Source organism: Metabacillus sp. RB-C-LZQ-3-1, from assembly GCF_058315175.1.
Genome location: NZ_JBZFLI010000004.1, coordinates 173,015 through 230,685 on the forward strand (window position 1 = coordinate 173,015; position 57,671 = coordinate 230,685).

General features: G+C 32.1%; 64 protein-coding genes and 1 tRNA gene (1 of these 65 cut by a window edge). 54 read left to right on the plus strand and 11 right to left on the minus strand.

What is annotated here, in order from left to right; all coding sequences use genetic code 11:
• Positions 1 to 59: 59 nt before the first annotated feature.
• Positions 60 to 587: a hypothetical protein gene (locus tag AC4GZ8_RS08335; RefSeq protein WP_491081394.1), complete on the minus strand. Its 528-nt coding sequence runs from the start codon at positions 585 to 587 to the stop codon at positions 60 to 62.
• Complete coding sequence (locus AC4GZ8_RS08340; protein ID WP_491081395.1) at positions 584 to 943, minus strand: hypothetical protein; 360 nt, start codon at positions 941 to 943, stop codon at positions 584 to 586. Before AC4GZ8_RS08340 ends, AC4GZ8_RS08335 begins: the two co-directional genes overlap by 4 nt.
• 180 nt (positions 944 to 1,123) lie before the next feature.
• Between AC4GZ8_RS08340 and AC4GZ8_RS08345 the strand changes: the two genes are divergently transcribed.
• From AC4GZ8_RS08345 to AC4GZ8_RS08375, 7 genes are all read left to right on the plus strand, one after another.
• Positions 1,124 to 1,588 (plus strand): hypothetical protein, encoded by a 465-nt coding sequence (locus AC4GZ8_RS08345; RefSeq protein WP_491081396.1) that lies wholly within the window; start codon positions 1,124 to 1,126, stop codon positions 1,586 to 1,588.
• The gene (locus AC4GZ8_RS08350; protein ID WP_491081397.1) at positions 1,581 to 2,768 is read left to right on the plus strand and encodes a glycosyltransferase family 4 protein; all 1,188 of its coding nucleotides are present in this window, start codon (positions 1,581 to 1,583) and stop codon (positions 2,766 to 2,768) included. Before AC4GZ8_RS08345 ends, AC4GZ8_RS08350 begins: the two co-directional genes overlap by 8 nt.
• Before the next feature lie 117 nt (positions 2,769 to 2,885).
• Positions 2,886 to 3,035 (plus strand): 50S ribosomal protein L33, encoded by a 150-nt coding sequence (gene rpmG / locus AC4GZ8_RS08355; RefSeq protein WP_026558749.1) that lies wholly within the window; start codon positions 2,886 to 2,888, stop codon positions 3,033 to 3,035.
• 62 nt (positions 3,036 to 3,097) lie between these two features.
• Positions 3,098 to 3,655 carry a 5-formyltetrahydrofolate cyclo-ligase gene (locus AC4GZ8_RS08360; protein WP_491081398.1) on the plus strand — a complete coding sequence of 186 codons (558 nt, stop codon included), beginning with the start codon at positions 3,098 to 3,100 and terminating at the stop codon, positions 3,653 to 3,655.
• Positions 3,656 to 4,432: a DUF92 domain-containing protein gene (locus AC4GZ8_RS08365; RefSeq protein ID WP_491081399.1), complete on the plus strand. Its 777-nt coding sequence runs from the start codon at positions 3,656 to 3,658 to the stop codon at positions 4,430 to 4,432. It begins immediately after the preceding gene.
• A 76-nt stretch (positions 4,433 to 4,508) separates the two neighbouring features.
• Positions 4,509 to 4,676 carry a protein YqgO gene (gene yqgO, locus AC4GZ8_RS08370; RefSeq protein WP_491081400.1) on the plus strand — a complete coding sequence of 56 codons (168 nt, stop codon included), beginning with the start codon at positions 4,509 to 4,511 and terminating at the stop codon, positions 4,674 to 4,676.
• A gap of 130 nt (positions 4,677 to 4,806) precedes the next feature.
• A complete protein-coding gene (locus tag AC4GZ8_RS08375) occupies positions 4,807 to 6,345 on the plus strand; it encodes a rhomboid family intramembrane serine protease (RefSeq protein ID WP_491081401.1) in 1,539 nt (512 codons plus the stop codon).
• Here AC4GZ8_RS08375 and AC4GZ8_RS08380 read toward each other — a convergent pair.
• Positions 6,342 to 7,211, minus strand: a complete 870-nt coding sequence (locus AC4GZ8_RS08380; protein WP_491081402.1) for a hypothetical protein — start codon at positions 7,209 to 7,211, stop codon at positions 6,342 to 6,344. The genes AC4GZ8_RS08375 and AC4GZ8_RS08380 overlap by 4 nt on opposite strands.
• A 150-nt stretch (positions 7,212 to 7,361) precedes the next feature.
• Here AC4GZ8_RS08380 and AC4GZ8_RS08385 point away from each other — a divergent pair, with 150 nt between their 5' ends.
• Positions 7,362 to 8,825, plus strand: a complete 1,464-nt coding sequence (locus AC4GZ8_RS08385; protein ID WP_491081403.1) for a spore germination protein — start codon at positions 7,362 to 7,364, stop codon at positions 8,823 to 8,825.
• A 54-nt stretch (positions 8,826 to 8,879) separates the two neighbouring features.
• Here the strand turns inward: AC4GZ8_RS08385 and AC4GZ8_RS08390 are convergent, their stop codons facing one another.
• The gene (locus AC4GZ8_RS08390; RefSeq protein WP_491081404.1) at positions 8,880 to 10,310 is read right to left on the minus strand and encodes a carbon starvation CstA family protein; all 1,431 of its coding nucleotides are present in this window, start codon (positions 10,308 to 10,310) and stop codon (positions 8,880 to 8,882) included.
• A 332-nt stretch (positions 10,311 to 10,642) separates the two neighbouring features.
• Between AC4GZ8_RS08390 and AC4GZ8_RS08395 the strand changes: the two genes are divergently transcribed.
• From AC4GZ8_RS08395 to AC4GZ8_RS08420, 6 genes are all read left to right on the plus strand, one after another.
• Positions 10,643 to 10,837, plus strand: a complete 195-nt coding sequence (locus tag AC4GZ8_RS08395) for a YqgQ family protein (RefSeq protein WP_491081405.1) — start codon at positions 10,643 to 10,645, stop codon at positions 10,835 to 10,837.
• Positions 10,838 to 10,930: 93 nt separating this feature from the next.
• Positions 10,931 to 11,887, plus strand: a complete 957-nt coding sequence (locus tag AC4GZ8_RS08400; protein WP_491081406.1) for an ROK family glucokinase — start codon at positions 10,931 to 10,933, stop codon at positions 11,885 to 11,887.
• A gap of 373 nt (positions 11,888 to 12,260) precedes the next feature.
• Entirely contained in the window at positions 12,261 to 14,162 is a 1,902-nt protein-coding gene (locus tag AC4GZ8_RS08405; protein WP_491081407.1) for an LTA synthase family protein, read from the plus strand.
• Between the two features lie 129 nt (positions 14,163 to 14,291).
• Positions 14,292 to 15,395, plus strand: a complete 1,104-nt coding sequence (locus AC4GZ8_RS08410; RefSeq protein WP_491081408.1) for a M14 family metallopeptidase — start codon at positions 14,292 to 14,294, stop codon at positions 15,393 to 15,395.
• Between the two features lie 275 nt (positions 15,396 to 15,670).
• On the plus strand, positions 15,671 to 16,789 hold the full coding sequence (locus AC4GZ8_RS08415) for a YqgU-like beta propeller domain-containing protein (protein WP_491081409.1): 1,119 nt from the start codon (positions 15,671 to 15,673) through the stop codon (positions 16,787 to 16,789).
• Positions 16,790 to 16,810: 21 nt separating this feature from the next.
• The gene (locus tag AC4GZ8_RS08420; protein ID WP_491081410.1) at positions 16,811 to 17,122 is read left to right on the plus strand and encodes an MTH1187 family thiamine-binding protein; all 312 of its coding nucleotides are present in this window, start codon (positions 16,811 to 16,813) and stop codon (positions 17,120 to 17,122) included.
• A gap of 46 nt (positions 17,123 to 17,168) precedes the next feature.
• Here AC4GZ8_RS08420 and AC4GZ8_RS08425 read toward each other — a convergent pair whose 3' ends face one another.
• On the minus strand, positions 17,169 to 17,342 hold the full coding sequence (locus AC4GZ8_RS08425) for a DUF2759 domain-containing protein (RefSeq protein WP_491081411.1): 174 nt from the start codon (positions 17,340 to 17,342) through the stop codon (positions 17,169 to 17,171).
• A gap of 257 nt (positions 17,343 to 17,599) precedes the next feature.
• On the opposite strand from AC4GZ8_RS08425, the gene AC4GZ8_RS08430 reads away from it, so the two are divergent.
• Positions 17,600 to 18,232 (plus strand): MBL fold metallo-hydrolase, encoded by a 633-nt coding sequence (locus AC4GZ8_RS08430; RefSeq protein ID WP_491081412.1) that lies wholly within the window; start codon positions 17,600 to 17,602, stop codon positions 18,230 to 18,232.
• A 50-nt stretch (positions 18,233 to 18,282) separates the two neighbouring features.
• On the opposite strand, the gene AC4GZ8_RS08435 is transcribed toward AC4GZ8_RS08430, so the two are convergent.
• Together AC4GZ8_RS08435 and AC4GZ8_RS08440 are read right to left on the minus strand one after the other, a co-directional pair.
• Positions 18,283 to 18,531 (minus strand): DUF2626 domain-containing protein, encoded by a 249-nt coding sequence (locus AC4GZ8_RS08435; RefSeq protein WP_026558763.1) that lies wholly within the window; start codon positions 18,529 to 18,531, stop codon positions 18,283 to 18,285.
• A gap of 452 nt (positions 18,532 to 18,983) precedes the next feature.
• A tRNA-Gln gene (locus AC4GZ8_RS08440) sits at positions 18,984 to 19,055 on the minus strand.
• 211 nt (positions 19,056 to 19,266) lie between these two features.
• Between AC4GZ8_RS08440 and comGA the strand changes: the two genes are divergently transcribed.
• From comGA to AC4GZ8_RS08485, 9 genes are read left to right on the plus strand one after another with little or no spacing between them, the layout of a single operon-like run.
• The gene (gene comGA, locus AC4GZ8_RS08445; protein WP_491081413.1) at positions 19,267 to 20,334 is read left to right on the plus strand and encodes a competence type IV pilus ATPase ComGA; all 1,068 of its coding nucleotides are present in this window, start codon (positions 19,267 to 19,269) and stop codon (positions 20,332 to 20,334) included.
• Positions 20,324 to 21,355 (plus strand): competence type IV pilus assembly protein ComGB, encoded by a 1,032-nt coding sequence (gene comGB / locus AC4GZ8_RS08450; protein ID WP_491081414.1) that lies wholly within the window; start codon positions 20,324 to 20,326, stop codon positions 21,353 to 21,355. Before comGA ends, comGB begins: the two co-directional genes overlap by 11 nt.
• Positions 21,356 to 21,364: 9 nt before the next feature.
• Positions 21,365 to 21,724, plus strand: coding sequence for a competence type IV pilus major pilin ComGC (comGC, locus tag AC4GZ8_RS08455; RefSeq protein WP_491081415.1), 360 nt, complete (start codon positions 21,365 to 21,367; stop codon positions 21,722 to 21,724).
• A 2-nt stretch (positions 21,725 to 21,726) separates the two neighbouring features.
• Positions 21,727 to 22,173, plus strand: coding sequence for a competence type IV pilus minor pilin ComGD (comGD, locus tag AC4GZ8_RS08460; RefSeq protein WP_491081416.1), 447 nt, complete (start codon positions 21,727 to 21,729; stop codon positions 22,171 to 22,173).
• Positions 22,061 to 22,486 carry a competence type IV pilus minor pilin ComGE gene (gene comGE / locus AC4GZ8_RS08465; RefSeq protein ID WP_491081417.1) on the plus strand — a complete coding sequence of 142 codons (426 nt, stop codon included), beginning with the start codon at positions 22,061 to 22,063 and terminating at the stop codon, positions 22,484 to 22,486. Before comGD ends, comGE begins: the two co-directional genes overlap by 113 nt.
• On the plus strand, positions 22,476 to 22,913 hold the full coding sequence (gene comGF, locus AC4GZ8_RS08470) for a competence type IV pilus minor pilin ComGF (RefSeq protein WP_491081418.1): 438 nt from the start codon (positions 22,476 to 22,478) through the stop codon (positions 22,911 to 22,913). Before comGE ends, comGF begins: the two co-directional genes overlap by 11 nt.
• Positions 22,910 to 23,290 (plus strand): competence type IV pilus minor pilin ComGG, encoded by a 381-nt coding sequence (gene comGG, locus AC4GZ8_RS08475; protein WP_491081419.1) that lies wholly within the window; start codon positions 22,910 to 22,912, stop codon positions 23,288 to 23,290. Before comGF ends, comGG begins: the two co-directional genes overlap by 4 nt.
• 42 nt (positions 23,291 to 23,332) lie before the next feature.
• Positions 23,333 to 23,848, plus strand: a complete 516-nt coding sequence (locus tag AC4GZ8_RS08480; RefSeq protein ID WP_491081420.1) for a shikimate kinase — start codon at positions 23,333 to 23,335, stop codon at positions 23,846 to 23,848.
• Between the two features lie 35 nt (positions 23,849 to 23,883).
• Entirely contained in the window at positions 23,884 to 24,078 is a 195-nt protein-coding gene (locus AC4GZ8_RS08485) for a YqzE family protein (protein WP_491081421.1), read from the plus strand.
• 44 nt (positions 24,079 to 24,122) lie between these two features.
• Here the strand turns inward: AC4GZ8_RS08485 and AC4GZ8_RS08490 are convergent, their stop codons facing one another.
• A complete protein-coding gene (locus AC4GZ8_RS08490; protein WP_491081422.1) occupies positions 24,123 to 24,437 on the minus strand; it encodes a DUF3889 domain-containing protein in 315 nt (104 codons plus the stop codon).
• A gap of 233 nt (positions 24,438 to 24,670) precedes the next feature.
• On the opposite strand from AC4GZ8_RS08490, the gene AC4GZ8_RS08495 reads away from it, so the two are divergent.
• Positions 24,671 to 24,901 (plus strand): hypothetical protein, encoded by a 231-nt coding sequence (locus AC4GZ8_RS08495; RefSeq protein WP_491081423.1) that lies wholly within the window; start codon positions 24,671 to 24,673, stop codon positions 24,899 to 24,901.
• 52 nt (positions 24,902 to 24,953) lie between these two features.
• On the opposite strand, the gene AC4GZ8_RS08500 is transcribed toward AC4GZ8_RS08495, so the two are convergent.
• A complete protein-coding gene (locus AC4GZ8_RS08500) occupies positions 24,954 to 25,094 on the minus strand; it encodes an anti-repressor SinI family protein (protein WP_491081424.1) in 141 nt (46 codons plus the stop codon).
• The gene (locus tag AC4GZ8_RS08505) at positions 25,054 to 25,473 is read right to left on the minus strand and encodes a helix-turn-helix domain-containing protein (protein WP_491081425.1); all 420 of its coding nucleotides are present in this window, start codon (positions 25,471 to 25,473) and stop codon (positions 25,054 to 25,056) included. The genes AC4GZ8_RS08500 and AC4GZ8_RS08505 overlap by 41 nt, the downstream gene beginning before the upstream one ends.
• Before the next feature lie 413 nt (positions 25,474 to 25,886).
• Here AC4GZ8_RS08505 and AC4GZ8_RS08510 point away from each other — a divergent pair, with 413 nt between their 5' ends.
• From AC4GZ8_RS08510 to AC4GZ8_RS08625, 24 genes are all read left to right on the plus strand, one after another.
• Positions 25,887 to 26,627, plus strand: a complete 741-nt coding sequence (locus tag AC4GZ8_RS08510; RefSeq protein WP_491081426.1) for a YveK family protein — start codon at positions 25,887 to 25,889, stop codon at positions 26,625 to 26,627.
• Positions 26,617 to 27,285 (plus strand): CpsD/CapB family tyrosine-protein kinase, encoded by a 669-nt coding sequence (locus AC4GZ8_RS08515; RefSeq protein WP_491081427.1) that lies wholly within the window; start codon positions 26,617 to 26,619, stop codon positions 27,283 to 27,285. Before AC4GZ8_RS08510 ends, AC4GZ8_RS08515 begins: the two co-directional genes overlap by 11 nt.
• 223 nt (positions 27,286 to 27,508) lie before the next feature.
• Positions 27,509 to 27,664, plus strand: a complete 156-nt coding sequence (locus AC4GZ8_RS08520) for a LytR family transcriptional regulator (protein ID WP_491081428.1) — start codon at positions 27,509 to 27,511, stop codon at positions 27,662 to 27,664.
• An 18-nt stretch (positions 27,665 to 27,682) separates the two neighbouring features.
• The gene (locus tag AC4GZ8_RS08525) at positions 27,683 to 29,506 is read left to right on the plus strand and encodes a polysaccharide biosynthesis protein (RefSeq protein WP_491081429.1); all 1,824 of its coding nucleotides are present in this window, start codon (positions 27,683 to 27,685) and stop codon (positions 29,504 to 29,506) included.
• A gap of 15 nt (positions 29,507 to 29,521) precedes the next feature.
• The gene (gene galU, locus AC4GZ8_RS08530; protein WP_491081430.1) at positions 29,522 to 30,403 is read left to right on the plus strand and encodes a UTP--glucose-1-phosphate uridylyltransferase GalU; all 882 of its coding nucleotides are present in this window, start codon (positions 29,522 to 29,524) and stop codon (positions 30,401 to 30,403) included.
• A 49-nt stretch (positions 30,404 to 30,452) separates the two neighbouring features.
• On the plus strand, positions 30,453 to 31,607 hold the full coding sequence (locus tag AC4GZ8_RS08535; protein ID WP_491081431.1) for a glycosyltransferase family 4 protein: 1,155 nt from the start codon (positions 30,453 to 30,455) through the stop codon (positions 31,605 to 31,607).
• Complete coding sequence (locus tag AC4GZ8_RS08540) at positions 31,592 to 32,701, plus strand: glycosyltransferase family 1 protein (protein WP_491081432.1); 1,110 nt, start codon at positions 31,592 to 31,594, stop codon at positions 32,699 to 32,701. The genes AC4GZ8_RS08535 and AC4GZ8_RS08540 overlap by 16 nt, the downstream gene beginning before the upstream one ends.
• Positions 32,702 to 32,706: 5 nt before the next feature.
• Entirely contained in the window at positions 32,707 to 33,588 is an 882-nt protein-coding gene (locus AC4GZ8_RS08545) for a glycosyltransferase family 2 protein (RefSeq protein ID WP_491081433.1), read from the plus strand.
• Between the two features lie 29 nt (positions 33,589 to 33,617).
• Positions 33,618 to 34,688: an EpsG family protein gene (locus tag AC4GZ8_RS08550; RefSeq protein WP_491081434.1), complete on the plus strand. Its 1,071-nt coding sequence runs from the start codon at positions 33,618 to 33,620 to the stop codon at positions 34,686 to 34,688.
• A gap of 11 nt (positions 34,689 to 34,699) precedes the next feature.
• Positions 34,700 to 34,843: a YwzD family small protein gene (locus tag AC4GZ8_RS08555; RefSeq protein WP_491081435.1), complete on the plus strand. Its 144-nt coding sequence runs from the start codon at positions 34,700 to 34,702 to the stop codon at positions 34,841 to 34,843.
• Between the two features lie 15 nt (positions 34,844 to 34,858).
• On the plus strand, positions 34,859 to 35,467 hold the full coding sequence (locus AC4GZ8_RS08560; protein WP_491081436.1) for a sugar transferase: 609 nt from the start codon (positions 34,859 to 34,861) through the stop codon (positions 35,465 to 35,467).
• On the plus strand, positions 35,464 to 36,099 hold the full coding sequence (locus tag AC4GZ8_RS08565) for an acetyltransferase (protein WP_491081437.1): 636 nt from the start codon (positions 35,464 to 35,466) through the stop codon (positions 36,097 to 36,099). Before AC4GZ8_RS08560 ends, AC4GZ8_RS08565 begins: the two co-directional genes overlap by 4 nt.
• A gap of 5 nt (positions 36,100 to 36,104) precedes the next feature.
• On the plus strand, positions 36,105 to 37,265 hold the full coding sequence (locus AC4GZ8_RS08570) for a DegT/DnrJ/EryC1/StrS family aminotransferase (RefSeq protein WP_491081579.1): 1,161 nt from the start codon (positions 36,105 to 36,107) through the stop codon (positions 37,263 to 37,265).
• 48 nt (positions 37,266 to 37,313) lie between these two features.
• The gene (locus AC4GZ8_RS08575) at positions 37,314 to 38,069 is read left to right on the plus strand and encodes a glycosyltransferase family 32 protein (RefSeq protein ID WP_491081438.1); all 756 of its coding nucleotides are present in this window, start codon (positions 37,314 to 37,316) and stop codon (positions 38,067 to 38,069) included.
• A gap of 1 nt (position 38,070) precedes the next feature.
• Complete coding sequence (locus AC4GZ8_RS08580; RefSeq protein WP_491081439.1) at positions 38,071 to 39,024, plus strand: glycosyltransferase family 8 protein; 954 nt, start codon at positions 38,071 to 38,073, stop codon at positions 39,022 to 39,024.
• A 24-nt stretch (positions 39,025 to 39,048) separates the two neighbouring features.
• Positions 39,049 to 40,248, plus strand: a complete 1,200-nt coding sequence (locus AC4GZ8_RS08585) for a glycosyltransferase (RefSeq protein ID WP_491081580.1) — start codon at positions 39,049 to 39,051, stop codon at positions 40,246 to 40,248.
• Positions 40,249 to 40,281: 33 nt separating this feature from the next.
• Positions 40,282 to 41,319, plus strand: a complete 1,038-nt coding sequence (locus AC4GZ8_RS08590; protein WP_491081440.1) for a glycosyltransferase family 2 protein — start codon at positions 40,282 to 40,284, stop codon at positions 41,317 to 41,319.
• On the plus strand, positions 41,316 to 42,500 hold the full coding sequence (locus AC4GZ8_RS08595) for a glycosyltransferase (protein ID WP_491081441.1): 1,185 nt from the start codon (positions 41,316 to 41,318) through the stop codon (positions 42,498 to 42,500). The genes AC4GZ8_RS08590 and AC4GZ8_RS08595 overlap by 4 nt, the downstream gene beginning before the upstream one ends.
• A gap of 13 nt (positions 42,501 to 42,513) precedes the next feature.
• Entirely contained in the window at positions 42,514 to 43,635 is a 1,122-nt protein-coding gene (locus AC4GZ8_RS08600) for a polysaccharide pyruvyl transferase family protein (RefSeq protein ID WP_491081442.1), read from the plus strand.
• A complete protein-coding gene (locus AC4GZ8_RS08605; protein WP_491081443.1) occupies positions 43,632 to 44,861 on the plus strand; it encodes a glycosyltransferase in 1,230 nt (409 codons plus the stop codon). Before AC4GZ8_RS08600 ends, AC4GZ8_RS08605 begins: the two co-directional genes overlap by 4 nt.
• A complete protein-coding gene (locus AC4GZ8_RS08610) occupies positions 44,836 to 45,999 on the plus strand; it encodes a glycosyltransferase (RefSeq protein WP_491081444.1) in 1,164 nt (387 codons plus the stop codon). The genes AC4GZ8_RS08605 and AC4GZ8_RS08610 overlap by 26 nt, the downstream gene beginning before the upstream one ends.
• A gap of 24 nt (positions 46,000 to 46,023) precedes the next feature.
• On the plus strand, positions 46,024 to 47,187 hold the full coding sequence (locus AC4GZ8_RS08615; protein WP_491081445.1) for a glycosyltransferase: 1,164 nt from the start codon (positions 46,024 to 46,026) through the stop codon (positions 47,185 to 47,187).
• A 114-nt stretch (positions 47,188 to 47,301) separates the two neighbouring features.
• The gene (locus AC4GZ8_RS08620) at positions 47,302 to 48,285 is read left to right on the plus strand and encodes a glycosyltransferase family 2 protein (protein WP_491081446.1); all 984 of its coding nucleotides are present in this window, start codon (positions 47,302 to 47,304) and stop codon (positions 48,283 to 48,285) included.
• 30 nt (positions 48,286 to 48,315) lie between these two features.
• Positions 48,316 to 49,860 (plus strand): lipopolysaccharide biosynthesis protein, encoded by a 1,545-nt coding sequence (locus tag AC4GZ8_RS08625; RefSeq protein WP_491081447.1) that lies wholly within the window; start codon positions 48,316 to 48,318, stop codon positions 49,858 to 49,860.
• A 634-nt stretch (positions 49,861 to 50,494) separates the two neighbouring features.
• On the opposite strand, the gene AC4GZ8_RS08630 is transcribed toward AC4GZ8_RS08625, so the two are convergent.
• Positions 50,495 to 52,645: a right-handed parallel beta-helix repeat-containing protein gene (locus AC4GZ8_RS08630; RefSeq protein ID WP_491081448.1), complete on the minus strand. Its 2,151-nt coding sequence runs from the start codon at positions 52,643 to 52,645 to the stop codon at positions 50,495 to 50,497.
• Between the two features lie 413 nt (positions 52,646 to 53,058).
• Here AC4GZ8_RS08630 and galE point away from each other — a divergent pair, with 413 nt between their 5' ends.
• From galE to AC4GZ8_RS08655, 5 genes are all read left to right on the plus strand, one after another.
• Positions 53,059 to 54,108 carry a UDP-glucose 4-epimerase GalE gene (gene galE, locus AC4GZ8_RS08635; protein WP_491081449.1) on the plus strand — a complete coding sequence of 350 codons (1,050 nt, stop codon included), beginning with the start codon at positions 53,059 to 53,061 and terminating at the stop codon, positions 54,106 to 54,108.
• A 512-nt stretch (positions 54,109 to 54,620) separates the two neighbouring features.
• Positions 54,621 to 54,845 (plus strand): hypothetical protein, encoded by a 225-nt coding sequence (locus AC4GZ8_RS08640; RefSeq protein ID WP_491081450.1) that lies wholly within the window; start codon positions 54,621 to 54,623, stop codon positions 54,843 to 54,845.
• Positions 54,846 to 54,951: 106 nt separating this feature from the next.
• Positions 54,952 to 56,892 (plus strand): asparagine synthase-related protein, encoded by a 1,941-nt coding sequence (locus AC4GZ8_RS08645; RefSeq protein ID WP_491081451.1) that lies wholly within the window; start codon positions 54,952 to 54,954, stop codon positions 56,890 to 56,892.
• A gap of 4 nt (positions 56,893 to 56,896) precedes the next feature.
• Positions 56,897 to 57,034: a paeninodin family lasso peptide gene (locus AC4GZ8_RS08650; protein ID WP_491081452.1), complete on the plus strand. Its 138-nt coding sequence runs from the start codon at positions 56,897 to 56,899 to the stop codon at positions 57,032 to 57,034.
• A gap of 504 nt (positions 57,035 to 57,538) precedes the next feature.
• Positions 57,539 to 57,671 carry the 5' end (the start) of an asparagine synthase-related protein gene (locus AC4GZ8_RS08655; RefSeq protein WP_491081581.1) on the plus strand. The gene runs 1,805 nt beyond the window's last position, so only the first 133 of its 1,938 coding nucleotides appear in the window; its start codon is at positions 57,539 to 57,541; its stop codon lies beyond the right edge, outside the window.

Genomic DNA, 57,671 nt, shown 5'->3' on the forward strand with positions numbered 1-57,671 from the left:
GTATATTAAGGATCTACTCAAAAAAAAACAGCTAAGAAATATTTCTTAGCTGTTTTGCTCTATCTTGTTATTGCTTCTGCAAGTTGTTGGAAGGTCATTCCTTTTTGAACCTCGAATGTTCCTAACTGTACTCTTGTATGGTAATTATTCTTAATTAAGTACTGATCAAATTCAAAGGAGTCGGAAATAATCGCATTTTGTTCTAGTAAATTTGAAACCTCATTAGTTGTCATTCCAGCTTTTATCGTCACATTATACTTTATTACTTCTTCTTTTGGTTCTTCTTTTGCTTTTTCTGTCGCTTGTGTTGCTTCTTTATTCTCAGATGTTTTTTCTTGCGGAACTTCTTCTGATGCCTTCTCGGTTACCTCTGCATTTTTTGATGCTAGTAATTCTTCATATTCGTCAATTGAAATGGCTGTTTGTTGTTTGCTAGTTAAAAACTTCTCTACTTCATTTTCTGAGAGTTCTTGTTTTTCAGCGTCTGCCTCTGCTTGTTGAGTACCTGATAAAAGATAGGTTCCACCAAGTACAGAGGTTGCTACAATCATGCCTGCTGCAAATGCCTGAAAGCCTGTCTTACTCATGTTAATACCCTCTCATTCTTTTCAACGATTAATTTTACTTCCTCTACAGTAGTTGCCTCTGACAATGCAATAGCCTCAAGAGACATTCCTTGACGATATTTAGCAAGTATACGTGTAGGGTTACCTTTTTCATCGTCTTGGAACGAGTTATTTTGTTGTTTTAGTGGTGTGTCATTTTGTAGTAATTCTTCTTCCACAATACGCATTTTCTTTTTTAACTTGTAGATCTCCTGCATTGCGGACAATTGAAGATGATCTAATTCTTGTTCAAGTTCTTTTACATTGTCGCGTTGGAAGAAAGAGATACCGATAAGCGCAATGCTTATAATAAACAAAATGATAATCATTATAGTCATATTTTTCACCTTCTTTGATTATTTCCCTCTACCTTTATATCATAATTCTTCATATGAAAGAAGTGATATTTTGTAGAAATTGTTGTTTTTTGACGATATTTCTTTTTTATTAAAATCAACAGACACAATTTCAATCATGTTAAGATAAAGAGAACATGATGACGAAAGAAGAGGTAACATATGAGCTCCGAATTATTTGTAAATGTCGAACGATATATAATACGAAATCATTCGTCTATTTCTGTCGATCATCTTGAAATTATTCTATACCCGGAACATATTATCATCTCATGGAACATGGTTAAGTCTACTCAAAAACTCTTAACAGACATTCTTGGTGAGGATTTTCATGATTTATTATTTATCATTAACTTGTTTAGAGTTCAAAAAAAGGCAGAAATGTTTACTTTATATATAAATGGAAGTAGTGGAACAATAGAACTTCCTTCACTATTACATGGTAGATATCACTGTGAATTAGTTGCCCATAATTCACAAAATGAAACCATTACAATTAGAAAATCTAAAACGGTCTTTATATTAGGTAATGAAAAAGAGTCAAGAAATGGAATGTGGAAGGAAATATCAGAATCTAATAAAAATACTTGGTTAACAGCTTTTTCAGGGTACACAGTATATGAATAAAATCTTAAATCATAATGGGAAAACGATCCTGCTTCTTACAACTGAATTCCATGATCAGTTGTTCGGGGGACTTGGAAGGCATGTAAATGATCTTGTTCGAACTGGTTCTAGGGATAAAATAACGTTTATAGTGATGACGATCTCTCATACAGGAAAAGAATCATATTCGGTTGAAGAAGGTATTCATATATTTCGTTTACTTCCTTGGCAAGAGAAATCAGAAGATGTATCGGATTATTTTCGAAACCTTAATTTCCGATTTATACAATTTATTCTTCAAGATCTTCACCTGCAATTTGATGTTATTCATGTTCATGATTGGTTTTTTGCGATAACGGGTTGTCAGATAAAAAAGCTTTTAAAAAAGCCTCTTGTCTCTACATTTCATTCGACTGAACTAGAACGAAAGCAATTTAATAACGGAAAAGCCATTCCTCAAATTTTAGAGTATGAAGACCAGTTGCTTCAATTCTCAGACCATATCATTGTATGTAGCGATTATATGAAAAATATTTTGATAAAGCGAAGGTCAGATCGAAATAAATCTATTTCAGTGATACCAAATGGTATTATCATAGAAGATTTTAGTAAGACCCTAAGTCGGGACGATGCTTTAAAAAGATTTCCTTTCATAAAAACACCTTTTTTATTGGGAATGGGAAGATTGGTGAAAGAAAAAGGGTTTCATGTTTTGATTGAGTCATTTTCACAAATACACAAAAATCATCCAACCTTAAAACTTGTGTTAGCAGGTATGGGGCCTTATGAAAGTGAAATTAAACAAATGGTAGACTTAAAAGGATTAGAGTCAAAAGTGATTTTCGTTGGATTTCTAAATGAACTAGAACGAAACACTCTACTTTCTAAATGCGAAATATTGGTTGTACCGAGTTTGTACGAACCTTTTGGTATAGTTGCATTAGAAGGAATGGTCTCTGCAAAACCAGTTTTAGCGTTTAAAACTGGAGGATTAACAGAGATACTCCAAGGTTCAGATAGAATGATCGTCGAACAAGTGTCAAGCTCGAACTTGGCAGATAAGTTACATTATTGTCTCCATCATTCAAAAGAAATGGAAAAGATTGCTGAGCAGGGGTATCAGGCTGTCATTGATAATTATCAATGGTTATCGATTATTAAAAAAACAATCGCGGTGTATAATAACTTGGTCTGTAAATGATATTTCTGCAAAGTATTTAAAATATAATAAAATACTTGTGGAATTTGTTTAATAAAAATGATATTATATTAAAGTCTGATTTGTTTTATAGTTTTTTATGTTTGGAGGGAAAGAAACATGCGTGTAAATATTACATTAGCTTGCACTGATTGTGGCGAACGTAACTATATTTCTAAAAAGAATAAACGTAATAATCCAGATCGTCTTGAGCTTAAAAAGTATTGCTCAAGAGAGAAAAAAATGACAGTACACCGTGAAACAAAGTAAGCAGTAGGATATTTATTCCTACTGTTTTTTGTTTATAACCACATTTAAAGGAGGCTCCTCAATTGAATAAAAGCCAATTAAGACAACTGGTAAAAAAACAATTAGAGGAATTGAATGACGATACTTTTGCAAAGGGTTGCGCGGAAATACATAAGCACCTTTTTTCACAATATCATTGGAACAAAGCAAAAACGATTTCAGTAACTATCTCTCGAGGCAGAGAAATTGAGACAAAGAATATTATCAAAAAAGCTTGGGCAGAAGGAAAACATGTTGTCGTTCCTAAATGTTACCCAAAGACAAATGAAATGGTTTTTCGCAAAATTGATACATTTCAACAGGTAGAGACAGTATTTTTTGGTTTAAGGGAGCCAATTGTTAGTAGAACGGATTCTGTAGAGCCAGAAGATATTGACCTCATGATTGTCCCAGGTCTTTGTTTTGACCGGGAAGGGTATCGTATTGGATACGGTGGCGGTTATTATGATCGTTACTTAGAGCGGTATCATCAGGATACGATTTCATTGGCATTTTCCTTTCAATTATTTAATAAGATACCAAGAGAACCTCATGATATTCCTGTCCAAGGACTTATTACAGAGCAAGGAGTAGTAAAGTAAATGTTGGTATTTGGTATCATTTTTATTATTTGCCTTTCTTATGCTGCATGGAAATCGAGAACCTTAACAAAGAGCGGTATGATAGGAGCGATGATTGTTGGTTCGGCTATTTTGATTGGATTTTCATGGAAGGGCCTTCTTATACTCGGTTGCTTTTTTGTCACCTCAAGTTTATGGGGGAAAATAAAATCAAATCAAAAAGACTCTTTACAGGATCTGTTAAAAAAGCAAGATCAGCGAGACATTGTTCAAGTGTTTGCGAATGGAGGTATTCCTGCTCTCATAGCAATTCTTTCATTGTTTGATCATAGTAATTTGATTGATTATTCAATGTTGTTCAGTATTTCTTTAGCGGCGGCTAATTCAGATACTTGGGCATCAGAAATTGGGACATTAAGTAAAAGCCATCCGAGAATGTTATTAACTTTTAAGAAAGTTGAGAGAGGTACGTCAGGAGCTGTCTCTTTATTGGGTACATTTGCAGCTTTAGCTGGAGCTTGTTTCATAGCAATCGTGGCTGTTTTTTTGTTTGATTTATCTTTTATGAATCTTATTATGATAAGTGTTTTTGGTTTCCTCGGAAATCTTTTTGATACGATACTAGGTCAAACAGTTCAGGTTAAATATAAATGTAGGGTTTGTCATAAAGTAACTGAAAAGAAAATACATTGCAGATTTCAAGGGTTGAAAATAAATTCAATTTCTTTTTTAGATAATGATGCCGTAAATATTTTATCTATTGTATTAACAACATATTTAGCATTGCTGATTCTATAGTGCATGATAATTAGAAATTGAAATAAAAGGATAAAAATTGCATTTCCTACTAAAGATATATTTAGGAGGGATGATGATGAGACGATTAATTGTACTTATAGCTGGTTCATTTGCTATTTATCGTTACCGATATCGCATTGTGAATTTTGTGTTAGGTAACCCACAGCTACGGAGATACTTTATTAATTTATCGATGAGAATACCGTTTATTCGAGACCGCTTTGTTAATCGTGCTTTCCATTGATTTTTGTATTTTAAGCTGACGTTCATAGAAATGTCAGCTTTTTAATATCCTCGTAAAAGATAAAACAGTTTTCTTTCTAAACATTTCCGGGAATTGATATAATAAAGAAAAATAAGACGGAGCGGATTATATGGAGTTTGAACAGGATTTTGTCTATTGGTCATTAATTGATCAATTAGTTGTGGATCAAAAATATACGATTTTAGCGTTATCCCAAGATGGTAACGAAATGATCCTTCAACCTTTTCGAAAAAAACAATATTCTATGATTCGATTGAGAAGGGCAGATGTTGACTGGGGAAACACACTTGCTGTTGATATCGAACAAGCAGGGAGGAGATTTGAACAACTATTAAAAAGTGGTGTAAGAGGCCCTATTACTATTTTAAATATTTATTTTTCACCTTTAGCACCAGTAGATGATTATCCTGAAGTTTTTTTGAACGGATATAGTGGGGGACGAAAAGGAAATATTGATATTACCTCGATGATGATAAGAAATGAAAATCTCGAAGAAGGTTTGGAAAAGATTCAACAAGCCTTGAACATTCATTTAGATGTCCATAGAATTCATTCCGATAAAGAAATAAAAGAGGAAGACATTAAGCTGATTCGCAAAAAAGTGATTACACATCAGAAAGAATTGAGAGATGAAGAAAGGAAATTATTTCAAAATGGGAAACCATTCTTCACTAATATTTTTCTGGCTCTGCAAATCCTTATGTTTCTTTTACTGGAGCTTAAAGGAGGAAGCACAAATACTGACACATTAATACAGTTCGGAGCGAAGTTTAACCCGCTTATTTATGAAGGAGAATGGTGGCGTTTTGTTTCGCCAATCCTTTTACATATTGGTTTTTTGCACCTGCTTATGAATAGTTTTGCTTTATTTTACATAGGACCTGCTGTAGAACGAGCATATGGGAAATGGAAGTTCTTTTTCATTTATTTAGTTGCGGGTATATCAGGATCAATCATGAGCTTTGCTTTTAGTCCTTTTCTATCTGCAGGGGCATCTGGAGCTATTTTTGGGTGTTTTGGTGCTTTGTTATATTTAGGTGTGTACAATCGAAAAGTATTTTTTAGAACAATGGGTTCCAACTTACTCATTGTAGTAGGGATAAATTTAGCTTTAGGTTTTGTGATTCCTAATATTGATAATGCAGGACATATTGGTGGACTAATTGGAGGCTTTTTAGCAGCTCTCATCGTCCAGCTTCCTCATCAGAAAAAAATACTCATAAGGTTAATTGGCATGATTGGAACGATTGTTCTCTTATTTTGTTTATTTCAGTACGGTATGAACCAAGCCAAGGAGCAGTACTCTGAATATGTCGCTATAAAAGGGCAAGAACTTATTCAAAATGAGAAGTTTGAAGAAGCTTATACGTATCTTGAGGAATCTATTTCTGCTGATCATACATCAAATGATATACTATTTTTAGTGTCAGTAGCTGCCATTCAGTTGCAAAAGTATGATGAAGCAATCGAATACTTGGAGAAAATCATTTCAGATGATGACAGCTACCACCAAGCTCATTATTACTTGGCCCTTTTATATGCTAATCAACAGAATATTGATCAAGCAATTGAGGAAGTAAAAAAAGCGTTAAAATATGATCCAAGTAATACAAAATATCAAGCATTAGAAGATGAAATGACTCGTTAATGGGTAATTTTTTGAATAAATTTAAATGGAGTTCCATCTTCAGCCTGAACAATAACAATTAAATGAGAATGATCTTTTGCAAAAAGAAGGAGAGGCATTGTACTACCAACTGGTTCGATGATCTTACCTTCTTTTGTTTTTAGTCCCATAAAATAATTTTTATACAAGCCCTCCCACAAACTGCCAATCACTTCTTGGGACTTCTCTTTAGACAATCCTGGTAATGAGTTTGTTTGATAATGAACTAGTTCAACTAAGGGGATCGGAATGTACTTCCTTTTATCAATTTGGAAATGTTGAATTAAATCATTCCAGCTAAATTCTAAATGCTGATCACTTACTTTATCTAGAATATCCTTCCACTCTTGTTCTTCTTCTGTTTGAGGAGTTTTAAATGAAAAGAGCTTTGAAAATTCCGAATCGATCACATATAGGTGGTCACTTGACATTCCTTGTACACTCCTTATTTGATCTTCATTCAAGTGAACTTCCCCGTAATGTAAACTAATTGCTTCATAATGACTGCTGTCTTCTCCACTCACTTTCTTGAACTGAGCTAGTTTTTGGCTTTGGTCTTCCCATTCTGATAGAGTTTCAACTAGTTTACCGTCTGAAAAGAGAAGAGATAAGTCTTGTCTTAGAAAAGCTTCTTTGTCAGTAAAGGATGTTACATCCCATTCAATAATATATTCATCATCATCCTTGTTTTCAACGAATTGTAATGAAGTAGAAGCTTTCGTAAATGAAACTGTATCTGTTATAGGAAAGAAAATAATACTCTCACGAACATTTTGGCCCTTTGAAAAATAAAGAAACGCAGAGGTGAATAAGGCTAGAATGATAATTAAAATCCACTTTTTATTCATTTTAATCACTCCGAGAAGGACAGGTTGCTAAAGTGTATGATTTATGGGATGAATATATGAGTATAAGCAGGAAAGAAATTATTCAGGTATGTTTTACCAATATTTCGTCAAAGATGAGTAACAAATCGTGAAGCGAAATGGAGTAAACATATGTCTAATGAAGTTGAAAAAAAAATAGCGACGAAAAGTTTACAAGAAAATACTGCTTACTTAAATGAACGCCTAGGGGTTAAAAAAAGCTTTGATGTGATCCAATTAGATCTCGAGTATGCCGGTCGGGAAATGGCCTTATTCATGGTTGATGGGTTTGTTAAGGATGACATTCTCCATTATTTGATGAAATATTTATCTGAGCTCACTCCAGAGCAGCTGGAAGAACATACCCTAGAAAAATTACTAAAAACGTATATTCCATATGTAGAAATTGATAAAACAGATGATTTAAATACAGTAGTGCATACAGTATTAGCAGGACCAACTGCTCTTGTCGTTGATGGTATAGACCAAATTATTTTAATTGATGCTCGTACGTATCCTGTTCGTGGTCCACAAGAGCCTGATATGGAACGCGTTGTGCGTGGATCAAGAGATGGATATGTCGAAACGATTGTATTTAATACTGCTTTAACAAGGCGCCGAGTGAGAGATCGTTCACTAAGAATGGAATATTTACAGGTAGGTAGGCGTTCCAAAACAGATGTGGTTGTTTGTTATTTAGAAGATATCGCTGATTTGTCACATGTAGAAGATTTAAAGAAATCTTTACAAGCAATTGATACAGATGGACTGCCGATGGGGGAAAAAACAATAGAAGAATTTATTTCTGGAAGACATTTAAACCCCTACCCTGTTGTAAGATATACGGAAAGACCAGATACAGCAGCGGCACATCTTTATGAAGGACATGTCATTGTTTTTGTTGATGGATCACCAAGTGCACTTATTACCCCAACGACCTTTTGGCACCATTTACAACATGCTGAGGAATATCGAAATAAGCCAGTTGTAGGAGCTTATTTGCGGATTGTTCGATTTATAGCTGTATGGGCGTCTATATTCATTTTACCTCTTTGGTATTTATTAGCACAAAATCAGGAGTTGTTACCGGATAATTTAAAATATATCGGGATAGAAGATCCTGGCAAAGTTCCATTACTAGTTCAATTTTTGTTGATTGAACTGGGGATTGATGTATTAAGGATGGCTGCTATTCATACGCCTTCTTCTTTAGCTACGGCATTAGGATTAGTAGCAGCATTAATGGTAGGTCAAGTAGCAGTTGAAGTTGGGTTACTCACAAATGAAGTAATCTTGTATTTGGCTATTGCTGCAATTGGTACATTTGCAACCCCAAGTTATGAATTAGGCTTGGCAAATAGGATATATCGTATCATATTACTGATTTTTACAGCATGGTTAGGCGCAATTGGTTTTGTTGTTGGATTTACAGGTTGGATTATTATGCTTGCTCGGATGAAATCATTCAATGTTCCATACCTGTATCCTTTCATTCCATTTAATTATAGAGCTATGCGGGATGTACTATTTCGCTCTCCAATGCCGTTAAAAAACAGACGTCCGCCATTCTTGCACCCGCAGGACCCGGATAGATAATCACAATACACTAAAGGCTAGCTCAATTTGAGCTAGCCTTGTCTATCTCCGATATTATGCTGCTTTTTCGAAAGAAATAGGATGACCTTTATGTTTTTTCAATTGTGTTAAGAACCAAATGAGTACGGCTAAAAAGATAATTGCACCGAAGATCATTGATGTTTGATAAGAAAGTTGGAATCCTTCAGGTGCGTAAAAGATATAAGATCCTGTTACAGCTGTCATAAATAACGCTGGAATTGAAGATATCCAGTGAAACTTTCCGTTTTTTAATAAATACATAGCTGCTGTCCATAACATGACCGTTGCTACAACTTGATTTGTCCATCCTACATAACGCCATAAAAATGTGTAATCCATTTGTGTTAATAAATATGTTGGAACTACAACAGGAATAGTCATAAGAATCGTCTTGATTTTTGAATCAAAGTTTCCGAATTTACTTAATAACTCGACAAGCATCATTCGAGACGAACGTAAAGCTGTATCTCCTGTTGTAATTGGTAAAATAATAACCCCTAAGATTGCTAATATTCCGCCAAATTGTCCTAAAGTGGTTTTACTAATTTCGTTTACAACGCCAGCTGTTCCTCCTTCGGCAAGTGCGCCTTGTAATCCGTCTGGCCCTCCGAAAAATGTCATACCAGCCGCAGCCCAAATTAATGCGATAATTCCTTCTGCAACCATTGCACCGAAAAACACTTTTCTTCCATCGCTCTCTTTCTTAAGTGTACGAGCCAAAATCGGACTTTGTGTACTATGGAAGCCGGAAATAGCACCACAAGATATTGTAACCATTAATAAAGGCCAAATTGGGATTTCTCCTGGATGTAAATTTTCGAAAGTTAGATTTGGTATGGAATGATCCATAAAGAATAAGGCAAAACCAATAGATATAGCCATAATAATTAAGATTAAGCCAAAAATAGGATAGATCTTTCCGATCAGTTTGTTGATTGGTAATACTGCTGCTAAAACAAAATAAACAAAGATAAGTAGTAATGATGATGAATAGCTTAATGGAGTAAGCTGGTCAACCAACTGAGCTGGACCTGCTGTAAACGCAGCTGCAACTAAAACCATTAAAACAATAGATACAATATTAATAATTGTTTTTACTGAATTTCCTAGATACCTGCCGACTAATGTTGGGTATTGCTCACCGCCATGCTTGATTGAAAGCATCCCAGAAAAATAGTCATGTACAGCACCTGCAAATAAACAACCTATCACGATCCAAATAAATGCTACGGGACCATATAAAGCTCCCATAATTGCTCCAAAGATAGGTCCGAGCCCAGCGATGTTTAAAAGCTGAATTAAGGAAGCCTTCCACCAACTCATTGGCATATAGTCAAGACTATCCTTTTTTGCATATGCCGGTGTGATTCGCTGATCATCTATTCCGAATACTCTTTCAACCACTTTTGAATAGACTAAATATCCAATAATTAATATGAAAACAGATAAAATAAATGTTACCATTTTATGTTCCCTCCGTAATCCCGATGTAATAAGTAACACTATTTTAAACTTGTATCTAATAAAAAACAATATATTTTTTAGAAAAAATAAATTATTCAGAAAAATACAAGAATTACTTGTTATCATTAAGAAAAATGAATCCGCTTTATAGGCAGACATTATAAGTTTTAATATATTAAAATACATTTGGAGAGAAATAAAAAAAATATATTAATCAAATATTCCATTTAATTTTAAACGTTTTCTTGACGCTTGGTTGTTTTTCTTTATACTTTATAGTAGTACTAAATTAATAGTGTAAAAGTATTTTTCAGAAGTAAGTAGGTGACCATTTGAAAACCATTTATGATGTACAACAACTGTTAAAAAAGTTCGGAACGATCATATACATTGGTGACCGTATAGCTGATTTGGAGCTGATGGAGGAAGAAATAAAACAATTGTATCAATCTAGTCTAATTGAACCAAAGGATTACCAAATGGCTATCCTTCTTTTAAGACAAGAAATCCAAAAGCTAAAGCGGTAGAATACAAAGGAGATGATACTATAGGTCATCTCAAAAAGAAATGTGAAAACGTTTGCTATAATACATATATAATAGTAGGAAAAGGTGATTTGAATGAATGAGAAATGGTTAGTGGGAATAGATTTAGGTGGAACTACAATTAAGATGGCATTTATTAATTATTATGGTGAAATTGTTGAAAAGTGGGAAATTCCAACCGATAAGACAGGAAAAACAATTACAACAGATATTGCAAAAGCAATTGATACAAAACTTGAACAACTAGGTCTTACAAAGGCTAAACTTGGCGGTATAGGGATGGGGGCACCTGGTCCTGTCAATTTAGAAAAAGGTTTAATTTATGAAACTCCAAACCTAGGATGGGTGAATTTCCCTTTGCGTGATCATATTGAATTAGAAACAGGGTTGCCTGCTATTATTGACAATGATGCAAATATTGCTGCACTAGGTGAAATGTGGAAGGGTGCAGGAGATGGAGCGAGAGACTTAATCTGTGTAACACTTGGCACAGGTGTAGGTGGAGGGCTTATCTCAAATGGAGAAGTCATTCATGGTGTAAATGGTGCAGGTGGAGAAATTGGACACATCACTGTAGTTCCAGAAGGCGGAGCTTTATGTGGATGTGGAAAAACTGGGTGTATTGAGACTATAGCCTCTGCAACAGGCATAGTAAGAATTGCTAAAGAGAAACTTCAAACTTCAGATCAAGAAAGCACTCTTAGAAATAAATCAGATATAAGCTCAAAAGATGTATTTGATGCTCTCGAGCAAGGTGACGCACTTGCTGAGGAAGTAATTGATTATGTTACGTTCCAACTAGGTCTTGTCCTTGCAAATATTTCTAATGGATTAAATCCAGAAAAAATCGTTATTGGTGGCGGGGTATCTAAAGCAGGAGATCGCCTTATCTCAAAAGTGGATCATTATTTTAAACGATTTGCTTTCCCGCGAGTGGCAAAAGCAGCTACTATATCAGTTGCAACACTTGGCAATGACGCAGGTGTCATTGGCGGGGCATGGCTTGTGAAAACAAAGCTACTGAATAAATAATGAAGAATAAACAATCATCCATAAAATGTTTAAAATAGGGACATAGTAAAAAGGAGCCTCATTTGATGAGTGCTCCTTTTTATTATTAGGGATTTTGTAAAGAAAATGTAAATAAAAATTAATTAATTTTCTGAATTTTTACACTTTATATCAAAACGAAACTTTTTAGGTTTTGAAACGTCTAATAGTAGGGTATAGAGAATAAGCTAAACATTATAATTCTATCAGGCTATTGTAATGACAGTATTAAAAAGCATTGATTTTTTGTAAAGAAAGTATTAAGATATGTTTTAGTTGTTCAACATGTAACCTAATAATTGGAAAACATAAAAGAGAAAAGCGTGATTGTCCTGTGGATGAGGAGGTAGTAGATGTGCGCAAGAAATCTTTTTCGAAAATTTCGTTTTTACTTTTAGCAACGTTATTTCTATGGGTAAAAACATATATTGTCTATAAAACTAGCTTTGATATTAAAATTGAAAATTTTACACAAGAGTTCATTCTGTTCATTAACCCATTAAGCTTTTTATTATTACTATTTGGGTTTGGGTTATTTTTGAAGGAAAAGAATCGAAACCGTTATATTTTTGGAGCAAGTATCTTTGTAACAGCCCTTTTACTTGCTAACATGGTGTTCTATCGTTTCTTTAATGACTTTTTAACAATTCCTGTATTATTTCAGACAAGCAACATGGGAGATTTAGGAAGCAGTATTACGAACCTATTTCTACCTAGTGATTTATTAATGTTTGTTGATATTGTGATTTTATACTGGTTATTAAGAAAGCCAACGTTTAGAACATCATCAGTTTTAACAAAAAAAGAAAAATTAGCTTATTTCCTTTTGGTTGCATCCGTTTTTTTCTTTAATTTAGGATTAGCTGAAGCAGAGCGTCCACAGCTTTTAACACGTTCGTTTGACCGTGAAATGCTTGTGAAAAATATAAGTGTATATAACTTCCATATTTATGATGTGGTTTTACAATCTAAAACATCTGCACAACGTGCTTTAGCAGACAGTGATAGCTTAACTGAGATTGAGAACTATGTGAATGCAAACCGTAAAGAACCACAAGCGGATCTTCATGGGGTAGCAGAAGGTCGAAATGTCATTTTATTATCACTTGAGTCCTTGCAAAGCTTTGTGATAAATGAGCAATTAAACGGAGAAGAAATAACGCCATTCTTAAACGACTTAATCAATGAAAGTTATTATTTTGAGAACTTTTATCACCAAACAGGCCAAGGGAAAACATCCGACTCAGAATTTTTAGTGGATAATTCATTATATCCATTAGGACGCGGTGCTGTATTCTTCACAAATAGTAATAACGAGTACACAGCAACACCAGAAATTTTAAAAGAACATGGATATTACTCTTCCATTTTCCATGCGAATAATAAAAGTTTTTGGAATCGTGACTTGATGTACCAAGCATTCGGGTATGATCGTTTCTTCGATGTTAATGATTATGAAGTAACAGAAGAAAACTCCATTGGTTGGGGATTAAAAGATATTGATTTCTTTGAACAATCTGTTCAGCATATCGATGAATTACCACAGCCATTTTATACTAGATTAATCACATTAACCAATCACTTCCCATTTGAGCTTGGGGAAGAAGATCGATTCATTGATGAATTTGATTCAAATAGTAAAACATTAAACCAGTATATTCCAACAGTTCGATATATGGATGAAGCTGTTAAACATTTCTTTGAGGAATTAAAGAAAACAGATGTTTATGAAAATTCAATCATTATTTTGTATGGTGACCATTATGGAATCTCAGAAAATCATAATGTGGCCATGGAGAAGTTCTTAGGAAGAGAAATTACTCCATTTGAGACGATTCAATTACAACGTGTACCATTTATTGTTCATATTCCAGGGGTTACAGATAAAAATCCTAAAACATTTACAAAAGTGGCAGGACAAATTGATATCCGCCCTACGATTATGAGCCTACTTGGAATTGATACGAGTGATCACATTCAATTTGGTACAGATGTTTTTTCTGATGACAAATTATCATTTACTGTACTAAGAGATGGCAGCTTTATCACAGAGAATAATGTTTATACAAGAGGCTTCTGTTATGACAAAGAAACAGGTGAGCCAACAGATCAATCTGTATGTGATCCATATATGGAAAAAGCAAAACAAGAATTGAATTATTCGGATGAAGTTATCTATGGGGACTTACTCCGTTTTTATGGAGATAATAAAGCTGAAGTAGATACTAAAGAGACAATAGAAAACAAAAAAGATTAATGAAGAAGGGACTGGCTACATTTAGTCAGTCCTTTTCTTATCAATTTAATTATTCTTAAGTAATGTATAACAAATGACCAAGGCTAACATAGTCTATAGTAAGTAAATAGATTAATGGAGGTTCAGGCTATGATCATTTGCTTAAATAAAACCATTTTACTCAAAGAACTTTCAGAACACTTACAGCTAGATCGTCAGCTTATAATGGATTGTAATAAAAATATGAAGTTTCAAAAGAAATTTGATGCTAATACAAAATTAGAAGTACCCATGAGTTGTATTCAAAGAATAAAAGATCATTCTTTATTTCATATACCAGAGAATAAAGGTTCGATAGATGATCATTATCTATATACAAATAAGCCTTATGATTCTGAACTCCTATATGAGGACCTTGAGAAACTAGAGATTATGTATCCTTTTATTAAGAAGAATGTGATTGGTTATAGTGTATTAGGGAAACCGATAATTGAATTGAAAATAGGGAATGGCCCAAAAAAAATTCATATGAATGGATCTTTTCACGCTAATGAGTGGATTACAACAAGTATTATGATGCATTGGCTACATGAATATCTTGAACTTTTATGTAAAGAGTCGTCAATGCAAAATCAAAACGTGTTAGACCTTTATAATAAAACGACAATTTCCTTTGTTCCAATGGTAAATCCAGATGGCGTTGATCTTGTATTAAAGGGATTACCTGATCAAACTGATTATGAAGCAGCACTTTTACAAATGAATGATTTAAGTATTGATTTCTCACAGTGGAAAGCTAACATTAGAGGGATAGATCTTAACAATCAGTATCCAGTTAATTGGGAGATTGAAAAGAAGCGGAAAATACCAAAAACACCGGCTCCACGAGATTACCCCGGTGATGCTCCACTTACAGAACCTGAAGCAATTGCACTTGCAAAATTAGTAGAGAACTCAAGTTTTGATCGGGTCCTGGCGTTTCACACGCAAGGGGAGGAAATTTATTGGGGGTATTTACGTAAAGAACCAGAGGAAGCTGAACACATTGTCAAAGAGTTTGAGAAACTTAGTGGTTATAAAGCTGTGAGAGATATTGATAGTCATGCTGGATTTAGAGACTGGTATGTGAATAAATGGAGAAAGCCCGGTTTTACAATTGAACTAGGTAATGGAGTAAACCCTCTTCCATTTGAGCAGTTTGATGATATTTTTAAAAAGAGTAAAGGAATCTTCTATTCAGCACTTTATATGTGAAAAATAGTAAAAAGGATGAGTGTCTAATTTTGTATATTAAGGCATTCATCTTTTTTGAAATTTCCAGAAGGTGTAACTAAGTTTTACCCATTTGGACACGTTTTTTACATGGCTTTTTAATAAAGAGTATGTTACGTTAAGTGAGGAATCTTACCGAGAGGTTATTTAATAAATTAAGAGAAAATTGAAACGTTTTTTGTTTAAATACGTATATTTAAATAAGAAACGATATATAGTTTTAATGATTTTAAGGAGAGCTAGGTGAAAAAACGTTGATGAGATTAACAAAAATTTTTTCAATCATGTTGTTAATCGAGCTTCTTTTGTCAGGGTGTATTCCATCTCATCAACAAGAGAATAGTCAAGAGCTACAACCAAATAAAGAGCGGATCATTTCAGAAAAAGAACCGGAAAATCAGCTCAATGAAAAAAACATGAAGCTTCAATTAAAGGTAAAAGAAGAATTATTTCATTCAGTAACTGATTGGCTAGACGATGAAACAGTGTTTTATATCATAAACAATGCTGAGGGATCTGAAATACATACATACAACCTCTATACAGGAGAATCACAAATATTTTATAAATCAGATGCTCCAATTGTCCAAATGGAGGCAAATGAAGATAAAAGTTTGTTTTTAGTCCATACAAGTCCATCAAGCTACGAGGCAGAATTACTCTTTTTAAATCGTGATGGAGATATTCAGTACCAGACAAAGCTTGAATCATTTGAACTTTCATTTACATGGAATCAATTCAATCATCATCAACTTATTGTTACAAGCTTTAAAGAGGATTGGTCGTACCAGACACAACTGATCGATATACAACACAGACAGATAATTGAAAATCCAATAGACATCCCATTTATCCAATGGGTAAGTAATCAGAAAGTGTCTTATTTAAAATGGGATCAAGAAGAACCTTCCTTGACAGCACCATTATATTTACATAACCTTGAAGATCAGTCTGAGACAATGATTTCTGAAAATGTTGTAGCTAATACTAATTTTAAAAATCTATTAACAACAATTGAATTAATTGACGAAACTGGTACAGCCGTTGTTCGTTTTTATGATATTGAAGACCAAAAAAGGATAGCTGAAATGCCTACACGATTGGTTGCTCTTTATTCTGATTGGTCTATTCCTTATCATGATTTTAATAGCACAGATAATCTGTATTACATGTTTGAGGTAAATGAAGAGAAAAATGATTATTCCTTAGTTTCTTTTTCACCGAAAACGAGTGAGAAAATGATCGTTATTGAAAGCATTGAGAATTTTCCAATCAAACTTTCACCAAATGGAGAATTCGCCCTTTATGGCCCAAGATTAGAAAAAATCATTGATCTAAAAAATAAGACAATAAAAGAACTAATTTCATTGAATTAAATGTGAAAGGACGATGTTAAGATGGCAATTGTAGACATAACGGTTATCCCAATAGGAACAACAACGCCAAGTGTTAGTGAATATGTAGCTGATATTCAACACATTTTAAAGAGGTTTGAGGAAGAGGGGAAAATAAAATATAAATTAACCCCAATGAATACGATCATTGAAGGAGAACTTCCTACTCTTTTTGAGGTTATAACAGCAATACATGAGACCCCATTTCATAAAGGAATACAAAGGGTTGCAACAAATATTAGAATCGACGACCGAAGAGATAAAACTACAACGATGGAAGGCAAGCTTGCAAGTGTTGAAAAGCACATGAAATAACGAGTAAAAAACCCCTTAGCAGCTGCTAAGGGGTTTACATTTCTTATTAATGCGCTGTAGGAAATCCATGATGGATAAATGTCATTACAGCAAACCATCCGAATACAGCTAATGTACCAAATGCAAAGAACGCACCAAGAAGGTTCTTGTCTTTAAGTGAACGAATAAGTCCGAAGATCGCAAGAATGGTTACTAGCGCGAAAATAATAACTAAGCCCATTAAAAAGCCCCCTTACTCTATGTAGATCATTTTTAAAAAGCGTGTTTGTTTGAAAACAACAATACTAAATAACAAGTCCTTCTAATATTTTAATCGGTTTCATAGCGTTTGTCGAGTTTATTTTCCATATCTGTCAGATTGCAACCATTGCATGATTATCTTAACCATTCTTATTCTTTTTTAAGCAATTATGAGATTATCAACATTTGTTAGAATAGTGTACAATATAATCAATTGAAAAATTGGAGGAATGAATGATGAAATGGAGACAACTTCCGTTAGGTCCCTTACAAACAAATTGTTATCTTTACTTTAATGATAAGAAAGAATGCTTAGTCATTGACCCGGGTGGCGATGGAAATAAATTAATTAGCATTCTTCAACAACAACAATTAAAACCCATCGCGATCCTTTTAACTCATGCTCATTTTGACCACATAGGTGCAGTAGATGATGTTCGAAAGCAATGGAATATTCCTGTATATGTACATAAAAATGAAAAAGAATGGCTATCTGATCCATCCCAAAACGGATCGCAATTCTTTATGGCTGGAGCAGTTTCTGTATCAGATCCAGATGAGCTGATTAAAGGAGAAGGTAGGTTAGAAATAGGAAGCTTCGTTCTTCAAGTTTATGAAACACCTGGACATTCACCTGGAAGCGTTTCTTTTTATGCTAAAGAAGCGGACGTTGTGTTCTCAGGAGATGCCTTATTTGCTGGAAGTATTGGTAGAACTGATTTACCAGGCGGGAATCATGACCAATTACTAAATAGCATCCATAAAAAACTTCTTACTTTACCAGAAGAAACAATTGTTTTATCAGGGCATGGACCTGAAACAAGCATAGAACAAGAAATGGAAACAAACCCGTTTTTAAATGGATTTTAACATCAAAAAACAGGCAGCAATACTTGACAGCTGCCTGTTTTTTGATGAAATTAATGTCCCATATTTTGTCCTGGAATCATCATAAATGTTGTCCAGTACGTAAATCCGACAAAGAAGATCGTGAGGTAAGCACCAAAAATGTAAATGTACATGCGCTCGGATAATTTTAAGTAAGATAAGAAGACAAAAAATCCAGTTTGTCCGAAAAAGAGTAAGGAAGTAGTCTTCATGTCTCCAAGATAAAACATTACTGCGAAGATTCCTGTCCAGAAACCTAATACTCGGAACATACGATCCATATGTATCCCTCCTTTGTTGACTTTGCCTCAAGCTGAAAATGAGTCATTAATACAAAAATCTGATCTTAAAAGTGCACAAAAATCATCTTCATAAAGATCGCTTTTGACAAATAATAGTATGACATACAAGTCCACCACTCTAATTATTATAATGTACCCATTATATAATTGTAAATAGCGTTTACAAGCTAGTATTCACAAACTAAAGAGAAAATAAAGATGGGAAAAAAATGTTCAATTGAAATTTAGATTAAAAATGATCTAGATGGTTAAAAAGACGTTTGCTAATGATTGCAAACGTCTTTTAAAGAAAGAAATTTTGTACTTAGTTTTTGCGTCTAACTCCTCGAGGTCATAAGACGAATTTGGAATTGAAGACAAAGAACACTTCTATTCCAAATCGTCTTATACTTGCCGGGATTGATTAAGGAGCTTACGCTTTTATTAATTAGCTGGGCTAGCTGGATTCGAACCAACGCATGACGGAGTCAAAGTCCGTTGCCTTACCGCTTGGCTATAGCCCAATGTTCCTCATTTGATGGTCAGGTTAAAGTATCAACCTTTCTCGTAAATTATTATGTGTAATTTTCCATTATCTATACAAAATAATGAAAAATTTGTTACACAAAATACAAAAATTTTAGTATTAGCCATGGCAAATTGTCATTATCGTGATGTGCGAACTCTGAGAATGTTTTGTACAATGATTTTATCTTAAGGGAAGGAGTAATCAAGGTGCAATCCATTGAACTGATTAGTGAGCGTATTATTGAAGAAGCCTGCGCGTTACGTGCATCAGATATCCACATCATACCAAAGGAATATGAGACTCTTATACAGTTTAGAGTTGATGATGATTTAATTGAAAAGCATTCTATGAAAAAGGAGATTTGCGGTCGCATAATATCACATTTGAAATTTCTTGCCTCAATGGATATTGGAGAAAGAAGAAGACCGCAAAATGGGGCTTTGTCTCTTTCAACAACCAACATTAATGTTCATTTAAGACTTTCAACATTACCCACTATTCATGAAGAGAGTCTCGTGATACGAATTCTGCCTCAAGAAAAAATACCACCTATTACTCACTTATCTTTATTTCCTGCTACCACAAACAAACTACTGTCTATCTTAAACCACTCACATGGATTAATGATTTTCACAGGTCCAACCGGATCAGGCAAAACGACAACATTATACTCACTCATCCACTACGCAAAGAGACATTTTAATCGAAATATCATCACTCTTGAAGATCCAGTTGAAACAAAAAGTGAAGAGGTGCTGCAAGTTCAAGTCAATGAAAAAGCCGGCATTACCTATGCAGCTGGCTTAAAAGCAATTTTAAGACATGACCCAGACATCATTATGGTTGGAGAAATAAGGGACCGGGAAACAGCTCAAATTGCTATAAGGGCTAGTCTAACAGGACATTTGGTACTCTCGACGATGCATACAAGAGATGCGAAAGGAGCCATATATCGCTTACTGGAATTTGATGTGAGCCTTTCTGAAATCGAACAAACGTTAATAGCAGTTTCAGCCCAAAGGCTAGTTCAACTAAAATGTCCTTTTTGTGAAGGTAATTGTTCTCCATTTTGTAAAAAGCTTAGACAAAAAAGACGATTAAGTATTTATGAGTTACTGTATGGAAGAAATCTTACAGCTGTCATAAAGGAGGCAAAAGGAGAAATAAGTGAATACCATTACCCAACGTTAAAAGATGTGATTAAGAAGGGGATAGCTTTAGGGTACCTGTATCCGAATTCGTATGATCGATGGGTATTTCATCATGAAGAATAAAAAATGGACATTAAAAGATCAAACAATGATCCTTAACAGATTAAGCTCCTTGTTAGACAAAGGATACACATTAAATGAAGCACTAAACTTTATTTATTTAAATGAACATGGATATAAAAAAGCAGACTTATCCCATTGTCTAAAACACCTTTCATCTGGAAATACGTTTCGGTTAGCTCTTAGTCAACTCCATTTTCATCGTGATGTGATCAGTTATCTTTATTTTGCAGAACAACATGGTGATTTAGAATTTTCATTACGCGAATGCAGTGATATATTACAAAAAAAAATCACGCAGTTGGACAAGCTTGGAAAGTTATTACGGTATCCAATCTTTCTTTTATTCACAGTGGGGATCATCTTGTCAATTGTTCATTTTTTCATAAGTCCACAATTTGACCAGATGTATCAATCGATGAATATTGAAACAAGTTTCTTCTCAATTTTTCTCGTTGTTACTTTTTCAACTCTAAAATGGTCTGGTTTTCTAGTTGCAGGTCTATTCATCGCATTATTAGGTTATTACTTTTTTATTTTTCGAAAGAAGACGATTGAAAAACAAATGCTGATTCTAATAAAAATACCGATTATAAAAAGACTTTTTATGATTCTACATAGTTATTTTTTCTCTTTACAGTTAAGTAATTTGTTAAAAGGGGGAATGTCTACCTTTGAGAGTTTAAAAGTATTTCAAAATCAGGACCTATTGCCGTTCTTTAAAGTGGAAGGAACTCATTTAATTAATAGGCTAAGTGCTGGAGAACAATTGCACACAATTATTGAAAAACGGGGCTTTTATGAAAAGGAGCTCCCATTAGTAATTTTACATGGACAAGCAAATGGACAGCTCTCAAGAGAACTTTATACTTATAGCCAACTCATTATAGAAAAGCTGGAGCAAACAATTATTAAAATAATAACCTTTATTCAGCCAGCTATTTATGGATTTGTTGGTGTTATTGTCTTGTTCGTCTACTTATCAATGCTGCTTCCGATGTATAAAATGATGGAAAATTTATAGGAGGGTCCAATGAAAAAAGAAACAGGTTTTACATTAATCGAGAACCGTTGCACAAAATTTCTCAGTAAAATAAAACAAAATAGTGAATTCGGGTTCACCTTAATAGAAATGTTAGTCGTACTTCTAGTCATCTCAGTTTTATTGCTTATTACAATTCCTAATGTTACGAAACATAATCAAGGTATTCAAAAGAAGGGGTGTGAAGGATTAATAAATATGGTTCAAGCCCAGGCAACATCTTATCATATTGACAACCAGAAAATTCCAACATTAAAAGATTTAATCGATGAAGGATATTTACGCGAACAACCAATATGTCCTAATGGAGATAATGTTGTCATTTCTTCTACTGGAGAGGTTGGAATCTAAAGGTGAAGCTTGAGGGTGAAAAAAATGGTTTTACCTTGATAGAATCGATTTTGGTCCTATCGATTGTAAGTATTATGAGCTTTGTTCTTATTACTAATATCTTGCCGATTTACAATCAAAAAGTAATTGATACGTTTTTGCATCAATTTGAAAAGGACATGATGTATGCCCAGCAATATGCGCTAGTAAATGAACAATTAACTTATATTATTTTTGTACCAACCGAGAATAGATACTCCATTGTAAGAAATAGGGTAAGCGAGCCACTTGTAAAAAGGGAATACAATGAGGAGATAACTATACAGGCTACAAACTTCTCAAATCGGATTGGCTATAATGGAAACGGATCGATCCAGAAGGGTGGGACTATTTATATTTCATATAAAGCACAAACGTATAAGGTGGTATATTATCTTGGAAAGGGTCGATTTTCTATTCAAAAATTGTAGGGGATTTTCCTTAGCAGAAACTCTAACAGCCTTTAGCATTTGGTTGTTGGTCGTTACGATTTTAATACCACAGCTTGTTTTATTAACACAAGAACGCGCTAACACAAAGCAATCTTTAACAGCAATAAAATTATTACACGAAAAAATACAATATATATCCTTTCAAAATAATAATAAGACAAATGAAACGATTATTCGGGACAATATAGCCTACAAACTCATATGGAAGGAGGATATGTCGGATAAAAAAGCCTGCTTGGAATGGACAAATTATTATAAAAAAACTAAATCAATTTGCCTTCTTGTGCCATAATGAACGGGGGTATACAATATTGAATTTGTTACTTACCTTCCTCATATACATATTCATTATTTCATCAATAACAATCGTGTTTCACTTTTTAGTATCGCAATCCAAACATCCTAATGATTTAAAACCATATGAATGGGAGCTTTTTGTTATTCAGCTCCATCGAGAAATCAAAGAATCAAGTGATATTACGGTCAATGAGTCAAACATAACATTTATTAATAAACAAGGCCAAAATATTAGTATCAATAAATACAATAATCTAATAAGAAGACAGGTTGAAGGTCTAGGTCATGAAATTATGTTATTAAAGGTTAAGGCTGTTTCTTTCAAACAAAGTGATTCAGGTTTAGAATTATCTGTTGTTAGTGAAGCTGGAATAAATTATTCACATATTTTCCGTTCGTATAAGGAATTAGTAGAATTATGAAAAACCAAAGAGGATTTATTCTTCCTAGTGTTATGGTCATTGCCTTATTTTGTTTATTGATCGTAGCGCATATTTCAACACTTTTAATTAGCGAAAAGAAATTTTTTGAAGAAACGAAGCAATACTATCTACTTGAAAACTTAATGAATGCTGCAGTAAAGAAATCAATAAGTGACTTAAAAAAGGGGGAAGTAGAGGTTGATGATCCTACTATCTTTCATACGAATTACGGCTATTTTTCTTATACAGTTTCAACTAATGATGAAAGGATATATGAGGTTCAATTAATATGTCAAACCAATGAAAATAAAGAATATACAGCATTATATCGATTTGATCGAATAAAAAATGAAATCATATTCTGGTCTGAATATTAAGAAATATGGTATTGTAGAAAGAAAACATGGAGGACCAAAGTGTTGAAAGCAATTTATTTAACAGGTTTTATGGGAGCGGGCAAGACGACTGTAGGAGAACAGCTAGCAGCTGAAATGAATCTTCCAGTCCTAGATACAGATCAAGAAATTGTGAAGAAATTAAATAAAAGCATAAAAGAAATTTTTGAACAACAAGGTGAGCGATTTTTTCGACTTGAAGAAACAAAAGTATTAAAAGAACTTCCAACTGAAAATTTCATTATTACAACAGGTGGAGGCATCGTCATAAAGGAAGAAAACAGAGCCTGGATGAAAGAACATGGTCATATTGTCATGCTGCACGCTCATATTGATACAATTTATGAACGAGTTTATTCTGATCAAAATCGACCCCTAGCAAGCAAAAAATCAAAGGACGAGCTATATCAACTTTACAAATCTCGTGAAAACTTCTACAAGGACTGTACAATGTTAATCGAGACTGATCAGAAGAATATTGAAGATATTGTGAAAGAAATCATTACGCGACTAAAAGAAAACGAAATTGGAAATAGATAGAGGTAGAAACCAATTAATAATTGAGGTGTATTGCCTTGTCTACAAATGACTATGTAAAATATGTAACACAGCAACTGGTTAAATACATGGATACCCCAAAAGAAACAAGAAAACAGCAAAAAGAAGAACGGAAAAATCAAGATTCTTCAACAGCATACTATAGCAACCGCTGGTTCGGTGTATTGCCATTTGCCTTTAAACTTTTTATGAATAAAAGAAAGCAACACTAACTAAAGGCATCAACAAAAAAGCTGACAATGACTATGTCAGCTTTTTATGCTTCAGGAATAACTTGTATCTTTTTAATTTCACCAGTTTCTGAATCAAAAGTAATTGTAGTGTAAACGGCAAAGTCCTGCATACCTTCACGCAATGTTAACCGATATTGTTTAACGGTAATATCCTTTTTCTTTTTATCCCAAATTTTTTGTGAAAACAATACCTGTGATAGCGGATATCGTTTTTTTGTTTCCTTTACAGCAACATCCTCCCACGTTTTTTGAGAAACTGCTTGAACCTCAGGAGAAAATGAAACCTGCATCGTCGTAAATCCGAATAAAGCAGTAAGAAGAAATATCCATTTTTTCACGTATGAACACCATCCTTACTACATATTTTTACCAAAGGAAATAAATTCATACATCGGAATAAATGTGATACTTATTAGTCATTTATACTTTTTTATAAAAAAATAGGTGATTCTGATAAACTAGAAGGGGATACAACAAAAATAATATCCATTCAATATCATTTACCATTGTACTTTTTATTTGATTGATGACAAGCCTGATTATGTTTATCATGTAAGGAGGGGGTATTCTTATGGAAGGTTTTATTTTATTGATTATATTTATTACATGTTTATTTATTGTTGGCGCACTGGTTATAAGTAGTAAATCCAAAAATAATACTAAGGACCGAAAAGAAAATTCTACTTTTATTCCTCCAAATTTCATTGGAGACTCTCATAACAAGAATGATCATCATGATTCATCTGATGGACATGGTGGAGATTTTGGAGGAGGAGATGGTGGCGGAGGCGGCGGGGATTGAAGCAGCATCCATCATCAACTGGAAGAATAAAAGGTCGTCATAAGACGGCCTTTTATTCTTCAGAGGTTCCACCTTGTTGAAGAAATGCTTGAATTTGATCAAATGATAATCCAATCTGTTTTGCTTCTTGAATTAATTCCACCCATTCAATATCAATCTGATTTTTGGTGTATTGCTCTTTCACTTCCGTCATTCGGCTTGTCCTCCTGAATAAGGGTGTTTTGGTTTTGATCATTAGCTTCTTTCCACTTTCGAAATTTGAGGTAATCACGAAACTCTCTAAAATCATTCTTACTCATGCCTTCTTCAATTGCTTTATGTAACAACTTACTCCACTCATCATCAAAAACAAACTCATTTGAGTGATCAAAAGCAGGGGATGATCCTAATAAATCTTCTACCTCTATTTCAAGAGTTAAAGCTATCTTTCTTAAGAATTGAAGAGAGGGATTTTTTTGCACATCTCGTTCAATGTAGCTTAAGTAAGATTTTGATACACCTGCTAGCTCAGCTAATTCACTAATCGAATATCCCTTCTCCAGCCTCAACTCCCTTAATCGTTCTCCAACCATGCTTTGGTCTCCTTGTCATCTATTGTTACAAAATTTCCCTCCATAAAGTTCATTATATGAAACAAATCGTTCTTAATAAAATCAAGGAATCATATGTAAATAAGAGATATTTAAAGAATAATAGAAAGAAACGTTCTTTTTAGCGAAAAAATGGTAAATTTAAGAGTTTTTTAAATTTTAAAAATTAACATATATTTGTAGTGAGTATAATACGCTTATTTTATGCACAGCAATGAATCTTTAATACTATTTAGACAAACATAAAACTATAAACTATTAAAGTCAGAAAAATACATAAAATTCATTAAAAAGGATTGACTTGTTCTTTATAGTAAACTATCCTATTTTTAGAGAAAAAAATATGAGGTTATTTACATAGGCGTTCTTAATTACGAAAAGTAGGTGGGAAATGTATGTCTAGCTTTCAAAAGCTTGATGATAAACGTTTAAATGAATTTAAGCAGCCAAAAGAAATCGATTTGAAAGAAGTTTTTATGATCATCAAAAGGTACTTATGGATAATCTTACTTATTACGATTATTTCAACTTCTGCTGGTGCCTTTTACTCTGTGTCAACATACAGTCCTTTGTATCAATCAACAGCCAGAATTATTATTGGGGCTGATAATACATTTATTACAACATTAAAAGTGATCATTCAGGATTCTACTGTGTTAGAGAAAGTTGTGCAAAAATTAGACCTTCCTTATTCTGCAGAGTCTCTAAGTGGAAAAATTAGTGTTGAAAGTATAGAGAATTCTCAAGTCGTAACGATCAGTGTTGTTGACTCTGACCCTGGGCAAGCTGCGACGATAGCAAATACTGTTGCTGAAACCTATAAAAATGAGATTCCTAAAATAATGGATTTTAAGGATGTTAGATTATTATCAGAAGCAAAGGAAATTCCAATTCCTATTAACGAGGATCAAGACAGAACGATAATTATTGCTTTTATAGGAGGCATTGTCATTGGGATTGGGCTTGCATTTTTACTAGATTCTCTAAACAACAGTATTAGAAAAGAGTATGAAGTAGAAGAACTACTCAGTATACCTGTTCTCGGAACAGTGAATAAAATGAAAAGGAAGAATATGCAGAAGAAAAAAGGAAAGATAACAAGTTTTGAACAAAGGAGTGAGACATTTGGTTCTTAAACTAAACAAGAAAAAGGTTCTGAAGGAAATGACAAAACGCCATTTTGTTACATACACTAACCCTAGTTCAGAAATTGCGGAGCAGTATAGAACAATTAGAACCAATATTCAATTTTCTTCCATAGATCATAAGTACAAAACATTAATTATTACATCACCATCTTCATGCGAGGGGAAAACAACATCAGCCATTAATTTGGCGATCTCAATTTCACAACAAGGTGAAAGAGTATTATTAATAGATGCAAATCTGAGGAAACCTAAATTACATATTTCTTTTAACCTAAAAGACTCTTATGGTCTAACGGATGTGTTAATGAGGAAAGTTGAATTAGAGGAAGCTATTTTTCAAACTCAAATTGGTAAATTGGATTTGTTAACCAGCGGTATTATTCCATCGAATCCTACGGAAATTATTGGGTCAGATGCAATGAGATATTTTATTAAAGATATAAAAGAAGAGTATGATACGGTCATTTTTGACTGTCCTCCAGTACTTGAAACAACTGATACGAAGCTATTAGCTAGACAATGTGACGGAGTTATTCTAGTAGTAAAGAGTGGTAAAACGGATAGAGAAAAGGCTGTAGAAGCAAATCGATTATTGCATTTAGTAAGGGCAAAAGTTTTAGGAGTTATATTAAACGAAAGAGCCTAGTTTTTTCGCTTTGTGTTCGTTATTAAGAATATATTCAGGCGATGTCTCCTTGCCATTATCAAAGGAGGCACTCGGCCATGCTGTGGGTAGAAATACCTTAGACGCGTGTCGTCAATAGTATGGTGTGAGGAAGGGTTAGATGCCCTATTAAATTAAAATAATCACTTATAAATCTTAAATTTCGAGACTTATAAGTGATTATTTTAATAAAGGAGCTGAACCTATGAAAGAATTTGATCGCTTTCCTAAGGTGATGAAAAAGCTCGTGCGATACATAAACCAGGATGCATCATTAGAACAGCTTGAGCAATTCAAAAAAGAGCTTGATTATGCAATCAAAAAAAGAACGATTATGTTAAAGAAAACAACAGAAAATTAAATAAGGAGGTGAGGGCCATTGTCATATCGGAGTCGAATTTGGTTACTTATTGGATTAGATTCACTGATTGTCTTATCGACCATTTATTTTAGCAATGCATTAATAAACCCGAGTTTACAGGCATTAACTCTTTCTGTTTTTGTGATCTCAATAACATTATTGTTTAGTCATCATCTATTTTCTTTTTTATTTAAGCTTTATAAAAAGGCCTGGGAATATGCTAGTATTGGTGAACTCATCATTATATTTAAAGTCATAACTTATACGATTATCGTAACAGCAGTTGTCCAACAAATTGTTCAAAAACAAATTGATTTTCGTATATTAGCCATAACATGGATGATACATCTTCTTTTAATAGGTGGTTCAAGATTTCTTTGGAGAATTTATCGTGATACATATCTGAAACATGCAATAAATAAAAAACGCACTTTAATCATCGGTGCGGGTGCAGCCGGAACAATGGTAGCAAGGCAGCTTCTTCAAAACCACGATGCAGAACTTATACCTGTAGCATTTGTTGATGATAATGTGAACAAGCAAAAGTTAGATATTTTAGGCATTCCTGTTATAGGGGGTGTTAATGAAATAGAGAAAATCACAAAAGAACTTAACATTGCAAATATTGTTATATGTATTCCATCTTTAAGTAAAAAGCAGCTCAATCATATTTTTAAAGAATGTGCTAAAACAAATGCAAAAACACAAATGATTCCAATGCTCGAGGATTTAATGACTGGTAAAGTATCTGTTAATCAATTTCGTGATGTTCAGGTTGAGGATCTTCTTGGACGTGATGCGATCGAACTCGATATTAATAGTATAAGTGAGTATGTGTCTAATAAGGTTGTACTTGTTACTGGGGCAGGTGGTTCAATTGGCTCTGAAATATGCCGGCAAATTTCTACATTCCATCCCAAAACATTAGTTTTACTTGGACATGGCGAAAATAGTATTTATACAATTGAAATGGAGTTAATAGATTCATTTAAAGATACTGGGATCGAAATCAAGACAGAAATTGCTGATCTTCAAGACTTTGACAAACTCCTAAAGGTAATGGATATTTATAAACCTCATGTGGTCTATCATGCAGCAGCACATAAGCATGTACCACTAATGGAACGAAGTCCTGAAGAAGCTGTGAAAAATAATATCATTGGAACTAAGAATATCGCACAAGCTGCAAGTGTACATAATGTTGAGACCTTTGTCATGATCTCAACGGATAAAGCTGTTAATCCAACGAGTGTTATGGGCTCCACAAAACGACTTGCTGAAATGCTTATTCAACATTTTGATCAGATTAGTTCAACAAGATTTGTTGCTGTTCGATTTGGTAATGTGTTAGGAAGCAGAGGCAGTGTTATACCTCTTTTTAAAAAGCAAATTCAAAATGGAGGTCCTGTTACTGTTACTCACCCCGATATGGTACGTTACTTTATGACAATTCCGGAAGCATCAAGATTAGTGATTCAGGCAGGAGCTTTAGCAAGAGGCGGCGAGATTTTCGTTCTTGATATGGGTGATCCTGTGAAAATTGTAGATCTTGCAAAAAACTTAATAAAGTTATCAGGTAATAATATTGATGAGATAGGCATCGAATTTACTGGAATGAGGCCTGGTGAAAAATTATTTGAAGAACTTTTAAAGAAAGATGAGATTCATGAAGACCAAATTTATCCGAAAATCTATATTGGAAAAACATCGCAACTATATATAGAAGAAATAGATTACATTATTAATAATTTTAGATTGCTAGAACGAGAGCATTTAAGAAACATGCTTTTAGATTTAGCTAACGAGCGAGTAAGTTATCAAAAGAAATTAGTGTCAGTTTAAAGGAGAGTGCAAAGGTTGAAGGTTAGAAAGGCGATCATTCCTGCAGCAGGATTAGGAACAAGATTTTTACCAGCAACAAAAGCAATGCCAAAGGAAATGCTTCCGATAGTAGATAAACCAACAATTCAATATATTATTGAAGAAGCGGTAGAATCAGGGATTGAAGATATTATTATTGTTACGGGGAAAGGAAAGCGGGCGATTGAAGATCATTTTGATCACTCTTTTGAATTAGAACACACTTTGTTAGAAAAAGGGAAAATGGAGTTATTAAGTGAGGTTCAAAAGGCATCCCAACTTGTAGATATTCATTATATTCGTCAAAAGGAACCACGTGGGTTGGGGCATGCGATTTGGTGTGCGCGTAAATTCATTGGTGATGAGCCGTTTGCTGTTCTTCTTGGTGACGACATTGTCAAAGCTGAAAAACCGTGCCTAAAGCAAATGATTGAACAGTATGAGAGATACAATGCATCGATCATTGGAGTTCAACATGTAAAAGATGAAGAAGTATCGCGATATGGAATTGTAGATGCAATGGAAATTGGGGAAAGGTTCTATAATGTTAGCAATCTAGTCGAAAAGCCAAAGCAAGAAGATGCACCTTCAAATTTAGCCATTATGGGACGTTATATCCTAACCCCGAAGATTTTTGAAATGCTAGAAAAACAACAACCGGGTTCTGGCGGAGAAATTCAATTAACAGATGCAATCGCAACATTAAATCAATTTGAAGCCATTTATGCGTATAACTTTGAAGGGAAACGTTATGATGTAGGAGAAAAAATGGGCTTCATCCAAACAACAATTGAACTTGCTTTACAGCGGGAAGATCTTAAACATGATTTATTAGACTTTTTATGCAATGTCATTGAAAAAGAAGTAACAGAGATTTAACACCCTTACCATTGGGTGTTTTTTTCATGTTCAAAAAAGGGTGAAAACAATGGCAAATAAAGTATTATTCTGTGCTACCGTTGATTATCATTTTAAAGCCTTCCACCTTCCTATTTTGAAGTGGTTCAAAGAAAAGGGCTGGGAGGTTCACATTGCAGCAAGTGGAGAGATGGAACTTCCGTATGTAGATCAGAAATATAATATCCCGATTCAGCGCTCACCGTTTCAAACAAAGAATATTGCAGCTTTTCAAGGTCTAAAGGAAGTCATTAACAAAAATGATTATAAAATTATCCATTGTCATACACCAATGGGCGGTGTTCTTACACGCCTGGCAGCAAAGCAAGCCAGAAAAAAGGGAACAAAGGTATTTTATACAGCACACGGTTTTCATTTCTGTAAGGGTGGCCCGGTCATGAATTGGCTTCTATACTATCCGATTGAGAGGGGGCTTGCCAGGCATACAGATTGCTTGATTACGATCAATGAGGAAGATTACAATCTAGCCATTTCTCATCGATTTCGGGCAAGTGAGATTGAGCATGTTCATGGTGTAGGAGTAGATACATCACGGTTTAAGCCTATTGATAAGGAAGATAGGCGAAAAAGAAGAGAAAGATTTGGATATAAAGAGGATGACTTCTTGATGTTTTACGCAGCTGAGTTTAATAAAAACAAGAATCAGCAATTTTTAATAAAGGTATTGGCAAAAATTAAAGATTCAATTCCAAATGCAAGACTCTTGTTAGCAGGTGAAGGACTACTTCAAGATTCCTGTAAGAAATTAGCCTCAGAACTAGGTGTGAATCATATGGTGGATTTTTTAGGATATCGAAATGATATTGTAAACATCCTTCCGATGTGTGATATTGCAGTAGCTTCAAGCTTACGTGAAGGATTGCCTGTTAATATTATGGAAGCGATGGCGTGTGGGTTGCCAGTGGTTGCGACTGAGAATCGGGGACATAATGAACTTATTGTGAATGAATACAATGGTTGGACTATTGACCCTGAAAATACAAATAATATGGCTGAAAAAATCGTTCTTCTTGTAATAGAACAGCACCTTCTCACAACTTTAGGTAGGAATGGGCGAGACAGAATTGAAAAGACATATAGTGTAAACACAATTGTAATTGAAAAGAGTCGTCTATATGAGAAATTTATGGAAGAAATGGAGGGGATAAGATGGGTAGCCCAGTAAGAGTATTACATGTCGTTGTCAATATGAATCGTGGTGGAGCGGAAACACTCATTATGAATTTATATCGCTATATCGATCGATCAAAAATACAATTTGACTTTTTGACATGCAAAGAAGGGGTTTTCGATCAAGAAATTTTAGACTTGGGTGGAAAAATCCATCGCATCCCTTACATTACGGATGGAGGACATTTTCATTACATAAAGAATTTAAAGCAATTTTTCAAAGAAAATAATCATTATAGAATTGTTCACTCTCACATGGATAAAATGAGTGGTTTTGTTCTTAAGGCTGCTAAGAAAGCTGGAATTCCGGTTCGAATAGCCCATAGTCATAATACACAGAGTGAAGGCGGTTTTGCTGCAAAACTATATAAAGAATATGCAGGTGGTAATATTGAAAAAGCGGCGACCCATTATTTGGCATGTTCAAATTTAGCTGCAAAATGGTTATTTAAAAACAAAGCCGATTTATCCAAACTACTGAAAAATGGGATTGATACGGAGAAATTTACATTTTCAAAGAAAATCAGAGATAAAATTCGAGAGGAGCTTGGAGTAGAGGAAGACAGCTTAGTTCTAGGACATGTAGGACGCTTTAATCACCAAAAAAATCATGCATTTTTAATTGATATTTTTAATGAACTAATAAAAGTTGAACCTAAAACTGATTTAGTTTTAGTTGGTGATGGTACTTTACGATCTGACATAGAAGAAAAAGTGAAAAGATTGAGACTAGAAGAAAAGGTAAAGTTTCTTGGGGTTCGGAGTGATATTAATAGCTTGTTACAAGCATTTGATTTATTTGTTTTTCCATCTTTTCATGAAGGTTTACCTGTAACTTTGATTGAGGCACAGGGGGGAGGATTGGGGTGTTTGATTTCGGAAAATATTACTAAAGAAGTGGATATGAAAATGGATCTGGTGAAATTTTTACCTATAGATAATAAAAACATATGGGTAGAAGAAATAAGAAAAACCTCTACTAGGGATGTTAGTCGAAATATTCCAAAACAAGCTCTATCTAAACAAGGATATGATATAAAAAATACTGCAAATTTTATTAATGATTTTTATATTGATTTGGTGAGGTGAATTTGTTGAAGAGTTTAACTGTGTTCACACCAACCTATAATAGAGCATATTGTCTTCATGTTTGCTATGAAAGTTTAAAGTCACAAACAAACAAAGATTTTGTATGGTTAATTATCGATGATGGATCTACTGATAATACTGAGGATTTAGTTAATCAGTGGAAAAAAGAAGGCACTCTTGAGATAAGGTATATAAAACAGGAAAATCAGGGAATGCATGGTGCTCATAATACAGCATATGAACATATTGATACAGAATTAAATGTTTGTATTGATTCAGACGATTATATGCCGGTTGATGCGGTAGAAAAGATCCTCTCATTCTGGGAAGAGAACGGAAATGATCAGGTAAGCGGGATAATCGGTCTTGATGCATTTAAGAATGGAGAGGTTATAGGCACAAAAATACCAGAGAATATTAACCAATCAACTCTTTTTGATCTTTACAATAAATTTGGTGTAGCTGGAGACAAAAAGCTTATTTATAGGTCTGATTTAACGAAAAAATACCCATACCCTGTCTTTGAAAATGAAAAATATGTAGGGCTTGCATACAAATACCACAAGTTAGACGAAGAATATCCAATGCTATTAATAAATGAAGTCCTTTGTATCGTAGAATATTTACCCGATGGTTCATCATTAAATATGCTAAAGCAGTATCGGATTAATCCAAAAGGTTTTGCATTCTATCGGAAGGAGTTAATGAAGTTATCATTTGGCAGTATGAATTTCAAATTTAGGCAGGCTATTCATTATGTCTCTAGTAGTCTAATTTCTAAGAATAAGAGATTTATTATAGAATCTCCCTTGAAAATAGTAACAGTTTTCGCAGCTCCATTAGGATTACTTTTATATTTTTTAATTATGTCTAAAACGAAAGCTTAGTTGAATTAGTAAAATGGAAAGGATAAAAAATGACGGTACTATGGGCTACGCTTTTAATTGTGTTTATTTTTTCTTTATTATCACGGTATATACCAGCTAACAGTGCTGCACTTGATTTCATATATATAAGACCAAATAAGTTTATGATATTTATAGTTTTAACATGCTTGGTACTAGTTTCTGGTTTGAGAAATACAATTGGTGATACTTACTTTTATATGCAAACATATGCAACACAAGATTTTACCTGGGAATACATTCTAGAAAATAAAGATCCCGGTTTTGGTGTTTTACAGATGTATTTACAGAATATCTCAAACGATCCACAAATTCTGATATTGTTAACAGCATTGTTAACAAATGTATTAATCGTAATTACATTATATAAATATACAAAAATGATTGAAATAAGTTTATATGTATTTATAACTTCTGGGATGTTTATCGTTTCTATGAATGGTGTTCGCCAATTTCTTGCGGCTTCTATCATCTTTTGGGCGACAAAGTATTTACTAACAGGTAAATTCAAACAGTATTTTTTTATAGTTCTTTTCGCTTCTACGTTTCATGAAAGTGCTCTGATATTAATACCAATCTATTTTATTGTTCGTAGAGAGGCTTGGACTAAGGTTACGTTCTTGATATTATCCCTTGCAATATTAATCGTAATAGGTTTTGATCAATTCTCACAAATATTATTTTCTGCAATTGGAAATTCCCAATACAGTGATTACAGTAATTTCGGAGAAGGTGGAGCAAATAAAATTAGGGTACTTGTTGAGTCCGTGCCTGTTATAATTGCTTTTCTTGGTAGACATAAATTAAGAGAACTATGGCCTAAAAGCGATATTATCGTAAATATGTCAGTAATAGGTTTGTTATTTATGATTATTGCAACACAAAATTGGATATTTGCCAGGTTTAATATTTATTTTAGTCTATACAACTTAATCTTGATTTCTTGGATAATTTATTTATTTAAAGAGAATAATAGAAAATTCGTTTATTATGGTTTATTAGTTTGTTACTTAATGTATTTTTATTATGAACAAGTAATTTCGTTAAATCTTTATTATCGAAGCGAGTATATTAATTTTTAGGCGGGAAGCAGATGAAATTCTACGGGAAGTTAACTGAACAACATTTACAGAAAATATTAGTAAATATATATATAAAAGGACAAGAAACAGAAAACATAAGTGTTAGAGAATTAATTGAAGACATTAAACAGCAATTTTTGTCAACCACTAGGTAAAAGAAGGGGGAAAAAATGAAACGAATTTTTGATTTTATTATTTCTTTGACTATACTCATTTTGCTTTTCCCAATTATGCTTTCAGTTGCAATATTGGTACGAATGAAATTGGGTTCACCAATTTTGTTTAAACAGCAACGACCTGGTTTAAATGGTAAGCCTTTTTATTTTTATAAATTTCGAACAATGACAAATGAAAAAGGTGAAGATGGTGAGTTGTTGCCTGATGAATGCAGATTGACTTCTTTTGGAAAATTTTTAAGAAGAACTAGTTTAGATGAATTTCCACAACTCATAAATGTGATCAAGGGTGATATTAGTTTAGTAGGTCCGAGACCTTTATTAATGGATTATTTAACACTTTATACAAAAGAACAGATGAAGCGACATCTAGTTAGACCCGGCATAACTGGCTGGGCACAAATAAATGGTCGCAATAGTATTTCTTGGGAAGAAAAATTTGAGTTAGATGTTTGGTATGTGAAGAATAGGACATTTTTATTAGACATAAAAATTCTTTTTTTTACTATATATAAGGTTTTTAAATTACAGGATATAAATCAATCAGGGAATGCGACAGTTGAGAGATTTAAAGGTTCAAACATAAGAGAGGGCCAAGGATGAATATTGTTATTATTGGGAATGGTGGTCATAGTAAAGTAGTTAAAGATATTATTACATCAAACCAGAATTTACATATTGTTGGTTATTTAGATGACAAATTTGAGAAGAATGTGATTGAAGATGAAATGTTTTATGGTCCGATATCAGCATATCAGTTTCTAATAGATAAATTTAATGAACTCAAATTTATCATAGCAATTGGACATAATCAAACAAGGAAGCAGATTGCTAATAAAATAAATCTTGAAGAGAGTCTGTACAAGACGCTGGTCCACCCTTCAGCAATAATAAGTCCGAGTGCCAGGATTGGAAAAGGCACTGTTGTTATGGCAAATACTGTTATAAATTCAGATGCTGTTATTGGGGCACACGTTATCGTTAATACAGGTTCAATTATTGAACATGGCAGTAAAGTAAATGATTTTGCCCATATATCCCCAAATGCAACGTTAACTGGATGTGTTCAATTAGGAGAAGGAGTACATATAGGAGCAGGTGCAACTCTTATTCCCAATGTAGAAGTCGGTAATTGGTCAACTATAGGAGCAGGTGCAACTGTCATAAATTCAATTCCATCCAATATAACAGCTGTTGGTATTCCAGCCAAATCAAAAATAGCGGAGGAGGTGTAATCATGCTGCAACATAGTCAACAAAAAAGAATTTTTCTTTCTGCTCCACACATGAGTGGAAATGAGATGAAGTATATTAGGGGGGCATTTGAAACAAATTGGATTGCACCATTAGGACCAAATGTTGATGCCTTTGAAAAAGAAATAGCCAATTATGTAGGAGTCAGTGAGGCTGTTGCCGTTAGTTCAGGTACTGCAGCCATTCATCTGGCTCTTTTTTTATTAGATGTAAAAAAGGGAGACAAAGTATTTTGTTCTACCTTGACTTTTGTCGCAAGTGCTAATCCAATTCTTTACCAGGGAGCAGAACCTGTTTTCATTGATTCAGAACCTGAAACTTGGAATATGTCTCCTCAAGCTCTTGAGAAAGCTTTAAAAGATGCGTCTATAGATGGAAAACTGCCTAAAGCAGTAATTGTTGTTAATTTATACGGACAGAGTGCCAAAATGGATGAAATCGTTTCTTTATGTAATCAATATGATATACCAATCATTGAGGATGCAGCCGAATCTCTCGGCTCTACTTATAAAGGTAAAGCGAGTGGGACATTCGGAAAATTTGGTGTTTTTTCATTTAATGGAAATAAAATAATCACCACCTCTAGTGGAGGAATGCTTGTTTCGAATGATGTTGAAGCTATAAAGAAAGCAAGGTTTTTGGCGACCCAAGCAAAGGATCCTGCTATCCACTACCAACATAGCACAATTGGTTTTAATTATCGAATGAGCAATATACTAGCTGGTATTGGTAGAGCACAATTGGAGGTATTGGAGCAAAGAGTTCAAGCAAGAAGACTATTATTCAATCGATACAGCCAAGAGCTATGTTCTATACCAGGGATTCATTTCATGCCAGAATTAAAACATACAAAATCAAATCGATGGCTCACAGCGTTAACAATTGATGAGGAAGTCACAGGAACTTCCGTACACTCTATTTTAAATGCTTTAGCTGAAGAAAATATCGAATCACGTCCTGTTTGGAAACCATTGCATATGCAACCACTATTTGAAGGTGTTATCTACTATTCTCATAGTGAAAATATGAGTGTATCTGAAAGGTTGTTCAGTACAGGTTTGTGCCTTCCTTCAGGCTCAAATATGACGGAAGAAGATCAAATGAGAGTCATAGAATGTGTTAAAGAATTATTGAAATTAAGAGTGTAACTTCGATTACTTTTTCAAAGACACGGTTGAAGGAAGGTTGTTAACAAAATGAATAAAGAGTCAAATAAAATCCCTAGAATTATCCATTACTGTTGGTTCGGTGGAAAAGAAAAACCTGAGATTGTAAAAAAATGTATATCGAGCTGGGAAAATCATTTACCGGGTTACGAAATTAGAGAATGGAATGAAAATAATTTTGATATAAGAAGCAATAGCTATGTAAAAGAGGCTTATGATTTTGGAAAATTTGCTTTTGTAAGTGATTATGCAAGAGTGTATGCTCTCTTTAACTTTGGTGGTATATATTTAGATACGGATGTAGAGGTATTTAAACCATTTGATGATTTATTGCATCATGAATCGTTTTGGGGGTTTGAACAGGAAAACTATATTGCTACAAGTACAATTGGTGCAAGAAAAGGTAATGAACTAATTAAGTTATTTTTGGATACATATAAGGAAAAAGAATTTATTAAAGATGATGGTTCATACGATGAATTAACAAATGTCGCTGTAATAACTAAAATTCTTGAAGATATTGGACTTAAAAGAAATGGAGGTTTACAAAATTTAAATAAATTGGGTACCTTCTATCCCCAAACATTTTTTTCTCCGTATGATTATATTAATTGTAGGAAACTCATTACTAAAAACACATATACAATACATTACTTTTACAAAAGTTGGTTACCTTTAACAGCCAGGTTAAAAACGAATATGAAGGTAGGTTTATCTAAGTTAATAGGTGGAGAAAATATTTTGAAACTAAGAAGAATATTTTCTTCATTGCAAGGAGGGGATTAATATGGATTTAAGTGTTGTGTATTCGAGTGATAATAATTATGCACAGCATGTTGGAGTATCTATGTTATCTCTTTTTGAAAACAATACCGGATTTAATAGTATAACAGTTTATCTGATAGAAAATAATATTTCTCATGAAAATAAAAATAAGCTTAAATTAATTTGCGGAAATTATAGAAGATCCATTGTATTTGTAGATTTCGAGGGAATATCCAATAAATTACAGGTTAATATTAACAATACTATTTCAATAAGTGCCTATGCTAGATTATTTTTACCGAGTGTTATAGATGAAAAAATTGAAAAAATTCTCTATTTGGATTGTGATTCTGTAATTAATAGCAGTTTAATAGATTTATGGAATACAAACATATGTAATTATTATGCTGCTGGTGTAATAGATACAGTAAGAGACGAGACAAAACAAAAAATTAACATGGAAAAAAATAAACCATATATTAATTCTGGTATGCTTTTAATAAATCTCAAAAAGTGGCGAGAGAATAATATTGAGAAAAGATTTATCGAGTTTATCAATTCATTTAATGGTCAGGTTTTTCATCATGATCAAGGAACCATCAATGGTGTGTTAAATAAAAGGTTTTTATTGTTGCATCCAAAGTATAATGCAATGACTACATTTTTTACGATGACCAGAAACGAAATAATGCAATATTATGGATTAAAAGATTATTATAGTGAATCTGAACTTAAAGAGGCTATAAAAAATCCAGTATATATTCATTATACTCCTGCTTTTGTAAATAGACCTTGGATTAAAGGATGCAAACATCCATTAGTATCGTTGTATAAGAAGTATCTGAATATGACACCTTGGGGAGGCAATAGTTTATTTAAAGATAAAAGAAAACATGTTGAAAAAATTGTTGCGTTTTTATATAACAATATTCCCTTTAAGATGGCAAATAGTATTTGTAGGTTTATATTTAAGTAGAGTGGCTTTAAAAGTGGGAGATGTATTATGAAGAGAAAAGTCCTTGTAAGTATGTATTCATTAAATATAGGTGGCGCGGAAAGAAGTTTAATAGGATTATTAGAAAGTTTTGATTTTCGTGAATTCGAGGTTGATTTATTTCTTTATAGACATGAGGGAGAGTTCTTGAAATTCATACCAAAAGAGGTTAACTTATTACCTATTGTACCACAATATACAACTTTTGAGAGACCTATAAAAGATATAATAAAAGAAGGTCATATCTATTTAGGAACTGCAAGAATATTAGCTAAGATAAAAGCTCAGATCAAAAATATTGGGCTAAAGAAAGAACAAAGAACATATAAACAAATGCAGTATACATGGCACTATTCCATGCCAAAGTTACCGCAATTTTACAAACAATATGATGTTGGTATAAGTTTTCTTGGGCCTCATAATTTCATCAATGATAAAGTAAAAGCAAAAGTGAAATTAGGCTGGAGTCATACGGACTATTATACAATAGTAAATCCAGATAAAGAGTTAGATGAGAAAATGTGGGAGAAATTAGATTACATTGTAAACGTATCACATGATTGTGAGGAATCTTTTTTAAGAGTATTTCCTAATCTGAAATCAAAAACAATCGTCATAGAAAATATTATTTCATCCACTTTTGTGAGGGAACAATCAAAAATAAACATAGAAAATGAGATGCCAGATGATGGTTCAATTAAAATTTGCTCAGTAGGAAGATTTTCAAATCAAAAAGGGTTTGATATGGCTGTATTAGCGTGTAAAGAATTAGTACAAAAGGGTTATGACATTAAATGGTATGTCGTAGGCTATGGTGGAGAAGAAGAATATATAAAACAATTAATTATAGAACATAACATGCCAGACCGATTTATTTTATTAGGGAAAAAAATTAATCCATATCCTTATATAAAAAAATGCGATATTTATTGTCAACCTTCTAGATATGAAGGAAAAGCTGTTACTGTAAGAGAAGCGCAAATACTTGCGAAACCTGTAGTGATCACGAATTTTCCAACAGCAAAAAGTCAACTCGAGGATGGAATAGATGGTTTTATTTGTGATTTATCAGTTTTGGGTATAGTAGAAGGAATTGAGAAGTTATATAAGGATTTGAATTTAAGGCAGAAGTTAATCAATAACTGTCAAATAAGAGATTACACAAATATTACTGAAATGGAGAAAATCTATAATATGATTATTTAAACTATCATAGTTACATAGTATCAGGAGGTTAGGATGGTCCCAAAAGTTAGTGTAATTGTCCCAGTTTATAATTGTGAAAAATACCTACTTAAGTGTTTAGAAAGTATTTGTAATCAAACATATTCAAATATCGAAATTATCATTGTAAATGATGGTTCAACTGATAATACTGAAAAGATCATTATTAATATGAAAGAACAAGAACATCGAATTATCTATTGTAAACAGGAAAATAGTGGACCATCTGAAGCACGAAACAAAGGGATTTCACTTTCGAAAGGTGAATATTTGGTATTTATTGATTCTGATGATACTGTTGAACCAAGTTACATCGAAATGTTATTAAATGAAATAATAATTTCTAAAGCTGATCTTGTATGCTGTGGTTATAAAGATATTTCAGAATTTGGGATTGTAAATTATTCAGATTTCAATTTTAATAATAGTGCAACTGTACATTCCATGATGGAAATGGTTTGTAAAGGAACTGGTGGAGTATTGTGGAGCAAAATCTTCAAAAAAGAAATCATTAGTAAACATTCTTTGAAGATGGATAAGACCATCTTTATGTCAGAAGATTTATTATTCGTTTTACAATATGTAACTAACTGCAAATCTTTTGGATTAATAAATAAGTATTTGTATAATTACAACAGACTTAATCAGGGGAGTATCAGTTCTAATATTTCAATAGATTATATACAAAACTATATAAGTGTTTGTGTGGTATTAGAAAAAATATTTAAGGATGCTGATTTTGATAAAGAAAAAGCGAATGAAATTATAACCAATAGACTTCAAAGTATTGTAATAAGTGTTCTTGAACAACAAAGTTCCCATATTAAAGAAATTTTTGGGAAAAAGGCAGTTATTAATGTTAATAATATTTTATCTATGAAATATATTTTAAATTATAGTGAAGGTTTTTCAACTAACAAATGGATATATAAACCATTTGTTTTTTTTGTGAAAAAAAAATTTGTTAGAATAAGTATTATTTATGGAATGTATATAAATGCTTTAAGGTTTGCTAAAAGGAAAATTATTATTAGAAAGAAAGTGAGTCTATGAAAAGGCAATTACTATTTGTAATTGATTCACTTGAAATTGGTGGAGCAGAAAAAAGTTTAGTGTCTTTATTGAATATGTTGGATTCTTCAATATTTGAAATTGATTTATTACTATTTAAACAAGGTGGAGATCTTGAGAGGTATGTCTCAAGAAATATAAATATACTACCAGCTCCTGAATACTATAGATTTTTAAATAGTGAAAAATTTAAAGTTAGCAAGAATATGATTTATTTCTACTATAGGTTAAAAACGTCTATCAATTTGAGGCTAAATAATATTAATAAAAGGGCGCTACACAGTGAACAGATAGTATATAAATGTATTCATAAAATATTAAAAACTCCTGAAAAAAAATACGATGCGGCAATAGCTTATAGTCAAGGAATGCCAACTTATTTTGTAGCAAATAAAGTAAATGCCTTTAAAAAATTTGCTTGGATTAATACTGATTATGTTAACACATTATATGATAAAGATATTGATTATGAATCATATAGAAAAATAAATAAAATTATAGCTGTTTCTAAGAATACAATGAATTCTGTTTCTAAGATTCGAAAAGAATATAATAATAAGGTAGACATAATTTTAGATATATTAGACCCAGATATGATAAATAATATGGCAGAAGAACATCAGGTAGTAGAATTTGACAAGTCAGCTGTAAATATATTAACTGTTGGAAGACTAGTCTCAGCAAAGGCTTATGAAAAGGCAATTAAAGTGGCTAATTTACTAAAAAAAGAGGGGTATAACTTCAAATGGTTTGCAATTGGGGAAGGCCCAGATTGGGAAAAACTTCAGCAATTAATAAAAAAGTATGAGTTAAACGAGTATTTTATATTACTTGGAAAAAGGTTAAATCCTTATACATATATAAAAAATTGTGACATCTATGTTCAAACATCTATTAAAGAAGGCTTTGGGCTTACAGTTTGTGAAGCGAAGATATTAAAAAGGCCGATAGTTTGTACAAACTTCCCTACAGCAAAAGAAATCATTGCTCACGAAGAAGATGGATTAATTGTTGAGCATGATATTCAGAGTATATATTCCGGGATAAAAAAATATTTAGACAATGATAATTTTAAGAAAGATATTATAAAACAATTAAATTTAATTGAGTCTTATAGTTCTGTTAACGAGGTTGAAAAATTCTACGATTTATTGAGAAATTAAGGTGGTGAATAAAATGAAAAAGGTATTTGTGGATATTTATTTGCAATTTAATTTTGGGGATGATTTATTCTTAGATATTCTAGCAACTAAATTCCCCAATTGTGAATTTACCGTTAACTATCTTGGTAATAATTATGACGAATTTCTCTCGAATTATAATAAAGTAAAGAGAAGGAAATATTCTCTTTTAAATAAAATAGGTCAGCGACTTAGACTATCTGATTCGATTACAAACTATGATAAAGTAGCAGAGGAATATGATGCTTTACTATTTATAGGTGGGTCTATTTTCAGAGAAGAAGAATATCATCATACATTATATCAAGATCGATTGAAAATGGTTAAGGAATTTAAGAATCGAGAGAAGCCAGTATTTGTTCTCGGAGCAAATTTTGGCCCATTTAAGTCAGATGTGTTTCTCAATGATTACAAAGAATTCTTTAAACTTTGCGACGATGTTTGTTTCAGAGATTTGTATTCGTATAATTTATTTAAAAGTTTTCCACAAGTAAGATATGCACCAGATATTGTGTTTCAAATGGATGTTAATGAATATTTAACTGTTAAAGATAAAAAGAGGATTGGATTTTCGATAATAGATGTAAGACATAAACAAGGGTTATCGAAATTTCATAATGACTATATTAGAAGTACAGTAAGGGCGATAGAAATTTTAGTGAATAAGGGGTTTGAATGCTGCTTAATGTCATTTTGTGAACAAGAGGGCGATTTAAAGGTTATAAATGAAATTAAATCTAATCTATCTTCTGAAATACTAAAAAAAGTGTTTGTATATGACTATAAAGGAGATTTAAAAGAAGCTATCAAATTAATAGCTTCTTTTACTTTATTTATCGCTGCAAGATTCCATGCTAACATTCTAGCAATATTACTTGGTATAGGTGTTATGCCGATTATCTATAGTGAGAAAACAACAAATATGTTGAGAGATATGGATATAGATGAGGTTTTAATAGATATGGAAAATCTCCATTTGCAATTTGATGAGAAATTCATTAAAAAGTCAATTGAAAATAAAATAAGTCTGGAATCTACTAAATTAAATTCTGAGCAGCAATTTAAAAAACTAAGTAAATTTCTTGATACTAATGAAATATATAGAGGAATTATATGAAGAAGAAAATTATATTTATGGTTATCAATATGAATATAGGAGGAACTGAAAAAGCGTTACTTAATATGCTTGCAGAGATGCCAAACGAAAAATTTGACATTACAGTCCTCATGTTAGAAAAGTATGGTGGCTTTCTGAATCAAATACCTCCTGAGGTGAAAGTTGAATATGTAGAGGGTTATGAAAAAATTAAAACTAATTACCATAACTCTCCATATGTTGTTGCTAGATCCCTTTTCCGTGAAGGGGAAATTTTCCAAAGTTTCAAAATATTAATATTTCATTTCATCTCAAAATATTTGAACAACCGAAATTACTTTTTTAAGCATTTGTTAAAGGAATGCACGGTTAAAATCGAAGAATATGATATTGCTGTTGCTTATGCTGGACCAATGGATCTAATTAGTTATTATGTGCTAAATAAAATTAAAGCAAAGAAGAAAGTCCAATGGGTGCATTTTGATGTGACAAAAATAGGTTTCAATTATTCATTTGAAGCAAAATTATTTAACAAATTTGATAATATATTTGTTGTTTCAAAGGAAGGAAGAAAAAAATTAATTAATTTAATTCCTTCAATAGAAGATAAATCAGAGGTATTTCCAAACATTGTCTCTAAAAATTTAATACAAAATCAAGCTAAAGAAGGAATTGGATTTCAAGATGATTTTGAAGGTATTCGAATATTGACAGTAGGCAGATTAACCCAAGAAAAGGGACAAGATATAGCCATTCGGGTTTTAGCAAAATTAATTGATGCTGGTTATAATGTTAAGTGGTATTGTGTTGGAGAAGGAAGCTCCAGACTAAAATACGAAAAGTTAATTAAAGAATGTAATTTAGAAGGGAATTTTATACTCCTAGGTGCAGACCCAAACCCTTATTCTTATATTGATCAATGTGATATCTATGTCCAACCATCAAGACATGAAGGGTATTGTATAACTTTAGCAGAGGCAAGATGTTTAAATAAACCAATTGTAACTACTGATTTCACTGGTGCGAGAGAGCAAATAAAAGATGGAGAAACTGGATTTATTGTAAGGATCTTTGAAAAAGATATATATAATACAGTAGTAAAATTGATTGACAATCCAAATTTACGAAAAAAATTAACGGATAATCTTACTAAGGAAGCGATAAATGTTTATCAATCTATTAAAATGAATAGATTATTTAAAACAGAAGTTGGTGTTATAAATGAAGAAAATAGCAATTGTTACTAGAAGAATGATCATGGGGGGAATAGAAAAAGCTTTAATATCTATGGTGGAAGCTATACCCAAGGATGGGTTTGAGATAACTGTTATGGTCATGGGAAAAGGAGGTGAACTTAAAGACGAAATTCCAGAACATATTAAAGTAATTTGTTTATTTGGTAATGAGAATTCAGTGGTAGGGAAAATATGGCATAATGTAAGGGAAGGAAGGATAATAAATTCCTTGAAAATTGGAAGTTATGCAATATTAGCCAAAAGAGCAAGAAATATATATGAAAAGGAATACTGTTATTCAAAAATGTTGCCAACTATAAAGGAAGAATATGATTTAGCAATTGCATACCATACACCTGCATCTTTCCCAGTAATGTTTGTAATGAATAGTATTAATGCAAAATATAAAGTTGCGTGGATTCATAGTGATGTTGAACAATATACAAAAGAATTAAAACCCTATAGACAGTATTATTTAAAGTACGACAAAGTATTTTGTGTGTCTAAATATGCAAAAGAGAGATTTGACAAGATGTATCCTGAATTGAAAGAAAAAACGGCAATCTTTTATAATATCCTAGATAAGAATAAAATTAACGAATTATCAAATAAAGATGAAGGTAATATCGATTATTTTGAAGGGATAAAAATATTAACAGTAGGAAGATTAGCCTCACAAAAGGGGCAAGATATTATACCGAGAATTCTGAAAAAGTTAAAAGAAGCAGGTTTTAAAGTAAGATGGTATTGCATTGGAGATGGAGAAGATAGAGTTAAATTAGAGAGTATAATCAAAAAATTAGATCTTGAAAAGGATATAATTTTATTAGGAACAAAGGCAAATCCATATCCTTTTTATAAATTATGTGATATTTATGTGCAACCATCAAGACATGAAGGATATTGTATTACATTAGCAGAGGCTAGGGTATTTAATAAACCCATTGTAACTACTGATTTTGTTGGAGCAAGAGAGCAAATAATTGATGGGGAAACAGGTAGTATAGTTCGTTTTAATGAACAAGAGATATATGAAAGTCTTGTAAAATTATTAACTGATAATAACTTGTTAGAAAGGTATAGACGAAATTTAGAATTAATTTCAACAGATAATAATACTGAGATTAAGCAGCTACTTAGTTTAATTTAATAAAAAATATGCAGGTGAATTAAATTGAAAAGAATAGCTATAGTTACAAATCAATTAACAGTGGGTGGTTGTGAAAAAGCACTGATCTCTATGTTAAAAGTCTTCCCTCAAAATAAATATAAAGTTACATTATTTGTAATGTCAGAAGGAGGGGGACTTTATAAAGAAGTTCCTGATTACATTGATGTAAAGATCATTCCCTATATTTCAAAAGGTATTAAAAATATAGTTCTAAATTATGTTAAATCAGGGGATTTAATTAAAACTGGAAAAGTTCTTGTAAACTTCGTAATGCAAAAATATAAAAAGTATTATGGACAGTATTATCACCTTTCTAAAATACTGCCTAAAATCAATGAAGAATATGATTTAGCTATGTCATATTTTGCACCGTGTGAATTTCCTGATTGGTATACAATAAATAATCTTAATGCACGAAAAAAAGTGGTTTGGGTCCATAGTGATGTATCAAAATTTGTAGGAATTAATCAACCGTTATGCCTAAATATGTATTCTAAATTTGATAAGATATTTTGTGTTTCAAAGGACTCGAAGGAAAGTTTTATTGATACATTCCCTCAATTAGAAAAAAAAGTAGATTTATTTTATAACATAATTTCTAAGGAAGATATTACCTCTCTTGGTTATAGTGAAGGATTTAGTGATCAATTTGAAGGAATGAGAGTTCTTACAGTAGGTCGATTATCAAAAGAAAAAGGTCAAGATATAATTCCAAAAGTTCTTTCAAGATTAATTAAAGATGGACATAAAGTTCGATGGTACTGTGTAGGCGATGGAGCATTGAGAAAAGAGATTGAAAAACGGATTGAAGAGTATAATTTATCCGAATACCTATACTTATTAGGTAATAAACTAAACCCTTATCCATATTTTAACCAATGTGATATTTATGTGCAGCCGTCGAGGTACGAAGCATATTGTACAACTGTTGCTGAAGCAAGATGTTTTAATAAACCAATAATTGCTACAAATGTTGCGGGCACAAGAGAACAAATAAAGGATAAAGAGACTGGTTATATTATTGAGTTGGAAGAAGATGAATTATATAACAAATTAAGTTACCTGCTTCAAAATGAGGATATTAGATCAAAATTCGAGAAAAATTTAAGAGAAATAAAAATAAATACTGTTAAAGAAATGCAAAAACTAAATGAATTATTAGCATAATTTCTTCTGAATAATGTCTTAATATTAAGTGTGAATAGTTTTATTCAATTTTTTGTATTGTCGTGATATTAATTGTAACAGTATGATTTATTGGTAAATAAAGGAGGATGGAAAATGTCCGCAGTAAGTCTTATAGTTGCTGCTTATAATATTGAAAAGTATATTACAAAATGCTTAGACTCATTAATGAACCAAACTTTCAAGGATATAGAGATTATTGTTGTGAACGATGGATCAACAGACTCTACTTTAAAAAAAATTGAGGAAAAGGCTGATGAAGATAGTCGGATAAGTATAATTAATAAAAACAATGAAGGTCTAATAGAAGCTAGAAAAGACGGCTTTAAACATGCAAGAGGTGAATATATTTTATTTATTGATGGGGATGACTTTATAGATAAAGAAACAGTTTATATTTTGTATTCTAAAGCTATTGAAACAAATTATGATATTGTTTGTTATAAATATATAATTTTACATGAAAACGGTATAAGTGAAAAACAAATACAGCCAGACTTTGACTTAAGAGGGGAAGAAAATTTCCTGAAATTATTATTAACAAATCAAATTAGACCTAGTATATGTATAAAATTTATAAAAAAAAGTTATATCATTAATAATAATATATCCTTTCCGGAAAATATAACTTTTGCAGAAGATCTAGCGTTTTCATGTTCATTAGCAATGTTTAAACCAAAGGTGTGTATGTTAGATGAGTATTTATATTATTATTATAATCGAAATGATTCAGTAACTAGGAAAATATCACCGAAAGTATTAGAAACAAAAGAGGCATTTAAATTTATATATGCACAATTGAAAACTAATAATTTATTAGTCAAGTACAAAGATGAATACAATTATTTAGCTTACATACATAATTACTATTATAGAAGACATTATATCTATGAAATTAATGATAAGCTAAGTAAAATTCTATTTAAAGAATGGAAGAATATGAAAATCGATATTTATAGCAATAAATATTACAAAAATTTAACTAATAAGATGACTTTCAAGGAAAAAATTTCCTTGAAACTATTTGAAAGAGTATACATATTAGGTAGATTATATTTTTACCAGAGAAGAAAAACTTAATGAAATATTATATGTTAGTGGGTAAATTACATGAGAACAGTAAATTCAATGAAGAATATAACAATAGGTATTCTTACACAGGTTATAATGACACTCCTTGGTTTTATTTCAAGAAAAGTATTTCTAGATAGTTTAGGTGTAGAATATCTTGGAGTTAACGGTTTACTTACGAATGTCCTTGCAATGATGGCTTTAGTAGAGGGGGGGGTCGGTTCAAGTATTGTTTACCAGCTGTATAAACCGCTTGCTGAAAATGATAAACCTAAAGTTATAGCGTTAGTTCAATTATATAAAAAAGCATACAGAGTATTAGCCTTCATTATTCTTATTATTAGTATATTATTATTTCCTTTTTTAGAATTGTTAATGAAAGATAGTAGTTCAGTTTCATATATTACATTTGCATATTTTATATTTGTAGCTAATACACTCTTATCTTATGTTAATGCACACAAAATTTCCTTAATAAATGCGGATCAGAAAGGTTATGTTTTAGCAAGGATAAACCTTGGGTTTTCAATATTTACAACTGTTACCCGGATCATTGTTCTAATTCTAACAGAAAATTATATCCTCTATTTACTAATTGAACTTGTAATTGGAGTAATCCAAACTATTATTAATGGAAGCGCTGTAGATAAAAGGTATGCTTTTATTAATACAAAAGAGAAGTATTATATTAATGAGATAGAAAAGAATAGTTTAATAACTAATATAAAAGCTATATTTCTCCATAATATTGGTACATTTTGTGTTTTGGGAACTGATAACATATTAATTTCTGCGTTTATTAACATTGCTACAGTCGGAATTTATTCAAATTATACCATGATTATTAATTCATTATCTGCTTTAGTAAATCCTATAATAGGGGGAATAGGAGCAAGTGTAGGAAATTTAATAGCTTCAGGAGATAGTGATAAAAATTATTATATTTTTAAAATTTCATATTTAGTAAATTTTTGGGTGTATTCTCTTTGTGTAATCTTTCTATATAACTTATTGAATCCTTTCATTAATTGGTGGCTTGGAGGAGGATACACTTTAAATGAAATGACTCTGATACTTATATTAATAAACTTCTATTTGATGGGTTTAAGAGGCTCTATAAATACATTTAAAAATAAAGCAGGAATATTTGTTAAAGATAAATTTATTCCATTGATTGAAGCAGCAATAAATTTAGGCGCATCAATTATCTTAGTACAATATTTAGGTCTAGCAGGAATATTCTTAGGAACAACGATTAGTACTCTTACTACTGTTTTTTGGATTGTTCCACGGTTAACTTATAAGTATGTTTTTAAACAACCTGTAGGATCTTATTTTATTAAGTATATACTTTATGCAACATTAACTTTTTTTGTCTGCTTAATAACATTATATGTATGTAATAGTGTGGAATTAGAAAGTATTTTTTTGTCTCTAATTGTAAAAGGACTTATTTGTTTGATAATACCTAATATAGTTTATATTTTAATTTTTTATAAAAGTCAAGAATTCCAGTATATATGGAAGTTATTTACTTCAAATTTAAAAATTAGGATAGCATTAATTAAGCATAGGACTATGTGAATTTGAAAATTTTGTAGTATTATTTGGTACATCATTGATCCCTTTTGAAAGGGTAGATTTTTTACAAAGGATACAATTCATTCTAAGATAACAATAAATTTCTTACAAGAATACACTTTGTTTTGTTGGTATACTAATGTTAGTATTAGTCCATTTACTGTATGAATCATTTATAATTGAACATTTACAGATATTAGAATTTTATTTTCGATTATCTTATGGATAAAAGTATTATAGTAAAAAAGCACTAAGCTTAATTGATAATCATTCGACAAATATATGGCTTACGCACATGTTCTTTTATTTTGAGCTTACAATTGCCCTTAAATACCCAGTTTTGATATTTGTATGTTTAATATTATTATGTATAGTATCATCATTTGTGATAAATTTCTTTATACAAACCTATAAGTTTTATATTAAGAAAGATTTTCTTTGTGAAAAATAGAAAAGATATTAGTAGTTAATTTTAGAGAAACCAAACAATTTAATGTGAATTGATTGAGTAAATACAGCTTTATATTGAAATACTATATAAAAAGGGGAGAGATGTTTTTGTATATTTAAAATTAATTTTTTCTTCTCCCCATGACTTAATCTGCATTTACTTAATATAGGTTTATATAGTAAATATTTATAATTGTGTATTAAATTTTAGAGTGAATACAATGTCTGAATTTATCTTTTCATTGTTTTGAGTAATTAATTTTGTTTTTGGTATTGCTAAGGTTGAACCATTTTTTCGATATGCACCGTCAATCGTAATAGTTCCTTTAGTATTATTACCTGAATTGTTAGTTGTTACAATAGTATTATCAGATAGGTTTAGATAATTTTCGGTAAAAACTCTTAAAGTAAACATACTACCAAGAGCTACATTTTTGTCTATTACATTAAAAATATTATTAATTATATTTAGCCTTGGTATATAGCTAAAAGAAACACCAGGTCCTCTAGCTTCATGAACAGATGTTCCATAAGGAGCATCCCAAATAAATTTGTTGTTTATAAAACTATGAGCAATGTATCCATTATCTTCGGCTAACACTTCATTTGCTCCTAACAAGCCACTTCCATCAAACCTAAGTGATAGATTATTAAAAACTGAATTTTCCACACGCATCGACTCAGTGACAACTATTGATGAATAGTTTACTTTATTACCACTGTGAATAAATTCGCAATTTTCTATAACTAAGTTTTTGGTTTTTACAAGATTGCCTCCGCCATTATCATCTGTTAAAAATTTCACATTTGAAAAGAACACATTCTCGGAAGTGTTCCATGCTGCTACCCATCGATTACATCTTCTAATATCAAATAGTGAATCATGTATTTCTATATATTTACTACCGAAGGAGTACATGTCGATCATACCTGGGTCATCGAATGTAAACTTACAATTAATAATTTTTGTTGTCTCACCACCAAAATGGATACTGGATTTTGCAAACACACAATTCTCTAAAGTGGTGTTACCTCCATTAAAATTAAAAGTTTGACCAAAGATAGTATCATTTCTAAACGTACAAAATGTGCCATCTTTTTCAACACCACTTGTTATTGATCTGCCATTAATATTTCCATAATACATATTATTTAGTGAATAGTAATCATCACCACTACCGGAGAAAACAAATGCTCCTCTAAATTTATTATTTTCCACATGAACACCTCTAGTGCTGATGCAGACAAAAGCTCCTGACCGATTATCATAAATATTGCAGTTTTTAATAGTTATTTTTTGATTTGTCATATAACCATCTTCAACATCTATACCAAAACCAGGATTTGTTCCTGTTGAATTATTCATTTTATTGCTATTATTATATATTTCACAACTATCAAATGTTACAAATCTTCCACCATTAATTGATGCACCGAGTCTTCTATTTTTATGTGATTTACAATTTGAAAAATTAATATACTGAGGGATTTTTGCACACATAACATAATGTAGATTACCATTCATTGAATCGAAGTTCTGTAAAAATGAGAATCTTACTTTTGTTGTACCTGCTGGTAATGAATCTAAATAGATGAATTCATAAGAACGAGTATTTCTAAATCCAAGGTAGGTATCATCGGATTTGTAAAAATGCACTTTTATTACAGTTTTATTAAGGTTACTTCCAGTACCATATCCACCATACCCATCACCAGCGTAATAAAAGTATCCGACTGATTTTACTAAATTTCCAGTTACATCAAAATATTTCGAAACGGTAGTATAGTTGGTCTTTGTATTATCTATATTGCCTTGACTATTAATATCACCCTTTGCAAAATGGGCAGGATGTTGAGCTCCACCTATTGCGGAAAAATCCATCGAAGTTACAAATCCATCTCCAGTGCATTCATAAGCCTCACAATTTTTTATTTCAATGTTATAACAGGAATTTTTACATTCAATCCCATGACCCCATTCATGTGTTCCGCCACTTGAATAATCATGTGTTTCTCTATCACCTTTTAATGTAGCACCTTCAATTGTAACGTTTTTAACGCTATCACAAGTTAGTATAGAATAGCCTGTAAGATTATTTGATTCTTTTATGAATAAACAATCATATAATTTATAATGTGTGTTACTTTGCAGTAATATAGAAGAATTTTTATCAATAAGATACTGACCTTTTGGTAACACAACTGTGTAAAGACTGTTATCTTTTGCCCACAAGAGGGCACTATTTATTCCATTAGTGGTGTTCAATGCATCTGTTCCATTATTTTTTATTCCCCAACGATCAAGTTCAATTACATAGGTTGCATTAGAACTAGCCATAAAAAATATCAATCCTCCTATATTAATAATAATTTATTTGTATTCAAGTATTTACCAAAATGCTTGGACAAAATGGTAATAAAATAGTTCATAATAATACTGACAATATATTATTGTTTAATAAGGATTAACCAATTAAATTATTTGAAACGGTTGAATAAAAATTAGAAGGAGTGTAATATGAAATTAGGTTCTTTATAAAGAACAACAAACCTGTTTAATATTATAATGTTTTTATCTCATAGGCAAAATAAATTAATTTTATCATTTGTGAAGTTGTAAGAAATAAATCATTCATATCTTATTGAGATTAAATTCTTTATTAAGATTAAATTCTTTATTAAGAATATGTTAGATTTTTCACTACTTAATTACTATTGATAAAAATTAATAATAAGGAGGTTTTATAACATATGTCCATCCTAATCACAGGCGGAGCAGGTTATATCGGCTCCCACACATGCGTAGAATTATTAAACGCAGGATATGAAATTGTAGTACTCGATAATTTATCAAATAGTAAGGTGGATTCGCTTGATCGTATTAGAGAAATCACCACCAAGGATTTTAAATTTTATCAAACAGATTTGTTGAATAAAGCTGAATTACAAACCATTTTTGCTGAAAATAAAATAGAAGCTGTTATTCATTTCGCTGGATTAAAAGCAGTTGGAGAGTCAGTTTCGATACCATTGCATTATTACCAAAACAATATCACCGGAACTTTAGTACTATGTGAAGTGATGGAGAAATTCGGAGTTCATAATATGGTTTTTAGTTCATCAGCAACAGTATATGGTATGCAGGAACAAGTACCACTCTCTGAAGAATTACCTCTTCAAGCAACAAATCCATATGGAAGAACAAAGCTAATGATCGAGGAAATATTACGTGATCTGTATGTTTCCAATAAAAATTGGAGTGTCGCTTTGTTGCGTTACTTTAATCCGGTAGGAGCTCATTCTAGTGGGTGTATAGGTGAAGATCCGAATGGTATTCCAAATAATCTTGTACCGTACATTACTCAAGTTGCTGTAGGGAAATTGTCTGAGCTTAGAGTTTTTGGAAATGATTATACTACTCATGATGGAACAGGGGTTAGGGATTATATCCATGTCGTAGATCTTGCTGCTGGCCATTTAAAAGCCCTTGAAAAAGTTATGGCATCTTCAGGCGTAAGTGCATATAATCTTGGGACTGGTACGGGATATAGTGTTTTGGAAATGATTCGTGCTTTTGAAAAAGTAACTGGTAGATCAATACCATATCGTATCATCAACCGAAGACCAGGCGATATTGGTGTTAGCTATGCTGACCCATCAAAAGCACAAAAAGAATTAAAGTGGGTAGCAAAAAAAGGACTTGAGGAAATGTGTATGGATTCCTGGCGGTGGCAATCTAATAATCCTAATGGATATGAGATAGGTATTACAAGACCAATTGAATTGAATGTTGCCAGGTAGATAGGTAAGTAAAATTCATCCTTTGGAAAGAAAATTAAACAAGACGAAAAAATATCTTATAAAGCAGTTGCATGATATATAATTGTATAGTATTGTTCTTTATATAGAATATTTTGTTCGTAAAAAGATAAAAACTTACTTAGGGAAAGAATTATTAATTTTGCACATTAGTTCTTTATTAAGAACTAATGTGATTTAAAAAGCTATAAACATAATATAACTTTAAATCTATGTAATTACTTATCACTTATAAATTAAACTAGTGGAGTTTAACATTTATTGGGTTAAAGCTCAAAGTAATCAATAGGTTAACTATGTGATGAATTGGATGGTTATACCAACAGAAATAAAGTTAAGGTTTTCTCTTTTACTATACATCTTCGTCATCAATAGAATATCCAAGTGGAAAATGGATCTTTAATTTGATTGTTTTCGGAATAGCAGCACATACAGTTTTATTAAATCGATTGTGGTTATTTATTGTGTTCGGATAAATTGTAAAGGGGTGTATTATGTATAAAAAACATTGCTCACGCTGTATGTGTATGTTATATAGTAGTTCAAATCTGGCGAATTGGCAATGTCCACATTGTGCAAACGACTTAACCGAAGAAAAAGGGAAAAAAGTAGACCATTCAATTAATATACCATTACTGAATAGGAATCTGAATCAGCAAATTGGCATCGATACATATCGTCAACTTTCTATGAGTACTAGAATGATTAGTAAAAAGTAAATGAATGTTGAAAAAATTTTAAGAGTTACGTATACATATATGTTCGTTAAAAAGAATACTTTGGATATAGCAATTTATGTTCTTTTTATTGCATAGGAGTGGAAATATGAGTGCAATCGCTGGAATTGTTCATTTAAACGATGAGCCTATAGATGTAGAACAAGGCAAAAATGTTATGTTAGCTTTACAGAAATATCCTGCTGACGATGTTCAGGTTTGGCATAATGAGAGAATATTTTTCGGTTGTCATGTACAGTGGATAACACCAGAATCAGTTGGTGAACAAATACCTTACTATGATTATGAAAGACAATTGCTTATTACAGCAGATGCGATCATTGATAATCGGAAGGAATTATTTCAAAAATTACAAATCAGCCCTAGTGAATCTAGGATCACTGACAGTCAGTTAATTTTGCTTGCCTATGAAAAATGGGGAGAGGATGTGCCAAAATACTTAGCTGGTGATTTTGCTTTTTTGATTTGGGATGAAAGAAGGCGGCAACTGTTTGGGGCTAGGGATTTTTCAGGAACAAGAACATTATACTTTTTCCATAATAAAGCGAAATTTGTATGTTGTACTGTTATGGAACCTTTGTTTTCATTACTATACATTCAAAATGGTTTAAATGAACAGTGGCTTGCCGAGTTTATTGCTATTCCGGTTACTGCAGATTCAGTATCAATAAATACAACAGTTTATAAAGATATTCAGCAAATTCCACCTTCCCATACGATAAAAGTCCAGGATGGAAAAGTTGAATTATCAAGATATTCAGTAATTAACTCCGGAGAAAAATTAAAGCTAAAATCAAGTAATGAATATGAGGAAGCATTTAAAGAGGTGTTTGACATAGCGGTTGGAGATAGGTTGCGAACCTACAAGCAAGTTGGGTCACACCTAAGCGGAGGTTTGGATTCAGGATCAGTAGTAAGCTTTGCGTCAAAAACGCTTAAGAAAAAGAATAAAAAGTTATACACTTTCAGTTATGTACCTGTAGATGACTTCATAGATTGGACACATAGAACAAGGGTAGCGAATGAAAGACCATTTATAGAATCAACCGTTCAGTATGTTGGAAATATTTCGGATCAATATTTGAGTTTTCCGGAAAAAAATCCCTTTTCAGAAATTGATGACTGGTTAGATACTATGGAAATGCCCTACAAATTTTATGAAAATTCCTTTTGGTTAAAAGGGATTTATGAACAAGCTAATCAACATAATGTTGGCATACTTTTAAACGGGCAAAGAGGTAATTGGACAATATCATGGGGGCATGCTTTAAATTATTATGCAACTCTATTAAAGAGGTTGCAATTATTAAAGTTATATAAAGAAGTAAATTTATATAGTAAGAATATGGGTGTTACAAAAAAGCGTACCATGAAATTTGTTTGGAAAAAAGCACTTCCAATGTTATATAGATCCCTTTCAATACAAAAACAAGAAACCTTTCCAACATGGATTAATCAAGATTTTGCAGCAAGAACAAGTGTATTTGAAAAGCTTGAAGATCATGAAGTAGATATTAAAGGTACTGCAGTTACTAATGTATATGAAATAAGGAAGAATCAATTTGAACAATTACACTTTTGGGGATTAAATGGCACTATAGGAACAAAACTATCTTTGCGGCATTCTCTATGGGAGCGTGATCCTACGAATGATCTAAGGGTCATTAATTTTTGTATTTCAGTCCCTGAGGATCAGTATGTTCAAAATGGTCTTGATCGGTCTCTTATCCGTCGGTCTACTAAAAATTATTTACCAGATAGCATAAGACTTAACCAACGTTCTAGAGGAATTCAAGGGGCAGATGGTATCCATAGAATGAAACAAAGTTGGACATCTTTTATTGAAGAGCTCTATCTAGTTTCAGAAGATCCAACAATGTCAAATTTTATTGATATTGATGTTTTTCGAGATTCGATAGAAAAGGTTAAGAATAATCCAAAACCTGAGTTTATATATGAGTTTGAATTTAAGATATTGATGCGCAGTTTAATTTTATACCGATTTTTAAAAAGGTTTGAAGGGAGGTGACGATATGCAAAAGCAATGGAAAGCCCCAGAATTGGAAGTGCTTAATATTAGTATGACGATGGCTGGTCCTGGAATTAAAACTCCAGATGCGGTTCAGCCAGATCCGGATGCTCATGATCATGATGTGGTTAATTATAGTTAATGTTAGGCAAATTAAAAATGAATGTAGGAGCTCTTATACATTTTTTGTGTAAGGGCTGTTTCTTTCTTAATACAGACAGGAGGGGATTAATGTTTTCTTTTTTACTGATTAATATACTATTCCTATCATTATATTTCGAATTTTGTATGTTCGAATTTAAAAAACGATATCTTTTATTAATTGACGTATTTTTATAAAAATGGTAATTTTATCTTATGTTCGTTCTTTATAAAGATTATATTTATTGAATTTTATAATTTTTCCAGGGATTTATACACATTCGTTCTTTATAATGAATGATGATATTAGATTATGCCTGTTTTTTAGGGGGGAATAGCCTCAAGAAGATATAATTATGTTTAAGGTGTCTAAATATGAATTTGTTGGTTCTAATTTATTAGTGTATTACCCTATATTCCAAGAAATAAAGCTGGATAAAAACAGAAAATGAAATATAAATTATTGATTAAAAATTTTAAATTATTTGTCAGGAGAGTATTAAATATGAGTGCAATAGTTGGGATTGAAATGTTTAATCATAAGCCTATAAATTCTATAGAACTTAATAATTGGATAAAAACATACCAATCTTTCCCTGCAGATGACATTCAAACCTGGCAAAAAGACACTATCTTCT

What these genes read in the sequence shown, in the direction of transcription:
- AC4GZ8_RS08510 (WP_491081426.1), top strand. Translation starts at nt 25,887, where the DNA reads ATGTCTAGCTTTCAAAAGCTTGATGATAAACGTTTAAATGAATTTAAG.
- AC4GZ8_RS08420 (WP_491081410.1), top strand. Translation starts at nt 16,811, where the DNA reads ATGGCAATTGTAGACATAACGGTTATCCCAATAGGAACAACAACGCCA.
- AC4GZ8_RS08550 (WP_491081434.1), top strand. Translation starts at nt 33,618, where the DNA reads ATGACGGTACTATGGGCTACGCTTTTAATTGTGTTTATTTTTTCTTTA.
- comGB (WP_491081414.1), top strand. Translation starts at nt 20,324, where the DNA reads ATGAAGAATAAAAAATGGACATTAAAAGATCAAACAATGATCCTTAAC.
- AC4GZ8_RS08540 (WP_491081432.1), top strand. Translation starts at nt 31,592, where the DNA reads ATGGGTAGCCCAGTAAGAGTATTACATGTCGTTGTCAATATGAATCGT.
- AC4GZ8_RS08425 (WP_491081411.1), bottom strand. Translation starts at nt 17,342, where the DNA reads ATGGGCTTAGTTATTATTTTCGCGCTAGTAACCATTCTTGCGATCTTC.
- yqgO (WP_491081400.1), top strand. Translation starts at nt 4,509, where the DNA reads ATGAGACGATTAATTGTACTTATAGCTGGTTCATTTGCTATTTATCGT.
- AC4GZ8_RS08620 (WP_491081446.1), top strand. Translation starts at nt 47,302, where the DNA reads ATGTCCGCAGTAAGTCTTATAGTTGCTGCTTATAATATTGAAAAGTAT.
- AC4GZ8_RS08595 (WP_491081441.1), top strand. Translation starts at nt 41,316, where the DNA reads ATGAAAAGGCAATTACTATTTGTAATTGATTCACTTGAAATTGGTGGA.
- AC4GZ8_RS08345 (WP_491081396.1), top strand. Translation starts at nt 1,124, where the DNA reads ATGAGCTCCGAATTATTTGTAAATGTCGAACGATATATAATACGAAAT.
- comGE (WP_491081417.1), top strand. Translation starts at nt 22,061, where the DNA reads ATGGAAACGGATCGATCCAGAAGGGTGGGACTATTTATATTTCATATA.
- galE (WP_491081449.1), top strand. Translation starts at nt 53,059, where the DNA reads ATGTCCATCCTAATCACAGGCGGAGCAGGTTATATCGGCTCCCACACA.
- AC4GZ8_RS08430 (WP_491081412.1), top strand. Translation starts at nt 17,600, where the DNA reads ATGAAATGGAGACAACTTCCGTTAGGTCCCTTACAAACAAATTGTTAT.
- AC4GZ8_RS08375 (WP_491081401.1), top strand. Translation starts at nt 4,807, where the DNA reads ATGGAGTTTGAACAGGATTTTGTCTATTGGTCATTAATTGATCAATTA.
- AC4GZ8_RS08640 (WP_491081450.1), top strand. Translation starts at nt 54,621, where the DNA reads ATGTATAAAAAACATTGCTCACGCTGTATGTGTATGTTATATAGTAGT.
- AC4GZ8_RS08335 (WP_491081394.1), bottom strand. Translation starts at nt 587, where the DNA reads ATGAGTAAGACAGGCTTTCAGGCATTTGCAGCAGGCATGATTGTAGCA.
- AC4GZ8_RS08350 (WP_491081397.1), top strand. Translation starts at nt 1,581, where the DNA reads ATGAATAAAATCTTAAATCATAATGGGAAAACGATCCTGCTTCTTACA.
- AC4GZ8_RS08400 (WP_491081406.1), top strand. Translation starts at nt 10,931, where the DNA reads ATGAATGAGAAATGGTTAGTGGGAATAGATTTAGGTGGAACTACAATT.
- comGG (WP_491081419.1), top strand. Translation starts at nt 22,910, where the DNA reads ATGAAAAACCAAAGAGGATTTATTCTTCCTAGTGTTATGGTCATTGCC.
- AC4GZ8_RS08415 (WP_491081409.1), top strand. Translation starts at nt 15,671, where the DNA reads ATGAGATTAACAAAAATTTTTTCAATCATGTTGTTAATCGAGCTTCTT.
- AC4GZ8_RS08560 (WP_491081436.1), top strand. Translation starts at nt 34,859, where the DNA reads ATGAAACGAATTTTTGATTTTATTATTTCTTTGACTATACTCATTTTG.
- AC4GZ8_RS08580 (WP_491081439.1), top strand. Translation starts at nt 38,071, where the DNA reads ATGGATTTAAGTGTTGTGTATTCGAGTGATAATAATTATGCACAGCAT.
- AC4GZ8_RS08625 (WP_491081447.1), top strand. Translation starts at nt 48,316, where the DNA reads ATGAGAACAGTAAATTCAATGAAGAATATAACAATAGGTATTCTTACA.
- AC4GZ8_RS08385 (WP_491081403.1), top strand. Translation starts at nt 7,362, where the DNA reads ATGTCTAATGAAGTTGAAAAAAAAATAGCGACGAAAAGTTTACAAGAA.
- rpmG (WP_026558749.1), top strand. Translation starts at nt 2,886, where the DNA reads ATGCGTGTAAATATTACATTAGCTTGCACTGATTGTGGCGAACGTAAC.
- AC4GZ8_RS08410 (WP_491081408.1), top strand. Translation starts at nt 14,292, where the DNA reads ATGATCATTTGCTTAAATAAAACCATTTTACTCAAAGAACTTTCAGAA.
- AC4GZ8_RS08565 (WP_491081437.1), top strand. Translation starts at nt 35,464, where the DNA reads ATGAATATTGTTATTATTGGGAATGGTGGTCATAGTAAAGTAGTTAAA.
- AC4GZ8_RS08435 (WP_026558763.1), bottom strand. Translation starts at nt 18,531, where the DNA reads ATGGATCGTATGTTCCGAGTATTAGGTTTCTGGACAGGAATCTTCGCA.
- AC4GZ8_RS08555 (WP_491081435.1), top strand. Translation starts at nt 34,700, where the DNA reads ATGAAATTCTACGGGAAGTTAACTGAACAACATTTACAGAAAATATTA.
- AC4GZ8_RS08500 (WP_491081424.1), bottom strand. Translation starts at nt 25,094, where the DNA reads ATGACGGAAGTGAAAGAGCAATACACCAAAAATCAGATTGATATTGAA.
- AC4GZ8_RS08365 (WP_491081399.1), top strand. Translation starts at nt 3,656, where the DNA reads ATGTTGGTATTTGGTATCATTTTTATTATTTGCCTTTCTTATGCTGCA.
- AC4GZ8_RS08575 (WP_491081438.1), top strand. Translation starts at nt 37,314, where the DNA reads ATGAATAAAGAGTCAAATAAAATCCCTAGAATTATCCATTACTGTTGG.
- AC4GZ8_RS08650 (WP_491081452.1), top strand. Translation starts at nt 56,897, where the DNA reads ATGCAAAAGCAATGGAAAGCCCCAGAATTGGAAGTGCTTAATATTAGT.
- AC4GZ8_RS08630 (WP_491081448.1), bottom strand. Translation starts at nt 52,645, where the DNA reads ATGGCTAGTTCTAATGCAACCTATGTAATTGAACTTGATCGTTGGGGA.
- AC4GZ8_RS08535 (WP_491081431.1), top strand. Translation starts at nt 30,453, where the DNA reads ATGGCAAATAAAGTATTATTCTGTGCTACCGTTGATTATCATTTTAAA.
- AC4GZ8_RS08600 (WP_491081442.1), top strand. Translation starts at nt 42,514, where the DNA reads ATGAAAAAGGTATTTGTGGATATTTATTTGCAATTTAATTTTGGGGAT.
- comGC (WP_491081415.1), top strand. Translation starts at nt 21,365, where the DNA reads ATGAAAAAAGAAACAGGTTTTACATTAATCGAGAACCGTTGCACAAAA.
- AC4GZ8_RS08495 (WP_491081423.1), top strand. Translation starts at nt 24,671, where the DNA reads ATGGAAGGTTTTATTTTATTGATTATATTTATTACATGTTTATTTATT.
- AC4GZ8_RS08645 (WP_491081451.1), top strand. Translation starts at nt 54,952, where the DNA reads ATGAGTGCAATCGCTGGAATTGTTCATTTAAACGATGAGCCTATAGAT.
- AC4GZ8_RS08340 (WP_491081395.1), bottom strand. Translation starts at nt 943, where the DNA reads ATGACTATAATGATTATCATTTTGTTTATTATAAGCATTGCGCTTATC.
- AC4GZ8_RS08605 (WP_491081443.1), top strand. Translation starts at nt 43,632, where the DNA reads ATGAAGAAGAAAATTATATTTATGGTTATCAATATGAATATAGGAGGA.
- AC4GZ8_RS08505 (WP_491081425.1), bottom strand. Translation starts at nt 25,473, where the DNA reads ATGGTTGGAGAACGATTAAGGGAGTTGAGGCTGGAGAAGGGATATTCG.
- AC4GZ8_RS08390 (WP_491081404.1), bottom strand. Translation starts at nt 10,310, where the DNA reads ATGGTAACATTTATTTTATCTGTTTTCATATTAATTATTGGATATTTA.
- AC4GZ8_RS08380 (WP_491081402.1), bottom strand. Translation starts at nt 7,211, where the DNA reads ATGAATAAAAAGTGGATTTTAATTATCATTCTAGCCTTATTCACCTCT.
- AC4GZ8_RS08520 (WP_491081428.1), top strand. Translation starts at nt 27,509, where the DNA reads ATGAAAGAATTTGATCGCTTTCCTAAGGTGATGAAAAAGCTCGTGCGA.
- AC4GZ8_RS08590 (WP_491081440.1), top strand. Translation starts at nt 40,282, where the DNA reads ATGGTCCCAAAAGTTAGTGTAATTGTCCCAGTTTATAATTGTGAAAAA.
- AC4GZ8_RS08610 (WP_491081444.1), top strand. Translation starts at nt 44,836, where the DNA reads ATGAAGAAAATAGCAATTGTTACTAGAAGAATGATCATGGGGGGAATA.